This window comes from Citrobacter sp. Ct235 (assembly GCF_030332305.1).
Lineage (GTDB): Bacteria > Pseudomonadota > Gammaproteobacteria > Enterobacterales > Enterobacteriaceae > Citrobacter_A > Citrobacter_A telavivensis.
Genome location: NZ_JAOWIC010000002.1, coordinates 1 through 57,671 on the forward strand (window position 1 = coordinate 1; position 57,671 = coordinate 57,671).

Annotated in this window: 51 protein-coding genes (1 of these 51 running past the window's edge); 18 read left to right on the top strand and 33 right to left on the bottom strand. The window is 54.3% G+C overall.

The window, feature by feature from the left end; all coding sequences use genetic code 11:
- The 13 genes from OGY35_RS00010 to tssB form a co-directional block, all read right to left on the bottom strand.
- Positions 1-3,173: Ig-like domain-containing protein (locus OGY35_RS00010; protein WP_502872685.1), on the bottom strand; the 3,173-nt coding region annotated here is incomplete at its 3' end.
- A gap of 82 nt (positions 3,174-3,255) precedes the next feature.
- Positions 3,256-4,467 carry a TolC family outer membrane protein gene (locus tag OGY35_RS00015; RefSeq protein WP_502872686.1) on the bottom strand — a complete coding sequence of 404 codons (1,212 nt, stop codon included), beginning with the start codon at positions 4,465-4,467 and terminating at the stop codon, positions 3,256-3,258.
- An 899-nt stretch (positions 4,468-5,366) separates the two neighbouring features.
- Positions 5,367-5,786, bottom strand: a complete 420-nt coding sequence (locus tag OGY35_RS00020) for a hypothetical protein (RefSeq protein ID WP_235922362.1) — start codon at positions 5,784-5,786, stop codon at positions 5,367-5,369.
- Between the two features lie 180 nt (positions 5,787-5,966).
- Positions 5,967-6,488, bottom strand: coding sequence for a toxin-antitoxin system YwqK family antitoxin (locus tag OGY35_RS00025; protein ID WP_286631095.1), 522 nt, complete (start codon positions 6,486-6,488; stop codon positions 5,967-5,969).
- On the bottom strand, positions 6,488-8,452 hold the full coding sequence (locus tag OGY35_RS00030) for a type VI secretion system Vgr family protein (protein ID WP_286631096.1): 1,965 nt from the start codon (positions 8,450-8,452) through the stop codon (positions 6,488-6,490). The genes OGY35_RS00025 and OGY35_RS00030 overlap by 1 nt, the downstream gene beginning before the upstream one ends.
- A gap of 111 nt (positions 8,453-8,563) precedes the next feature.
- Complete coding sequence (locus tag OGY35_RS00035; RefSeq protein WP_139155873.1) at positions 8,564-9,163, bottom strand: hypothetical protein; 600 nt, start codon at positions 9,161-9,163, stop codon at positions 8,564-8,566.
- 27 nt (positions 9,164-9,190) lie between these two features.
- The gene (gene tssH, locus OGY35_RS00040; RefSeq protein WP_286631097.1) at positions 9,191-11,704 is read right to left on the bottom strand and encodes a type VI secretion system ATPase TssH; all 2,514 of its coding nucleotides are present in this window, start codon (positions 11,702-11,704) and stop codon (positions 9,191-9,193) included.
- On the bottom strand, positions 11,637-12,608 hold the full coding sequence (locus OGY35_RS00045) for a type VI secretion system baseplate subunit TssG (RefSeq protein ID WP_286631098.1): 972 nt from the start codon (positions 12,606-12,608) through the stop codon (positions 11,637-11,639). The genes tssH and OGY35_RS00045 overlap by 68 nt, the downstream gene beginning before the upstream one ends.
- Positions 12,572-14,293, bottom strand: coding sequence for a type VI secretion system baseplate subunit TssF (tssF, locus tag OGY35_RS00050; RefSeq protein ID WP_286631099.1), 1,722 nt, complete (start codon positions 14,291-14,293; stop codon positions 12,572-12,574). The genes OGY35_RS00045 and tssF overlap by 37 nt, the downstream gene beginning before the upstream one ends.
- A gap of 18 nt (positions 14,294-14,311) precedes the next feature.
- A complete protein-coding gene (gene tssE, locus OGY35_RS00055) occupies positions 14,312-14,692 on the bottom strand; it encodes a type VI secretion system baseplate subunit TssE (protein WP_152401932.1) in 381 nt (126 codons plus the stop codon).
- Complete coding sequence (locus tag OGY35_RS00060; RefSeq protein WP_286631100.1) at positions 14,692-15,177, bottom strand: Hcp family type VI secretion system effector; 486 nt, start codon at positions 15,175-15,177, stop codon at positions 14,692-14,694. The genes tssE and OGY35_RS00060 overlap by 1 nt, the downstream gene beginning before the upstream one ends.
- Before the next feature lie 17 nt (positions 15,178-15,194).
- On the bottom strand, positions 15,195-16,676 hold the full coding sequence (gene tssC, locus OGY35_RS00065) for a type VI secretion system contractile sheath large subunit (RefSeq protein WP_286631101.1): 1,482 nt from the start codon (positions 16,674-16,676) through the stop codon (positions 15,195-15,197).
- Between the two features lie 17 nt (positions 16,677-16,693).
- Positions 16,694-17,206, bottom strand: a complete 513-nt coding sequence (tssB, locus tag OGY35_RS00070) for a type VI secretion system contractile sheath small subunit (protein WP_286631102.1) — start codon at positions 17,204-17,206, stop codon at positions 16,694-16,696.
- 408 nt (positions 17,207-17,614) lie between these two features.
- Between tssB and OGY35_RS00075 the strand changes: the two genes are divergently transcribed.
- From OGY35_RS00075 to OGY35_RS00100, 6 genes are read left to right on the top strand one after another with little or no spacing between them, the layout of a single operon-like run.
- A complete protein-coding gene (locus tag OGY35_RS00075) occupies positions 17,615-18,046 on the top strand; it encodes a T6SS protein Cts2N (protein WP_286631103.1) in 432 nt (143 codons plus the stop codon).
- A 1-nt stretch (position 18,047) separates the two neighbouring features.
- Positions 18,048-19,385 carry a type VI secretion system baseplate subunit TssK gene (tssK, locus tag OGY35_RS00080; protein WP_286631104.1) on the top strand — a complete coding sequence of 446 codons (1,338 nt, stop codon included), beginning with the start codon at positions 18,048-18,050 and terminating at the stop codon, positions 19,383-19,385.
- Positions 19,369-20,115, top strand: coding sequence for a DotU family type IV/VI secretion system protein (locus OGY35_RS00085; RefSeq protein ID WP_286631105.1), 747 nt, complete (start codon positions 19,369-19,371; stop codon positions 20,113-20,115). The genes tssK and OGY35_RS00085 overlap by 17 nt, the downstream gene beginning before the upstream one ends.
- Positions 20,112-23,675 carry a type VI secretion system protein gene (locus OGY35_RS00090; RefSeq protein ID WP_286631106.1) on the top strand — a complete coding sequence of 1,188 codons (3,564 nt, stop codon included), beginning with the start codon at positions 20,112-20,114 and terminating at the stop codon, positions 23,673-23,675. The genes OGY35_RS00085 and OGY35_RS00090 overlap by 4 nt, the downstream gene beginning before the upstream one ends.
- On the top strand, positions 23,663-24,583 hold the full coding sequence (gene tssA / locus OGY35_RS00095; RefSeq protein WP_286631107.1) for a type VI secretion system protein TssA: 921 nt from the start codon (positions 23,663-23,665) through the stop codon (positions 24,581-24,583). The genes OGY35_RS00090 and tssA overlap by 13 nt, the downstream gene beginning before the upstream one ends.
- Complete coding sequence (locus OGY35_RS00100; RefSeq protein ID WP_152401914.1) at positions 24,580-24,972, top strand: DUF4280 domain-containing protein; 393 nt, start codon at positions 24,580-24,582, stop codon at positions 24,970-24,972. The genes tssA and OGY35_RS00100 overlap by 4 nt, the downstream gene beginning before the upstream one ends.
- A 59-nt stretch (positions 24,973-25,031) precedes the next feature.
- On the opposite strand, the gene OGY35_RS00105 is transcribed toward OGY35_RS00100, so the two are convergent.
- The 3 genes from OGY35_RS00105 to OGY35_RS00115 are packed head-to-tail and all read right to left on the bottom strand — an operon-like array spanning position 25,032 to position 28,527.
- The gene (locus OGY35_RS00105) at positions 25,032-26,381 is read right to left on the bottom strand and encodes an MFS transporter (protein ID WP_152401912.1); all 1,350 of its coding nucleotides are present in this window, start codon (positions 26,379-26,381) and stop codon (positions 25,032-25,034) included.
- A gap of 20 nt (positions 26,382-26,401) precedes the next feature.
- Entirely contained in the window at positions 26,402-27,319 is a 918-nt protein-coding gene (locus tag OGY35_RS00110) for a hydroxymethylglutaryl-CoA lyase (protein ID WP_286631108.1), read from the bottom strand.
- 11 nt (positions 27,320-27,330) lie between these two features.
- A complete protein-coding gene (locus OGY35_RS00115; protein WP_152401908.1) occupies positions 27,331-28,527 on the bottom strand; it encodes a CaiB/BaiF CoA transferase family protein in 1,197 nt (398 codons plus the stop codon).
- Between the two features lie 235 nt (positions 28,528-28,762).
- Between OGY35_RS00115 and OGY35_RS00120 the strand changes: the two genes are divergently transcribed.
- Positions 28,763-30,688, top strand: coding sequence for a sigma-54-dependent Fis family transcriptional regulator (locus OGY35_RS00120; protein WP_286631109.1), 1,926 nt, complete (start codon positions 28,763-28,765; stop codon positions 30,686-30,688).
- A 216-nt stretch (positions 30,689-30,904) separates the two neighbouring features.
- Positions 30,905-31,666 (top strand): IclR family transcriptional regulator, encoded by a 762-nt coding sequence (locus OGY35_RS00125; RefSeq protein ID WP_152401903.1) that lies wholly within the window; start codon positions 30,905-30,907, stop codon positions 31,664-31,666.
- Between the two features lie 11 nt (positions 31,667-31,677).
- Here the strand turns inward: OGY35_RS00125 and OGY35_RS00130 are convergent, their stop codons facing one another.
- The 6 genes from OGY35_RS00130 to lsrR form a co-directional block, all read right to left on the bottom strand.
- Positions 31,678-33,294 carry a glycoside hydrolase family 43 protein gene (locus OGY35_RS00130; RefSeq protein WP_286631110.1) on the bottom strand — a complete coding sequence of 539 codons (1,617 nt, stop codon included), beginning with the start codon at positions 33,292-33,294 and terminating at the stop codon, positions 31,678-31,680.
- 10 nt (positions 33,295-33,304) lie between these two features.
- The gene (locus tag OGY35_RS00135) at positions 33,305-34,684 is read right to left on the bottom strand and encodes a glycoside-pentoside-hexuronide (GPH):cation symporter (protein WP_286631111.1); all 1,380 of its coding nucleotides are present in this window, start codon (positions 34,682-34,684) and stop codon (positions 33,305-33,307) included.
- Positions 34,685-35,014: 330 nt separating this feature from the next.
- Positions 35,015-36,982: a YjhG/YagF family D-xylonate dehydratase gene (locus OGY35_RS00140; RefSeq protein WP_286631112.1), complete on the bottom strand. Its 1,968-nt coding sequence runs from the start codon at positions 36,980-36,982 to the stop codon at positions 35,015-35,017.
- Between the two features lie 255 nt (positions 36,983-37,237).
- The gene (locus OGY35_RS00145) at positions 37,238-37,588 is read right to left on the bottom strand and encodes a cupin domain-containing protein (protein WP_046487256.1); all 351 of its coding nucleotides are present in this window, start codon (positions 37,586-37,588) and stop codon (positions 37,238-37,240) included.
- A 12-nt stretch (positions 37,589-37,600) separates the two neighbouring features.
- Entirely contained in the window at positions 37,601-39,193 is a 1,593-nt protein-coding gene (gene lsrK / locus OGY35_RS00150; RefSeq protein WP_286631113.1) for an autoinducer-2 kinase, read from the bottom strand.
- A gap of 108 nt (positions 39,194-39,301) precedes the next feature.
- The gene (gene lsrR, locus OGY35_RS00155; RefSeq protein ID WP_152406252.1) at positions 39,302-40,258 is read right to left on the bottom strand and encodes a transcriptional regulator LsrR; all 957 of its coding nucleotides are present in this window, start codon (positions 40,256-40,258) and stop codon (positions 39,302-39,304) included.
- Between the two features lie 249 nt (positions 40,259-40,507).
- On the opposite strand from lsrR, the gene lsrA reads away from it, so the two are divergent.
- Genes lsrA through OGY35_RS00190 form a run of 7 tightly spaced genes read left to right on the top strand, consistent with a single transcriptional unit; the run spans position 40,508 to position 47,152 of the window.
- On the top strand, positions 40,508-42,061 hold the full coding sequence (gene lsrA / locus OGY35_RS00160; RefSeq protein WP_178827556.1) for an autoinducer 2 ABC transporter ATP-binding protein LsrA: 1,554 nt from the start codon (positions 40,508-40,510) through the stop codon (positions 42,059-42,061).
- Positions 42,055-43,104 (top strand): autoinducer 2 ABC transporter permease LsrC, encoded by a 1,050-nt coding sequence (lsrC, locus tag OGY35_RS00165; RefSeq protein ID WP_286631114.1) that lies wholly within the window; start codon positions 42,055-42,057, stop codon positions 43,102-43,104. Before lsrA ends, lsrC begins: the two co-directional genes overlap by 7 nt.
- Positions 43,104-44,102 (top strand): autoinducer 2 ABC transporter permease LsrD, encoded by a 999-nt coding sequence (lsrD, locus tag OGY35_RS00170; protein WP_286631115.1) that lies wholly within the window; start codon positions 43,104-43,106, stop codon positions 44,100-44,102. The genes lsrC and lsrD overlap by 1 nt, the downstream gene beginning before the upstream one ends.
- A gap of 26 nt (positions 44,103-44,128) precedes the next feature.
- Complete coding sequence (lsrB, locus tag OGY35_RS00175; RefSeq protein ID WP_286631116.1) at positions 44,129-45,151, top strand: autoinducer 2 ABC transporter substrate-binding protein LsrB; 1,023 nt, start codon at positions 44,129-44,131, stop codon at positions 45,149-45,151.
- Between the two features lie 28 nt (positions 45,152-45,179).
- On the top strand, positions 45,180-46,055 hold the full coding sequence (gene lsrF / locus OGY35_RS00180; protein WP_195296467.1) for a 3-hydroxy-5-phosphonooxypentane-2,4-dione thiolase: 876 nt from the start codon (positions 45,180-45,182) through the stop codon (positions 46,053-46,055).
- Positions 46,056-46,103: 48 nt separating this feature from the next.
- On the top strand, positions 46,104-46,394 hold the full coding sequence (gene lsrG, locus OGY35_RS00185) for a (4S)-4-hydroxy-5-phosphonooxypentane-2,3-dione isomerase (RefSeq protein WP_044264508.1): 291 nt from the start codon (positions 46,104-46,106) through the stop codon (positions 46,392-46,394).
- Positions 46,395-46,405: 11 nt separating this feature from the next.
- Positions 46,406-47,152, top strand: a complete 747-nt coding sequence (locus tag OGY35_RS00190) for a beta/alpha barrel domain-containing protein (RefSeq protein WP_286631117.1) — start codon at positions 46,406-46,408, stop codon at positions 47,150-47,152.
- Between the two features lie 333 nt (positions 47,153-47,485).
- On the opposite strand, the gene OGY35_RS00195 is transcribed toward OGY35_RS00190, so the two are convergent.
- From OGY35_RS00195 to OGY35_RS00245, 11 genes are all read right to left on the bottom strand, one after another.
- Positions 47,486-48,475, bottom strand: coding sequence for a restriction endonuclease (locus OGY35_RS00195; RefSeq protein ID WP_502872687.1), 990 nt, complete (start codon positions 48,473-48,475; stop codon positions 47,486-47,488).
- A gap of 276 nt (positions 48,476-48,751) precedes the next feature.
- Complete coding sequence (locus OGY35_RS00200; protein ID WP_286631119.1) at positions 48,752-49,093, bottom strand: TA system toxin CbtA family protein; 342 nt, start codon at positions 49,091-49,093, stop codon at positions 48,752-48,754.
- 20 nt (positions 49,094-49,113) lie between these two features.
- Positions 49,114-49,455 (bottom strand): type IV toxin-antitoxin system YeeU family antitoxin, encoded by a 342-nt coding sequence (locus tag OGY35_RS00205; RefSeq protein WP_286631120.1) that lies wholly within the window; start codon positions 49,453-49,455, stop codon positions 49,114-49,116.
- A gap of 10 nt (positions 49,456-49,465) precedes the next feature.
- The gene (radC, locus tag OGY35_RS00210) at positions 49,466-50,008 is read right to left on the bottom strand and encodes a RadC family protein (RefSeq protein ID WP_286631121.1); all 543 of its coding nucleotides are present in this window, start codon (positions 50,006-50,008) and stop codon (positions 49,466-49,468) included.
- A 12-nt stretch (positions 50,009-50,020) separates the two neighbouring features.
- A complete protein-coding gene (locus tag OGY35_RS00215; protein WP_286631122.1) occupies positions 50,021-50,464 on the bottom strand; it encodes an antirestriction protein in 444 nt (147 codons plus the stop codon).
- A 30-nt stretch (positions 50,465-50,494) separates the two neighbouring features.
- Positions 50,495-51,316, bottom strand: a complete 822-nt coding sequence (locus OGY35_RS00220; protein ID WP_286631123.1) for a DUF932 domain-containing protein — start codon at positions 51,314-51,316, stop codon at positions 50,495-50,497.
- Positions 51,317-51,436: 120 nt separating this feature from the next.
- Positions 51,437-51,910 carry a YfjT/YkfB family phage-associated protein gene (locus OGY35_RS00225; RefSeq protein WP_286631124.1) on the bottom strand — a complete coding sequence of 158 codons (474 nt, stop codon included), beginning with the start codon at positions 51,908-51,910 and terminating at the stop codon, positions 51,437-51,439.
- 71 nt (positions 51,911-51,981) lie between these two features.
- Positions 51,982-52,434 (bottom strand): hypothetical protein, encoded by a 453-nt coding sequence (locus OGY35_RS00230; protein ID WP_286631125.1) that lies wholly within the window; start codon positions 52,432-52,434, stop codon positions 51,982-51,984.
- Between the two features lie 35 nt (positions 52,435-52,469).
- On the bottom strand, positions 52,470-53,186 hold the full coding sequence (locus OGY35_RS00235) for a helix-turn-helix transcriptional regulator (RefSeq protein ID WP_286631126.1): 717 nt from the start codon (positions 53,184-53,186) through the stop codon (positions 52,470-52,472).
- A 243-nt stretch (positions 53,187-53,429) separates the two neighbouring features.
- The gene (locus OGY35_RS00240) at positions 53,430-54,305 is read right to left on the bottom strand and encodes a GTPase family protein (RefSeq protein ID WP_286631128.1); all 876 of its coding nucleotides are present in this window, start codon (positions 54,303-54,305) and stop codon (positions 53,430-53,432) included.
- A gap of 123 nt (positions 54,306-54,428) precedes the next feature.
- Positions 54,429-55,535 (bottom strand): hypothetical protein, encoded by a 1,107-nt coding sequence (locus OGY35_RS00245; RefSeq protein WP_286631129.1) that lies wholly within the window; start codon positions 55,533-55,535, stop codon positions 54,429-54,431.
- A 498-nt stretch (positions 55,536-56,033) separates the two neighbouring features.
- Between OGY35_RS00245 and OGY35_RS00250 the strand changes: the two genes are divergently transcribed.
- From OGY35_RS00250 to OGY35_RS00260, 3 genes are all read left to right on the top strand, one after another.
- Positions 56,034-56,240 carry a helix-turn-helix transcriptional regulator gene (locus OGY35_RS00250; protein ID WP_000213332.1) on the top strand — a complete coding sequence of 69 codons (207 nt, stop codon included), beginning with the start codon at positions 56,034-56,036 and terminating at the stop codon, positions 56,238-56,240.
- A gap of 95 nt (positions 56,241-56,335) precedes the next feature.
- Positions 56,336-56,929, top strand: a complete 594-nt coding sequence (locus OGY35_RS00255) for a hypothetical protein (RefSeq protein ID WP_098067411.1) — start codon at positions 56,336-56,338, stop codon at positions 56,927-56,929.
- A gap of 196 nt (positions 56,930-57,125) precedes the next feature.
- A protein-coding gene (locus OGY35_RS00260; RefSeq protein ID WP_219976647.1) for a YagK/YfjJ domain-containing protein crosses the window boundary here: on the top strand, positions 57,126-57,671 show its 5' portion. It continues 27 nt past the right edge of the window; the window shows 546 of its 573 coding nt (coding positions 1-546); its start codon is at positions 57,126-57,128; its stop codon lies off the right edge, out of view.

Consider the following 57,671-nt stretch of genomic DNA (forward strand, 5'->3'; position numbering starts at 1 on the left):
CCGGTGTTGCCGGCCGCGTCAGAGACCGTGGCGGTAACACTGCCGGTGGTCAGGGCACCGGCTTCTGCGGCCGGAACGGTCACGCTCCAGGTACCGTTCGCCTGTACCAGCGCCGTGTAGTCGTTGCCGTTAATGGTCACGGTCACCGTCTGACCGGCCGGTGCGGTGGTGGTCCCGGTGATCACCAGGTCCGCCAGTGATTCGGTGGCGTTAAGGATATCGTCAGCGGCAATGGTATTGATCGTAATCAATGGCGCAGCGGTATCCAGAGTGACGGTACGACCCGCATCGGCCGTGTTACCACTGACATTGGTGACGCTAACGCTGATCTGTTCGCGGCTGTCGGTCAGTGATGCAATGGCCGAAGGCGGCACGGTTACACTCCATGAACCATCGGTCTGAACCAGCGCAGTAAAGGTCTGACCGGCGAACTTCACCACTACCGTCTGACCCGCTTCAACGCCCTGAGTCTGACCAGAAATCAGCAGGTCGCCCCCTTGTTCGGCGCTATTGATAAGATCATCGGTGGAGACGGTATCAATGGAGATCGCGACAGGATCCAGATCGAGTTCGACCTGGTGGTCAACCGTCACCGTGTTTGCCCAGGCATCCTGTGCGCTGGCATTCACCACCACCTGGCCTGCGGTCCAGCTTTGCAGATCCGCAGCCGGTATCCCAATCTGCCAGTTACCGCTACTATCAACGACCGTCTGGTAAGTCACGTTATTGATAGTCACGTTGATCGTCGTACCTGCCGCCAGATGGCTGCTGCTCCCGGTGACCACCAAATCCTGATGTTGTTCGATGGCGTTAATAATGTCGTCGCCAGAGAGGGTATTGATACGCAGGCCAGGCAACGACGCGTTGATGTTGATATCGCGATCGCCGGTACCGGTGTTGCCGTGGCTGTTCGTTACAGAAGCGGTAAAGGTCAGATCACCATCGCCAAAGCTGTTCAGGTCGCTCGCCGGAATGGTTACTTTCCAGCTCAAATCATTTTCTACGGTGGCGGTATAATGCTTGCCGCCCACCATGATGGAAACCGTGTCGCCTGCTGCGGCATTTGTCACGCGACCGCTTAAGATTTGATCGCTATTGGCTTCGGTGTTGTTCACCAGGTTGTCCGTGGCGAAATTATTGACAATCACCTGCGGCAGCGTCGTGTCGACAAGGAATGATGCAGTGGTCGTCCCACTGTTGCCAATGGAATCTGTCCCGCTGACGGTCACGTTATAAATTGTGTTCGCCAGATTCAGCACGTCAGAAACCGGCACCTGAACAGACCAGGTACCGTTATTGACCGTCGTGGTGTAGGCGATATTGTTGAGCATCACGGTCACCGTGCTGCCGTCAGCCAGGGTGCTGGTGCCGCTGAGGGTCAGCGGTTGCATAGACTCCTGCGCATTCAGCACGTTATCAACACTGATAGGGTCCACGGTGATCCCAACAGCCATGCTGTTGAGCGTCACATCATGAGTCGCGGTGCTGGTATTGCCTGCCGCATCCGTCACGGTCACCGTGATCGTATGCTGGCCGTTACTCATGGAATTGAACACCGACGCCGGAACGCCGACGCTCCAGCTACCGTCCGCTTGTACAACGCCGGTAAAGGTCTGGTTACCAAACTGAACGGTGACAACGTCGCCAGGCGCGGCACCATTCGCCATCCCCGAGATCAGTTGTGCGACATCCTGTTCATCGTCATTCAGTATGTTATCGCCTGCAACAGTGTTGACCGTCAGAATCGGCGCCGTGGTATCAACGGTCACTAATTCAGAAATGTTTGTCGCGTTTCCGGCTTTATCGTTTACCGAAACCGTCAGGGAGTGGTTACCGTCCGCCAGCGCCTGCACATCAGCCGCATCCAGCGTCATAGACCAGGTGCCATCGGCTGCCACGGTCGCCGTGTACGTTTTGCCATTGAACATCAACGTCACCGTCTGCCCGGCTTCAGCCGTGGTTTTCCCGCTCAAAACCAGAGACGCGTTATGCTCAGCGGCGTTAATAATCTGGTCGATGGCGATGTTGTCCATCGACAGCAGCGGTGGCTGAGTATCTACCGTAATAACCTGGCTGCCCGAGACCGCATTACCCGCCGCATTTTGTCCGCTAACCGCGACGGTCCAACTGCCGTCTGCCAGCGCGTTCGCATCGGCGGCCGGCACGTTAACCTGCCATTCGCCGTTTGCACCCACGGTGGTGACGTACGTTTTACCGTTCAGCGTTACCGTCAGTGTTGTGCCCTGTGCCAAATGGCTGCTGGCACCAGAAAGTGTAAAACCAGCGGACTGTTCACTGGCATTAACGATGTTATCGCCGGCGGTGGTTGCCAGCGTCAATGTGGCAATGGTGGTATCTACATTGATCGTAATGCTACCGGCGGAAGTGGTGTCGTTGCCGTTGATCTGCACAACAGACCAGGTGTGAGTCCCGTCGGTCTGTACTGGCAGCAGCACGGTCCAGACGCCATTGGCATCCACCATCGTACTGGCAATGGTGTTGCCGTGGCTGTCTTTAATCTGAATGGTGGCGCCCGGATGACCCGTCCCGCTGAAGGTTGGGGTGTTGTCATCGGTCGTGTCATTGGCTGACAGTCCGCCCTGTTTGTCCCCTTTCTTATCGGTGACCATATACGTCGGCGTATTTTTGGTGTTATCAACCACTTCGGTTTGGGTTTCAGTGACGGTTTTGGTTTTACCGCTATCACCATTAGCCAGCAGTGCGCCAATTGCGCCGCCACCCAGTCCTGCCCCCGCGAGCCACGCCCACGGGAAATCATTATCGTCGCTGGCCGCTTCCGCCATCAGAGGCTCAAGGCTGTCGACAGGCGTCGCGTGCGCCGTCAGTTCCACGGCATCAAGGCTGGCGACATCGCCAATCTCGTCAAACGTCACATGTGTCAGGCCCGTTTCATCGCTGAATACCAGCTCGGAGTGCAATTTTGACTCCGGCTCTTCAGTGAAATAGCCACTGCAACGGATCACGCTGCCATCTTTCATGTAAATCAGCAGGTCATTACCCTGGCGGACATAACGCGCCACATCCTGAGCGGAACCCAGGATTTCAATGATGGATGCACCAGAGACAGCTACGGAAAGGTTGCCTTCGCCGGACAGTACGGTTTTCTTTGCGGTGTGACGATTAATAATGTTTGCGGTTTTTAAGGTATTCATCATCTGGCTCATAAGGTCAGTTAATCAGTAATAGTCGTCCGGTGTTTTCCCGGAGAGAGTCGGTTGAGTGGGGTTCGCGTCGCTACTGAAGATCAGGCAGCTTTTTCGACGCCTGTTTTTCTATCCCGATCAGGGGCAGCAGGTTGTCGATTGCCGTCGCGTAACTGATAGCCGCATTCCAGCCATCAAATTCAGCGTTGATTCGTGAAGACTCCGCCTGCCAGACGTCTTGTTCGACGCTCAACAGGTCATTGATACTTTTCTTGCTCAGGGTGTATTCGTGCTTATAAACGCGACGGGTTTGTTCGGCATTGACCAGTTGGAACTTGCCGGCATCTTCACGGCCTCGTGCACCTTTCCAGTCTGCCATCGCCGCAGAGGCTTTTTGCAGAATCTCGTAACGCACCTGATCCACTTCGGAGGCGGCCATCGCTTTCGCGCCTTCTGCCTGGTCAACACGAGCGGAGACCGCCCCCCCTTGATACAGCGGCGCATCCACACTTAACTGGATTTGGTCGTCCCAGTAACCGCGGTTGTCTGACTCATAACGAGTACGGCCCGCTTTCAGGCTCACCGTCGGCATATGCTGTGCTTTTGCGCGCTCGACGCCGTGTTGTGCGGAGGTCACCATCGCCCGTGCCGCGAGTACCGAGGGGATCTTCGCGTAGTCGATGTTTTCAACAGTGACTTGTTTAACTTCAAGGTTTTCAGGAAGGCGGGCATAACGGTTAGCACTGACACCCGTTTGTACGGCGAGGACCGCTTTCGCTTTCTGCAGCGCGGCGGAGTACTGCTCCAGCGTGGCGCGCATTCCGGCAATACGGGTCTGCGTTTGCAAATCGTCTGAAGTCGAACTCAAACCTGCACTGGCGCGAAGTTGCGCCAGATGCTGAATGTTCTCCAGCGCGACGATATTCTCGCGTGCGGCGTCAACCAATGCGCTATAGCGTTTTACTTCAACGTAGCCCAGCGCCGCTTTTGACGCGACATCAGACAGCGTACTCATCAGTTGATAGCGATAGCTTTCGTACTGGGCTTCTGACTGAGCAATCGCGCTGTTGGTTTTACCGAAGTCATAAACTAACTGTGTGACGCTAATGCCCCATGCAGCGGAGTTATTGAGAGAACCGCTGGAATCCGTGGTCTTATTTTGACCGGTGCTGGCGGTTAAACCAATTTGTGGCATCCAGCCGCTTTTCGCTTCATCGGTCATTGCCTGGCCAATACCCATTTGTGCGGCCTGGCTGCTTACCGAAGGGTCACGATCAAAAGCAAATAAAATACTTTCTTTCAGATTCGTTTCTTCGACATTGGCTAATGCGGCGAAACATGGCGTTGTGGCTACCCAGAGAGAAAGAGCCAGAGTAACCCATGAAAAAACAATACGAGTGCTCAAAACAAATATCCTAAAAATATAATGACGATTTTCGGTTATACCAGGCAACCGTATTACATCCGCCAGGAAGAATACGGGGTAAACATACCTGTAATGAGATATACAATTATCAATGTGCTATTGCAGACCTGATATCCAATTTTTCCGGTTCACGCCATCCTGAGCGACAATCACGCTCACACTGATAATGATATATATATTCCAGAGTTGACCTATTTAGAAAACGCTATTATTAGCGTGCTTTCTTTTCCTTTCGCAGAGCCTAAAAATGACACTTACCCGGGTATTCGCAGTAAGCGTTATCAGGAGTGCGGACATCACTGGATAGGGAATATTCTGAGTATTACGACGAGGAGTGGAAAGCAAAAAAAGCTTAATTCATCTTAAATGATTGCCAGATGTTAGCATTACCAATAATTAACAATTAAAACAATAAGTTAAGAAACATAAAAAATATCTTAAACACTTTGAAATCGCACAACTTGTACAAAAAAAAGGCACAAATGTGTTTTTAAGAGGCAAAAACGAGCAATAAGTGTGACTAATAGCACAAAAATAGCATGGGTATTAGTACAAATATAAAACAATAAAAGATCAATTAATAAACAATTAGATCACCAAATAAAAACAAAGAAAAAATAACGGTCACTGTTTTAAATAAAAGGTCAATCACAATTTCACGATTCCGGCACATCTTAACAAACTCCCGTCATTCTCTGTAAAATATAATAAGCAGGAGAATATTTTATTTTCTTAAATAGCTTTCACATTGATACCCTCCGATGCGCTTACATTTTTCATCGCCAGACTTCCAGCACTACCGAACCAAAGTTATTCCAGTACATCCCCGAAATATCATTCGCAAAGACCACTAACTCACCGCTGCGAGGCGCAATCCAGCCGTTATTTAGTCGGGCACCGTCACCAATCACAAACATGGTATCGGTTGATTTATCGATAGTGCCAATTAAGGTAAACCAGGTCGCAGGTTCGTGGCGGCAACGCAGCCAGATTCGGGCAAAATTAAGATAGTCGGCGGTATAACCATTCGCGTCGCAGCAATGGTTCATATCGCACCACTTACCGGTCACACGAAAAAAATACCTGACCCCCTGCTCAACAAACAGATCCGTTTCAACCCATTTGTCGCGTGAGCGAATTTGGGTTCGCTTCACCCGTCGTGAAGCCAGTGGCGGAACGTACATTCGATCAACCATACATCATCACCTTTGCGCAAACACCGTTATGCAGGTACAGAAAGCCGCTCGTGTAAAACGATGACGAACCGGAGGGAAGTAACACTAATTTTTATGAACTCTGTGCCCGCGCTCCATAACAGGAAAGTCGTAGTCTGTACGTGCAGCGTCATACCTTTCATTGACCTGCCGCGACCGCGCCTACAGATGCTCCGTCCATTTACTGAACCGCGACTGGGGTTGCCCCCACGCATTGATGGCACGGCCATCCGGCAGCCAGCGCTCGGGTTCGTGGGCCAGGCGACCGAGGACATACTGTTGTCGCATGGCACAGGCCCCATCGGGATAGAACTGTTCACTCTGTTGATGACGCAGACCGTCCTGCCACTGTTCACGCATCTGCATCTGCCCGGACGGATAAAAGCAGCGGCACTCGCCGTGCAATTGTCCTTCCCGCCAGTGCTCCTCACGGATCAACACGCCCTCTTCGCTGAAGTAACGCGCCACGCCCTGCAACCTGCCGTGATGATATTCCTGCTGCATTGCCAGTTGACCATTGGGGTGCCAGCTTTCGGTGACGCCGTGTAAAACGCCCTGCTGATAGTGCATCGCCATCAGCCGACGCCCATGCTCCTCAATACGCATCTCGCCACTGAGCTGGCCGTCCGTCAGACCAGCCTGTAGCCGGGTGGTGTCCTGCTGATAGCCCAGCCGCTCACTCATTAGTTGATCTTCACCATCCCGCCCTTGAGCGTCAGCATTCCGCCGCCCTCCAGGGTCTGCATCGCACTGGCTTTGCTGGTCAGCGTGGCTTTCGCCTCCTGGCTTATCGTTGCCGCTTTCTGGGTGAGCGAACCCTTCGCATCGCTGGCGATACTGGTAGCGTCAAGATTCAGGTTCGCGGCCGCACTGGCTTTCAGATCCGCCCCGCTCTTCACCGTCAGCGTTTTACCGCTTTCCAGCGTGAGCGTACCGCTGACCTTAATCGTCAGATTGCCGTCGACGTTCAGCGTGTAGTTGCCTTTGACCTTGTGCGTCTCATTGCCGTCCACCGCGTGCTCCTGATCGCCTTTCACCGTCACGCTACGCTTATCTTTGACCGTCAGCGTATCGCTACCCTTTTCAATGTTGACCACCCGGTTGCCCTTCTTCAGCGTGACGGTTTCATTGCCTTCTTCAACGGTGCGCGTACGGTCGTTTTTCACGCTCTGAATGTCATCGTGGCCGACTGTCGTGTTACTGTCGTTCAGCACGGTAAGCTGGAAATCCTTTTGCGCCTGCATCGCCAGCAGTTCGGCATCCTTTTTGTCGTCGAAACGCAGTTCGTTAAAGCCTGCTTTGCTTTGCGTTTTAATACCGGACTGGGTCTGATTCGCCGGAAGCGGATAGGGCAGCGCGTTGACGCCGTTATAGACGCAGCCGGTGACGAGCGGTTTGTCCGGCTCGCCGTCGATAAAGCTCACCACGACCTCCTGGCCGACGCGGGGGATAAACTGTGTACCGAAGCCGTTGCCGCTCCAGCCAGTCACCACCCGCAGCCAGCAGGAGCTGGTTTCATCACGTTTGCCTTCCCGATCCCACGCAAACTGCACTTTTACCCTGCCGAGTTTATCGGTCCAGATCTCCTCTCCCTGCTTGCCGACCACCGTTGCCGTTTGCGTGTGCATAAACGGTTTCGGCGTGCTGCTTTGCGGTCGATAGAGCGTGGCTTTCGGGATGGCGGTAAAGCGGTTGCGGTAGTGCTCACCGTCGTAGTCGTGGGTGACGGCGGTGACCAGCCAGTCGGTATTCAGCGTCTTATCATCATGATCGGTCAGGGTGAACCAGTGGCCCGCGGTTAAGGTCGCGCAGTCGCTTTCGCCGACCAGTTGCTTCGCCTGTGACGTCAGGGCGTTGACCTTCCACGTCGCCAGCGCGTCACCGTCGACTTTGACGCTAAACCGCCCTGGATGCTGATAATGCACCCCGCCTTTCTTCTCACCCGCCTGCGAAAAGAGCGCGGCCTTCGGCTGCTCGTAGTTGAAATCGCTGGTCTGAAATCCTTGCGCGGTAGCTTGCACGCGCAGCGCCGCCGAACGAATCGCCCCGGCTTCCCGCTCACCGCTCTGCGCCGCCAGATACTTCACCTTTTTCTCGCCGGGGATGGACGGAAACGCGCTGTTGTCATCCGCCAGCACCAGCGTGTGCTTGCCCGCGACATGGGTGAAGAACCAGAAGATCCCCTCCTGTTCCAGCAGTCGCGACACAAAGTTAAAGTCGCTCTCGTTGTATTGAAGGCAGTACTCGCGCTTTGCCGGTTTGGCCTTGAGCTGAAATGTGTAGTCAGTAAAGCCGCCGTCCTTAAACACCTTCTCGACAATTTCCTGCGCGCTGAGGTTCTGAAAGACGCGATTATGGCTGGAAAGCGTCAGCCACCACAGCCAGGGACGCAGCACAAACTGATAGCAGTCGGCGTTACGCGTCGCGGGCAGTTGGTGAATCTCCGCAATCAGCCCGTCATAGTCGGCGTTGTTGACTGTGGCAGTAAGATGGGTCGCCAGCGCGGTATCAAGCGTTAACGGCGCAGAGGTGGTGACGGTAACCGTGGCGATGGTCAGGCCGTTAAGTTGAGAATCGGTTTGCGCGGTTGCGGCGGTAAGGCCAGATAAATTCGTGGCGGTGAGTTTTATAATAGTGATGTCAGGCATGGGAAAGTCCTTTTATATTTGTAGAGTACGTAATGCCCGGTGACGCTACGCTTACCGGGCCTACTTTTTATGATACAACTTATCAGGTGAAATTATACTTTAGCTTCTGAGCTATAAAATAGTTTCCCAGCTTCCTGGTGCAGGAAAGGATTTAAATATCTTATATGTCCATACCCCATCAAACAGCTTTACACCAAAAACTAAAGTTCTGTGGGGTATGCCATTAATACCATAACAAATATCATTCGGAGGATTATCATGTGAAATTGATAATCTCCGAGTTCTTTGATGACGTGCTCCTGTTATATCTTCCTCAGCGCCAGTGCGAGTAAATACTGTACTTCCAATTGCACCGTGAGCAACATGTAGTACCAAATCAGGTGTAACAGTAAAACGACAACCTGTTAGAGCGGAAGTAATAAAAAAATTACAAGACTTGCTGTATTCGTATTGAGCTCTGGCAGCATAAGTAACTCGATAATTTAACCAAGGAAGCCAGAAAACATTTTCAATATCAGGTCCATATTCTTGTGTTTCAGATAAAGCATATCCTGGATTATGAAGAAACGGTGTTGCTCTAACCTTAATGACTCTTGGCGTGTTCAAGATAGGATCGTACTCACTTTGTAGAATATGACCTTGAAGCGTTATATCACCAATACTATTAATACCTGTCGTGATATTTCTTAATTTTTTCCAAAAAGATTTCATATCATCTCCACTTAGATAGTACTCTGTTCAATCATTTCGCCCCATCACTTCCCCAACCACCAGGTTTTCCACATCCCTGGCTCCTGCACCCTGGCATTTCTCCATAACGCGCGCGATTAACCCCTCATCCATATTTAACCGCTCCCCGGTCGCCACTAAATACCGCTGCGCTAATTTCTCCAGCTTCGCCAGCACAATCCCTTTTAATATCTCTTCATCCAGCGAGCGATAGGCCACCGTGGTCATCCTTGCTAAAAACGCCGGACGAAAATGTGTTAATAATTCCTCGCGTAATGCCTCGTTAAACCGCTCGCTATTGAATTCAGAAAGCGGCGTCTCCAGAATCAGTTCCGCCCCGATATTGCTGGTTGCCAGCATCACCGTATTTTTAAAATCGATAATCAGCCCGGTGCCGTCCTCCATCACGCCTTTATCGAAAACGTTATAGAACGCCTCCAGCACGTCCGGGTGCGCCTTTTCGATTTCATCCAGCAGCACCACCGAATAAGGGCGACGGCGCACGGCTTCGGTTAATGCCCCACCGCTGCCGTAGCCGACGTAACCCGGCGGTGCGCCTTTGAGCTGGCTGACGGTGTGCGCTTCCTGATACTCGGAAAGATTAATGGTGATGAGGTTACGTTCGCCGCCGTACAGGGCATCGGCCAGCGCATACGCGGTTTCGGTTTTGCCGACGCCGGTTGGCCCCACCAGCAGGAACACGCCGACCGGCTTCTGCGGGTCGGTCAGGCCGCTGCGATACGCGCGCAGGCGCTGAACGATGGTTTCCAGCGCCGCCTGTTGTCCCATCACCCGTTCGCTCATCCGCTCAACCAGCGTACGCAGGGCGTGGGCTTCATCGGTCAGCATCTGCCCGAGCGGGATCCCCGTCCAGCCGCTAATCACGGCGGCGACGGTGGCGGCGTCTACGCAATCGGCCACCAGCGGCACTTCCTCGCGCAGCTGCGCGGCGGCGGTTTCCAGCTTGCCAATCAGCGCCGCGCATTCCACCAGCTGCTGTTCCAGCTCTTCGTCATCTTCATCGAGCCGTTCGCTCAGATTCAGCATCCGCTGACGGGCAGCGAGCAGCTCGCCGACCCGCTGGCGCTCATCCTGCCAGCGCCCTTCCACTTCCCGCGCCTGAATCTGGAGTTTCTCCGCCTGCGCCTCCAGCTCGCACAGCCGGTCGTGATGATCAACGCCCACCAGCAGCTCGCGATTCAGCCGTTGCCCCTCTTCCTCAATGGCCGCCCGTTGTTGGCGGATCTCTTCGAGCGCAGGCGGCACGTCATGCTGCGCCAGCGCCACGCGCGCGCAGGCGGTGTCGAGCACGCTGATGGCTTTGTCCGGTAGCTGTCGTCCGGAGATGTAGCGCTGCGACAGGCGCACCGCTTCGTGGATTGCACTGTCGAGGATCTGCACGCCGTGATGCGCTTCCAGCTTATCGGCGACCGCCCGCAGCATCACCACCGCGCGATGCTCGTCCGGTTCTTCAATCTGGATACGCTGAAAGCGCCGGTCCAGCGCCGGATCCTTCTCGAAATATTTTTTGTACTCCTGCCAGGTGGTCGCCGCGAGAGTTCGCAGCTCACCGCGCGCCAGTGCCGGTTTCAGCAGGTTGGCGGCGTCGCTGCCGCCCTCGGCGCCACCCGCGCCAATCAGCGTATGGGCTTCGTCGATGAACAGAACGATCGGCTGTGGGGATTTTTTAACCGCATCAATCACCCCTTTAAGCCGCTGCTCAAATTCGCCCTTTACGCCCGCGCCGGCCTGCAACAGGCCAAGATCGAGCGCCAGCAGCGACACGTCGCGCAGCGGCGGCGGCACGCTGCCTTCAGCGATGCGTCGCGCCAGCCCTTCGGCGACGGCCGTTTTCCCGACGCCAGGCGCACCAACCAGAATCGGGTTGTTCTGCCGACGACGTAGCAGAATGTCGATACACTGGCGGATCTCGCTATCGCGACCGATGATCGGGTCGATCCGTCCCTCGCGCGCATCGCGGGTCAGGTCGTGGGTAAATTGCTCCAGTACGCCGCTTTCATGGTCAGGGCGATCATCAGACTGCGGCCCGTTTTGTTCCTCCACGGAAAGTCGGCACCAGTTCCGCCACTGATTTTCCAGCGTCATGGCCTGAATGCCGAGCAACAACGGCATCCCCTGTGCCAGTTGGCTACGCAGCCGTTCGCGGGTCAGCAATGCCAGCAGCAGTAACGCCGAACGCACCAATGCAAGACGCTGGAAGGTCGCCAGCAGAATCGCCCCTTCCAGCAGTTCCACTAGCTGGACGGAAAAGACCGGCATGCGCGTACAGCCAGTTTTAAACTGCGCCTGGGTGCGCTGAATCTCTTCACGCAGCCTGTCCGCAGGGATCGCCGCCTCGCTGAGGCAACAGGCCAGATCGCCCTGTTCCTCATCCAGCAGAGCTAACAACAAATGTTCGGGTTCAACAAACCAGTGTCCCTGTCCCCGGCTCCGTTCAGCCGCCAGCTCCAGCGCGCGAAAGCAATTCGGGTTCAGTCGTTGTACCAACGCGTTTAAATCCATGTTCATCCTCCCTGAAAAACAGACGACAGAAGCACGGCGACGCTTTGCGCCCCTGTAGCTGTGCGGTACGCCCCAGGCGCGGGGGCCGCGCGCGGGACAGATGCGTGTCAAGCGTCAACGTCCCGCGCATGACAAGCTCCAGCGAAATCGCCGCGCCAAACCAGAGGCGTCCGGCCAGGCTCAGCGTGGTGAAGCCTTCGCCACCGGGTAAAAATGTGCGCCATTGCGCGGCACTGCTGGCGATCAGATGGAGCCGGATGCCCGCGTGTTGATGCCAGGCGTGGCGGCCCGCCACGCTGTTGCGCCCCAGCCGACAGCCGGTGCGGCTCTGCGCATCGGCGGGTAATCCCTGCCAGCGCCCCACAAACGCTTCCACCGACACGCTGATGTTCATCATCGCCGCCGCCAGTGCGACAAATCCTGCGGCACCGCGCCTGCGGTTTGCCAACAGACCGCTTTGGATCAGCGATAACGGCACCTGCGCCGGACGCGCCGTGGTCAAAAATCCACACAGCGCCTGCATGAGTTCGCCGCCTGCCGCCTGCTCTCGTCGGGCATAAGGCGTCGCCAGCCGATATACGCTCCGGCTTCGGCAGTCGTGTTCAATCATCCGCTGCTCAAACAGGTTGAGGAAATCCTGTGCCGCCTGTGGCAGCGCCTCCAGTTCCTCGTAGGGTAAAACGCCGTCCGCTCCGCCCAGGCCGATGCTTCGCACTTCTACGCGCGCCCCCTGCAAACGGCCAATCTCCGCCGGGGCAAAGGTCAGCCCCAGCTCACCGCGCAGTTCAGGCGACACGCCGCTCAGTTCGAGCAACCGGACGCACTGCTCCAGCGAAAAGCGCCAGGGTTCGCGCCGAAGCTGCGCTATCACACTATCGGCAGGCTGGGATCGGTATCGCGCCATAGCGGGATCTCCTCGCTGTCATCCTGCAACACGGTATGTACAAAGCAGTTTGCCGTGGCGTTACGCGCCAGAAAACGGGCGATGATCGCGGCAAAAAGCAGGCGACTGCTGGCGGTGAACGCCTGAGGATCCAGCGTCAGCGTGACCCGAATACCGTTACGCCAGCCACGCCATGCATCGCGACCAGAATGTTCGCTGGCCCGTTCGCAGCGCATCGCGCGGATGCCGTCGATTTGCTGCCAGACCGCCGCCGATTCCCCCGAAGAAGCATACAGAGAGAGCATCTCTTTCAGTGACGCCAGCGCCTCGTCGCCTTCGGTCAACGACACATGATTGAGCACCAGCGAGGAAACCAACTTCCAGCGAGCGTTCCGCTGCCTTACGGACTGGCCCGGACTCGTCGGCGTGCCCAGCAAGCACGCCTGCGCTATCGGCCCCGGAAACTCAAAGGCCAGCGGAGTTCCGGCCATCAGCGACGACGCGCACTCACCGTTGGTACACAGAAGCGTTGCCGTCAGCGTGGACGCTTCATCGGCGGCAAAGGGATCAAAACGGCTGTCCACCAGCGTCAGCCAGAGATCGTTCTCCTGCCGATAATGTCGCCGCGCATGCCAGAACCATCGAGCATCAGCATGCTGTTGCGCGCCGTAATAGGGCGGCACCGGCCAGGCTTCATCGCGTCGGCTCATCCACAGTTGAACAATGCGGTAGATTTGCATCTCTTTGTCGTAGAGATCGGCGACCAGCCGGTATTCGCTGTGCGTGTGCCCGACGGGCAGCGGTTCCGAGGTTCGCGTAAACAAATTCGCCACCGGTACGCAGTTGAGACGCACATCGTCCCGAGTCAGATGCAGCGCCGTGTCCGGGGCGCGACGAAAAGGAATGCAGAGCGTCATCGTGTCGCCGTGCGGGGTCTGCGGGATCGGCAAATCGAAATACATCAGCGCCTGCGGGCAGTGCATCCAGGCGCTCAACGCCAGCCCGCTCGACTCGACGCCCGGCTCGCTCGCCAACAGGTGCTCCGCATTTTCGAGCCCTACCGGCTGCGGGCGCAGTGGGCCTATCGTGTGGGCATAGAGCAGGTCGAAAAGCGCGGCGTTAACCTGCGCAGAGCCCCCCAGGTAAATGCGCAACGTGCGCATCGTCAGCGTGGAAAACTTATAGGGTGGTAAACAACGAAGCCGAAGCGACAATGCGCCCCGAGCCTGGCTTAGCCCACATGCCTGACGAGCCGCACTCGCGTCGAGCCAGGTGAGGTCATCGATCGCGACCGGCCACAGCGTATGCTGCAATGCGGTACGCCACCAGACCGTTTCGCCCTCTGCCGTCAGCGCGTACAGCGGCGTACCGGTGGGCAGCGTGTAACCCTGCGTCAGATCGCCTGCCAGCGGATCGGGCGTAAAACGGGCGGTGGCAAATGAGGGATAGGGGCGCAGCAGATGCGGGGTGAGCAGTTCCAGAAGCGATTCACTCAGTTCGCTAAACCCTTCGTCCAGCCGCTGGTTCAGGCGCGCGCTTTGCAGCGCGAACCCTTCCAGCAGCCGCTCGACGTGCGGGTCGGGACAATCAAATTCGCTTAAACGCAGGCGGGCGGCGATCTTCGGATGCTGGCGGGAAAATTCACCGCTGGCGGCACGCAACCACCGGAGTTCCTGCAAATAATCCTCCAGCAACCTGTCGTCCATCGTTCTCTCCTGTTGGCTTTACCGCCAACGACCATTTTGATACGCCAGGTCCAGCGCCAACAGTGCATCGTCATCCCACAGCTGCGCTTCCAGATGGAGCGCCAGCGTGGTGTGGCGCGCCTCTTTGACACTCACCGTCAACGCTTTAATGCGGGGTTCAAGATGCAAAATCGTGCGTCTGAGCTGGCGACAAAACCAGTCGAGCACCCGATCATCATCCGCATTGATGCCGTGCCATTCGGGAACGCCCCAGGCGAGCAGCGCGGGGAGCGACGCGGCGTCTTTCGGCGCGCGGGTGTTGAACAACCTTCGCAGTTCCCGGTAGACCGACTCGCGTGGTGAGATAGCCTCATCCGCCAGCCTGTCGAGTAGCGCAACCGGTATGGAGGAGCTCATCATTAGCTCCCTTTCTTATTCATCGTCATATCCCAAACCGAAGAACTGGTTCCCTGCTGGGTCCCCTCCGATTTCTGCGCGGTAATTTCCCATTTGATTTTGGTGAAATTCAGCGACATCGTTTCGACCGGTTTTCCACCGGACCCGCCGCTTACGCTCAGGTGAGAAATGATGACATTGGTCAGGGTATAGACGATAAAAGGCAGCATTTTGCCGTCATCATTGCGGCACAGCGTCAGCTTTGCTTCTTTAATCATTTTGCCGCTACAGCAGTATTCGTTGAGCACCGGGGTGGCGAGATCGACAAACTTGGTTAGCGACATCTCCCCTACGTGCGCACGCCCGGAGGTGCGCTCGGTGTTGCTGACATCGTTGGTCACCTGCATCGCCACGTTGTGGCTGAAGGACATGATCTCAATCTGATCTTTAAAGCCATCTGCCTGACTTTCACCCTTGATATCGTCCAGTTTTAAAAAAATAGCATCCATGATTTATCTCCTTTTAATCAGGCAACTGCCGGTGGCGGCAGCTCAGCAACCAGACGAATTGAGGTGGTCAACTCTTCCAGTTGGAAATGCGGGCGCAGAAAAACGACGGCGCGATAAACTCCCGGCTTACCGGGAACGTCGCTGACGTCAACCCGCGCTTCGCGCAGCGGGTAGCGGGCTTTGATCTCCTGCGGCGCGCTATCGCGCAGCAGAACGTAGTCGGCAATCCAGTTATTGAGATAGCTTTCAACCTCGTCGCGGCTCATAAAACTGCCGACTTTGTCGCGCATAATGACCTTGAGATAGTGGGCAAAGCGGGAGGCGGCAAGGATGTAAGGCAGCATCGCGGAAATGCGCGCGTTGGCGTTCGCTTCCGGCGTGTTGTAGATCCGTGCCTGATTCGTGGTTTGCCCGCCAAAAAATGCGCCCGCGTTGCTGTTCTTTTTGTGGCACAGGGCAACAAACCCCAGATCGTTCAGCTCTTTCTCGCGGCGATCGGTAATGGCAATCTCCGTCGGGCAGCGCAAACTGATGTCGCCGGAAGGCGTGCTGAAGGTATGCGCCGGAAGATCTTCCACCAGCCCGCCGCCTTCCGCTCCGCGAATCGCCGCGCACCAGCCGTACAGCGCAAAGGCATCGGTGATCCGGTTTGCCAGCTTCCACGCCGCATTACCCCACAGGTACTTACTGGCATCCAGGCCGTTGACGTCCTCAACGAAGTTGACGCCTTCCACGGGTACGGTATCCGGGCCATAGGGCAGGCGCTGTAATACATGGGGTAAAACCAGCGTCACATAGCGGGACTCATCGCTTTCACGGAATGCCCGCCATTTGATCAGCTCAGCACTTTCGAAGATCTTCGCCAGACTGCGCGGCACGCCAAGCTCAGCAAACGATCCCATATCAAACAGGCGTGGGCTGGCTGCGGCAATAAAGGGGGCATGAGCCGCCGCCGCGACCTGCGAAATTTTCTCCAGCAGCGCCACATCCTGCGGATGGCGACCAAATTCATAATCGCCGACCAGCACGCTATAGGGGTTGCCGCCAAAGGTGCCGTATTCATCTTCATACAGCTTTTTGAACAACGTGCTTTGATCGAACTCCACCGCTTTTTCGAGATCGTTTTGCAGCGCTTTACGCGAGACGTTAAGCAGGCGCAGCTTGAGTCGGGAACTGGTTTCGGTGTTCATCACAAACTGATGAAGCCCGCGCCAGGACGCCTCCAGCCGCTGCATATCCGAATGGTGCAGCACCTCATTAAGCTGAGCGCTAATGAGCGCGTCAATTTGTGCGATACGGTGGTTGATCATGGCGACGGTGTCGCTTTCCACCGTCATGCCTTCATCAAGGATCTGCGTTGCCAGCTCTTCCAGCATGTCGCGCGCGTAGGTCTGCTGCAGCTCATCGCGCGCCATGCGTCCTTCCTGGATGATGCGATCCAATACGCTCAGCGTGACCGTTTGCCCGCCCGTTTCAGCCTGTTCCTGAACCGTTTCCATTGTTCGTTCCTCTTCGGTTAGGCGTTTTCTGCCGGCTTGTCTTCGGTTGTTGGCCGCAACGCCTGAAGTTCAGCATTGTCATTGACCACCTGCTGGAGCAGGGCATCCAGATCGTCGTTGCCATCCAGTTTGGTCAGCAGATCGCGCAGGCGCTGACGGGCAAGAAACAGGCGCTGAAGGGGTTTCACTTGATCGATAATGTTGAGAGGAGAGAAATCGTCGATGGTTTTGAAATGAAGCTCGATGTTGAATTTGCTGTCATCATTCGCCAGCCGATTCTCCACCTGGAGCGCCAGGCGGGGGGCGATCGACGCGAGCACATCATCAAAGTTATCACGATCGATATCGACAAACCGCCGGTCACGTAGCTTTTCAGGTGGGGTCGCCGGCTGGCCGGATAAATCGGCTAAAATACCGACAACAAGAGGCAATTCCTTTTTTTCTATTGCTCCACCCGTTTCCACGTCATAGGTAATTTGCACCCGTGGTGGTCTAATACGACTGAGTTTATGTTGAATACTCTCTGCCATAACTTGTCCTTTTCGCAATAAAAATCCCGAGTGCAATCTTGCGTGCACCTTTATTTGAAAACGTTATTTCAGAATAATCAATCGCCATTATAAAAAACACAATGGAAAATAAATATCAACCAATTTTTGTTTTCTGGATGAGAATCTTCCTGGTTGATCAATATCACATGCAAAGAACAAAAGGTTCATCATTCAATAAGATACTGAAAAGTAGATGATGGAGTGAATATTCCATACTGTATATTCACGCTACGGGCACACTCTATTTTCACCTGTTTATTTAATGATTAACGCCGAATAATGATTTAAATCAACTAAACAAACCTCACCATTAATTATTTTCTTAACGGGGATATAAAAGGAATTTATATGACTAACGGCATAAGCCATGTAGCCAGAATAATATTTATGACTTGTTTAGCATTACTTAATAATGGCTGTTCATTCTGGTCAAATCAGGTGGAATTAAAGACGGTGGTCATCGATACCGTCGCGCAAGCGAATGATAACACCCCTGTCGCCGTGGATATTGTCGCCATTGCCGATGCCTCACTTGTGCCTGTGGTGCAGACGCTTTCGGCAACGCAGTGGTTTAACGCCAGAGCGCAGCTACAGCGCGATTACCCTGGCGGTTTGCACGTGTGGTCTCTGGAACTGGTTCCCGGCTCCCGCTTTACCGCTGATGACAATCCGCTGAGCGGTGTACCTGCAGAAGCCACGCTGCTGTTTGCCCGCTATCGCAGTGAAGGCGAACACCGCCTGCGACTGGACAAAACCACCGCCCTGCATCTGCAACTGATGGCGGACGAGGCGGTACTGGCTCCTGAACAAGGAAAGTAATATGACGACAATTCCGGCAATGGTCTGCTGGTATGAAGGGATGGCGATGCTGCCGCAGCATTTCCAGTTGCAGTCGCTGCGCCATGACGCCCTCGCCGCCGCGCTTGCCGGTCATGCTAACCCATGGTTCTGGGGCGTGAACCATCTGGAGATTGACGATGCCGCGCTTTGCGCCGGTACTCTGCGACTCTTACGCCTGACGGCGATCATGCCCGATGGCTTACCCATTGACTACGATATCCAACGCGATCCGCCGCTGGAATTTGACTGCACTCGCCTGCTTCCGGCTGCCGCTGACAGCGAACACACGCTCTGGCTGGCGCTGCCGTCGGCAAACCGCGGTGGTCAGTGGCAGCCGTTTACCACCCGCTTTCGTTCCGTCACCAGCGCACCGCTACCCGATTTAACCAGCGGAGAGTTTCCCGAATCCATTGCCAGCTGGCAGCCGGCACCGCGTCTGGTCAGTCTGCATGAACGCGCCGATCTCCTCTGCCTGCCGCTGATTCAGGTGGTCTATACCGAAGGGGGATTTCGCCGCAACGACTGGTTTCCCCCGTCGCCTCAGGTGGTCGAGGGCAGTACGCTCTGCCAACAGGCTCGTGAACTTTGTCTGCTGGCCAGAGAGAAGATCCTGTTTCTCAGCCGTGAAGCGCAACTTGCCAGGCAGAACGACAATACCCACAACTGGCTCTGGCTGACGCTTTGCCTGCAAAGTATTCAGGGAGTGCTGCCGCTGCTGGAATGTCTGGTAAACAGCGGAAAGACCCATCCGGCGGATCTGTTTCGCACACTGTGTTTATTCTGCGGTCAGACCGCTGTCCTGACTCAGGATAAACCCTTGCCCTGGCTTCCCGGTTTCGACTACGAAAATATGCAGCTAGGATTTACCGCGCTGTTTACGCTGCTGCGCACGCAACTGGCACATATCCATCGCCGTCGACTGCGGCTGAATTTTACTGCCGGGGAGGACGACTTCTCCCTGACGCTGCCTGGCGGGACACGCGCGGGTGAGCAGGTGGTGATAGGTATCCTGATGCCCGACGGTAGCCCGCTGTCGGCGGTCGACTGGCTACAGGCGTCACTGATTGCCTGCCAGCCGTTTCTGCCGATCTTACGCCGCCAGCGCATGCACGGCATGTCCGTCGTACCGCTTGCGGCACAACAGCGGACGGAGTGGGAAACCGACGGCACCATCGCGCTGTTTACCCTCACACTCACCACGCAATGGTTTGAGCACGACGCCCCACTGGTCATCGCCCCACTGCATGAGACCAGCGTCAGACCTGAGCGGATCATGCTTTATCGGCAGGAGGCGCAACACCATGCCGATGGCGACTGACATGCCCGCAAGCCGTCTGTTTGATACGGTTTTTACCCGCTGGCTGGCGCAATTTGAACGCTGGAAAACCAGCACGCTGGCACCGGAAATACTGTATCAACAGGCGTTCGACTGGAGTAATCAGGTCGTCGCGGACTACACGCAGCGGTTGAACCGGGTGTTAGGCAGTCCGTTTCAGGCGCAGATCGATGCCGCCGTGTATGCGCTGGTCGCGCTGATTGATGAGACGGTGCTCTACACGTCATGGCCAGCGCACCTCCCGTGGCAGGCGTGCCCGCTGGAATACCACCTCTGGCAAACGCATCGCGCGGGGGATGTGTTACCGCAGCGCATTCAAACCCTGCTCAGCGAACGTCAACCGGGCCAGCGCGATATAGCCGCACTCTATTTACGCTGCCTGACGCTGGGCTTTGGCATCAACCGCGACGATTTCAATGAAACCACGCATCAGGAGACCTGTCGGTTACTGTGGCATTTTGCTTTTCAGCAGGATCCCCGGGCCGATGACATTGCCGCACGCCTGAATGCCGACTCGCTGGGGGCACCACTGCAACTGCCTCCCCGCCGCCGTCTGCCCGATCACTCTCGTCTGCATCTGGTCGCGCTGATCGTGCTGCTGGCGCTGTTATTACTGAGCCAACATCTGTGGCTGGGCCTCGAAGAGGCCATTGGCGTGAATACGCTACCGGACTTTTCCGCGACGCAACTTTGCCCGGAGGAGACGCCATGACGCAGCCGTGGCTGTCGCTTACGATCCTCGTGCTGGTGCTGCTGGCGATCACGCTGTGGTGCGTCTGGTGGCAATGGCAATATCGTAACGACACCTTTATCCGCGCGCAAAAGGAGATCCAGCGCGCCAATGGCGGACAGGATCCTTACGACAGCACCCGGATCCTGATGCTGGGCAACGAGGAGGACAACCGTCTGCTGTGCCGCACCTGGTCATTAACCGACGGCGCGGAGTCCTGGTTCGGGCAGTGGTGGTTTGATGCACAGTGCAGCCTGCTCTGCGTGCCGCATTCGCTGCAAACCACGGGGAAAAAACGGCTTATCCGGCAGAACGACTGGCAAAAGATGATCGCGGCACTGGTGAAAAGTCGCCCTCAGCGCCCGCTGGATGCGCTGATCCTGACGCTTCCGCTCGCGGATTTAGAGAGTGATGCATACGCTTATCTGTCAGAACGCTGCCAGCAGATCCAGCAGGTGTGCGGCCTCAGCCTGCCTGTTTATCTGTTAATCAGCGGTATGGAGGCGCAGGACGGCGTGCGGACGCTGCTGCGCCAGCTCCCGTCCCTGGCTCAGGGAAGCACCATCGGGAGCGCGATTTCTTGTCCCCGGGAAGCCGTCTGGAAACCACAGTGGATTGACGATGCGCTGGAGAACACCCGCTTCTCACTGCGCCAGGCAGTCACTGAACTTGGCGCGCTCAGTGGCAGTACGCCAGCATCGCTGTTTCGTCTGCCGGAGTTTTTTCCGTCGCTGGCGACGGCGCTTCACGCCAGTTTCGATGGGCTTCTGAGCAGCAATGCCCGCGATGAACCGCCGCTACTGCGTGGGATCTGGTTTGTCGCACATCACGTGGTGGACGAAAAGCCGCAGATGGCGTTCTGCCAGCCTCTTCTGCATGACAAAATCACCGCGGAACGGGGGCTGGCGCTGCCGGTACGTCGCCTGCTGCGGCTTAATCTGCGCCGCCATTTTATTGTCCTCGCGGGCTACAGCGCGCTGTGCGTCGTCTGGCTGGCGGTGATGCTCTGGCGCTGGCCGTCTCAGCATACTAACGCTCTGTTGCTGCATAACCAGTTGCAGAGTCTCGCGACGCAAATTGCCCCCAGCGATACGCCAGGTGAACGTTCTGCCACGCGGTACTGGCGGATGGTGAATGACGTCCCGCAGTGGCATTTTCGCTCGTTCATCTGGCCAGGATCGCTGTTCAGCCGGACTGACAGCAAACTGAGCACCACCTTTCATGATGCAACGCTGCGCAGCCTGCTGGTGCCGGCGATGAACAGCATCTGCCTGCAACATCAGAGCGCGACGCGCGGCGATGGCCTGCGCGAGCGGGACGATCTGCTGGCGGAAGAGCGTTACCGGCAGATCCTGTATTTACTTGAACAGACGAAGCAGATGGAGACCCGCTATCTGCCGTTGCTGCAACTGACACAGGTCAAACGCCCCACGGTGCAGACGCTGGCCGAGGTCTCTTCAACCGTCTGGGAGGTTAACGTGGAAGTCGCTGCCCTGCCCGCCATGTCTGAACTTAATGAGATGCTCGCCACGCTCCCCGTTAGCCAGATGAACCTGCCCGATGCCAGCGAACTGACCCAGCGCAACAGCGAACAGTTTACCCGCGAGACCCGGCGCTGGCTGGCGCAAATCTACGATAACGCCAGTCTGGAAATCTATGCCAGGCAACTCGACGAGCTGCTGCTGACATTCAGCAGTAACGAGGAGATTAACGCGGATTTCGTGCGCCTGCTGATGCGGCAGATAAGTCGGCTGCAGAACGCCCTGACCACGCTCAATAGTCTCAGTCAGGACGCGGCGCACTCCCCTGCACGGCTTGCTCTGAACACCTTGCAGACCCAGACGCAGGCGCGGCGCCTGCTCGACCGGACGGCCATTCATAATCTGCTTAACGATGAGGAACAACTGCGTCAGCGGTTGGTGGCTCAGATCGATCGCTCTCTACTGCATTTTTCCACGCTGACCGCGCAATCCGCAGAGGGCGAGTTTCATGTCTCCCCCGACATTCTGGCGCTGCAAAAAAGTTTACGCGACCTGCTGAATCAACCGTTCTGGCAGCGAGGCGCGGGGCAGCCGCCTCCTGAGAGCTTAGGCTATCCCGGCGATCCACAGATTCAGCAGGCTGCAACGCTGTTTGCCGGCTATCAGCGGTATAGTGAACAGCTCCCCGACAGCCTCTGGCGACCCCGGCTCAATGAACTGGCGCAGAATGCCGTCGAGCGCGCCATTCGTCAGACTCTCTACCGCGGCGTTCCTGGCACCGCACCGGCGCGAGAGCTCAACACGGAAAACGCCGATCGCGTCATCGCGGCGCTGACGCAGATCAATCGCCCGGCCCTCGCCAGCGCGCTGCGCCAGCAGGTTGCCGCACAGATCATTGCGCGGGTCAATGATGAAGGCGGCGCACGTCTGCCCGGCATCCGCCCGCCGTCGGTCAACACGGCGACACCGGAGCAGGCACAGGCGAGCGGACAGCAGGTGATGGGCTGGGCCGCCGCCCAGACGGAGCAAATTTCCGCGACGCTCACCCGCTACCAGCAACCGATAGAATGGCTCAGCACGCAGCGTCCGTGGCTGACCGCCGCGCAAAATCAGCAAATCGCCCGCTGGGTCAGTTCGCAGGAGACATTAATGCGCCTGCAACAGCAGGATCCCACCAGTGCACCGGCACAACTGCAAACCCTCGCCGCAACATTACCCACATTAACCGCCCAAAATTGTCAGAGCGAACTGGCCTCGTTTCATGCAGTGGGCCAGCAGGATTTTTACAGCGCCTCGCTGAACGCGCTGCTCAGCGCCTCGGCGCAAAACTGTCAGCAACTGCGCCAGCAGGGCAGCGTCGGCGTGGTGCAAAACATCTTCACGTTGTATAACAACTGGCTTGCCGGGCGTTTTCCTTTCACGGCATTACCCCATGCCCCGGATGCGGATGTGGATAGGGTTCGCGAACTGGTGTCGCTGCTGGCGAAACTGCCGCCGGAAACGCTCGCAGACCAACCCGCGCTGATTCGCCAGTTAGCCGCCGCGCAGCCGTTGCTTTCCGCACTGGTCTCGCCAGACGGCGTGGTGGTACGGGTGAACTGGCGGACGCAGCGCAATCAGGAAGCTGGTGCGGATCAAATCGTCGACTGGCGGTTAAGCGGTAATCAGCAGACCCTGATCTGGCCCGGCGGCACCAGCGCCGATCTGCACTGGCGCAGCGGCGATAATCTGACGTTCAGCCTGCGCTGGGCGGCAAATTCCGCGTGGCGTCCCGTGCCGGATACTGCCGTCGTCGGCCTGAGCGTGGCGGGCGACACCGCGCGCTGGCGCTGGCAAGGGGCTTGGGCGCTGCTGCGTATGACAGACCAGCAGCGCGTCGGCGGCGCACTGGCGCAGCCTGTGCCGCTTCGTTTTTCACTGCCCGTGAGCGACGGACAACAGCGCTCGCGTACAACCGTCAATATCCAGTTTGCGTTACTGAATGCGCAAGACAATGCACCGCTGCCCTGGGTCATCCTGACTGAACAGGGATTTTCGGGAGAACATCAATGGAACAGATAGACGCGTTACTTATTCCCATTAGTCCGGACAGCCCCTGTGGGGAGTCCATCCGCTATTCGCCCGAGTTCGATCAACTGGTCAGCGCGCGCCAGGAGGACGATGAGTCATTGCCCACCGGCGTCTGGCAGAGCGCACCCCGGCGCGCCGACTGGGAGGAGGTCGCCAGACTGGCCAGCCACCTGACCACCACGCGAAGTAAAGATCTGGTGGTGATGGCCTGGCTTGGCGATGCCTGGATTCGCCTGCACGGAGTGTCGGCCCTGCCGCGCGCGCTGGCGCTGCTGACGCTGGCGCTGGAACATTACCCGGGCGAGTTGCATCCGCAGATTAGAGACGGGGATTATGATTATCGCGCCGCACCGCTTAGCTGGGTGGCGCAGCATTATGCCATGCTGGTTGCCAATGCCCCGCTGTTTGCGGTCAACGGCGCAAGCATCACGCTCGGCCAGTGGCAGCAGGGTCATCATCCCAGCCCACCGTTCAGCGAGGCCAGCCGCCCTGTCGCCGAAGCGCTGGAGGCCAGTCTGCACTGGCTGCAGCGCCTGAACGCGGTCTGCCAGCACTGGCCGGAAGCGTCCGCGCCCTCCTTTCGCGTGCTGGAACAAAAGATCAAAACCTGCCAACAGGCGCTGGGCAGCGCACCGCCTGAAAACACGCAGACGGCGGCCGTCAATGAACCGCCGACGGTATCGTCCCCCGTCACCTTCGCCAGTCGCGAGGAGGCCTATCAGATGCTTCGCCAGGTTGCCAGCTATCTGCAACGAACGGAGCCGCACAGTCCGGTACCTTATCTGCTTGAGCGCGCCTGGGCCTGGGGACACACGCCCTTGCCGGAGCTACTTCAGGAATTAATCAGCGGAGATGAATCCGCCCGCCGACTCTGGCGGCAACTGGGGGTGCTACCATGAGTTGTCCCGCCGTTTGTACCGGGGCCATGATGCAGTGCTCGTTTGGCATTGCACCTTCGACGTTAAACGTCCTGCCCGTCAACCGTACGCTGGTCAATAGCCTGCCGATGGCAAATATTATGGATAACCGACCGTTCGTTAATATTCTGCCCTTTGGCATGTGCAGCAGCCTGGCTAACCCTACGGTAGCGGCGGCCACCGCCGCTGCGCTGGGCGTGCTTACCCCCATGCCGTGTATTCCCGCAACCGTTGCGCCGTGGGCGCCCGGTTCACCAACAATCATGGTCGGCAACGCTCCGGCACTGAATGCGCAGTCCAGACTGATGTGCGCCTGGGGCGGGGTGATTCAAATCAGTTTTCCGGGACAGATGACGACGATGGTGAGTTAAACACGCGGACGGCGAAGTGCGGGTAAGTCCACGAGCTTACCCGCACTTCATCACGCCGGTTACCGGTAGTTGACCTTCATATTTTTCGACAAGGGTTCAATGACCGTGGAGACCAGAATAAAGCACAGAACACAGAACCCGGTCATCGCCATGAACACCGCATCCCAGTTGTAGGCATCCAGAATTATGCCCACAATCAGCGGCATACACATTCCGCCCAGTTGTCCGCCCATGTTGATCACGCTATAAGCGATCGGGTAAATGTCTTTATTCGCCCGTCCCATCGCGTAGACCGAGTAAGCCGAATAGCCCAGCGACAGCATCAGCCCCAACAGGAACAGCATCAGCGACAGAACGATTTTGCTTTCCGGCGCATAAACCAGCGAGTACATGGTGAAAATCGTCGCCCCGGCACTGAGCAACATCAGCGGTTTACGCCGCTTGTTCAGCACCCGGTCGGAAAGAACGCCGCCAATAAAGTTGCCCATTACCGTCCCGAGGAACGGTGCCGCTGCCAGTGCGGCAGAACTCGTCAGATCGAATCCGCGCTCGGTGATCAGATACTTGGGCAGCCAGGACATCAGCACGCTGACGATCCCCACCATCGAAAAGTATCCCAGCGCGACGCCGTAAATATCCCAGCAGCGGAAAACCTGCTTCGAACAGGACAGTTCTTCCACCTGCTTTGTGCGAATCAGCTTGTCGAGCCAGCAATAATTGAACTCTGGCGCGACCGGTGCGGCGGCTTCCTGGGTCGTCGCCGGAAGCTGTTCTTCGCGGATATAAGCGACTTCTTGCTCATTAACGAAGCGGCTTTCTTCCGGCTTATTGCGAACCATCAGATACCAGAAGATCGCCAGCAGCATGCCCGGAATAGCAAAGAAAACAAAAATATAACGCCAGCCCCAGACGGTGATTATCCATGCGCACAGCGGCGGGACAATCAGCGGACCAAACTTGGATCCCGCCAGAAACAGCCCGGTCGCCGTCCCTTTCTCCTTCGACGGGAACCACTGGTTAATGGTCACCGTCGAGCCAATGACCACCGGCGACTCACAGACGCCCACCATAAAACGCAGGATCTTCAGCAGGAAAATGTTATTCACCATCCCCATCAACCCCGTAAACACGGAGGTTAATAACATCCCCATCGCAAAGGCATTACGCATCCCGAATTTCTTAATTAAATACCCGGCAGGGATCTGAAAAAAAGCATATCCGGCAAAGAACAGGCTGATCAACAACCCGGCCATGGTATTCGAGATTTGAAACTCTTCCTGAATAAACGGAATAGCAAAGCCGATATTCGCGCGGTCGGCGTTCGCCACGGTGTAGGTAACAAAGATAAAACTCATGACCCACCATCTGTAATGGGTCATCTTCGGTTTCCCGATATTATTATTCATCATGTCTGTTTCCGTATCAGAGGTCAGAATTGTTCGCTGCAAAAATTAAATTCACCGTAGGTTCTGGCACGCGAAAGACTGCTCAACAATACCGGCTCGATCGTGCTGCGGATCAGGTTTGCGATATCCAGCAGGTCAGGCAGGGAAATCCCCGTATCGAGCCCCATTCGGTTAAACATATTCACCGCATCCTCGGTCGCCGCATTGCCGGCGGCGCCTGGCGCGAAAGGACACCCGCCCAGTCCGCCGACGGCGGTCTCAAAGCGCGTGATCCCGGACTGGACGCCGGCAAACATGCAGGCCAGCGCCATGCCGTGGGTATTATGCAGATGCAAACCAATATCCATTTTGGGGAATTTCTGCTGGATCCCGTGCAGCACGGACAACGTCTGAGTCGGGTTGGCGACGCCGATGGTATCGCACAGGGTGATCGCCGAAATCCCGAGGTCATCCGCAAACTTGATCATATCCATCAACGTTTCACGACTCGTCTCGCCAATAAACGGACAGCCAAATACCGTCGCCAGCGACAGCGTGATGGTCATATCCGCAAAGGCCTGGCGAATGTTATAAAGATCCTCCAGCGATTCGGCATGGGTCCGGTTAATGTTGGCCTTGTTGTGCGCCGGGCTGACCGAAACGACATAGTTAATATTTTTAATACCCGCCTCATTAGCGAGGCTGGCCCCCTTTATGTTCGGTACTAACACGGAGGGAATAATATGCGGATGCGTGGTCAGAACATGCTGAATAACCTCACGGGCATCACGCATTTGTGGGATCGCTTTCGGGCTGACCATCGAGGTGATTTCCATCGCACCGATACCCGCCTCAACCAGACGATCGATAATTTTTATTTTTAAATCGGTGGGGATAAACGTTTTGATATTCTGAAAGCCGTCTCTCGGTCCCACTTCCGTAATCTGGATAAATGTCGACATGGTGAAATCCCTTACAGAATGCCTGAACGAATGAGTTGCTCAATTTTTTCATCTGAATAGTTCAGACGTTCTTTAAGCACTTCGTAATTGTGTTGACCGAGCGTTGGCGCAGGCATTCTGATGGTTGCCTTGTTATGCGTGAATTTAACCTGATTGCCGGTCATGGTAATTTTCCCGGCGACCGGGTGTTCAATATCGACAAACATTTCGCGGGCTCCGGCAATATGTGGATCCTGCGTCACGCGGTCAATGGTATTGATCGGCGCAGAAGGAATACCGGCATCCAGCAGCAACGTCACGATGGTGTCGATATCTAAATCGCGGGTCCAGCATTCGATTATTTCTTTCAGTTCGGCGTGGTGGGCGACACGGTCGAGGTTAGATTTAAATTTCTCATCTTCCAGGGCGCTTATTTGCAGGACGTGTTTCAGTAGACCGTATAATTTGTCATTACCGCAGGCAATAATGACGTAGCCATCACGCGCCTGGAAAGAGTCATACGGATAAATCGCTTCATAACGGTTACCAATACGCGTCGGAATACGTCCGGTATTAAGGTAAATAATGTTGATAATTTCCAGTGACGATACCATCGAGTCGACCAGCGCAATATCCACTTTTTCACCGACACCGGTTTTCAGGCGATTAACGTAAGCGGCAAGGACGCCGATGGCGCAACTCATTCCGCCAACCACATCGGCAATGGCTGTTCCGGTACGAGTAGGCGGTGTATCAGGCCAACCGGTGGTGCTCATCAATCCACTCATGGCCTGGCCGATAATGTCGTAGCCCGCGCGTTTCGAATACGGTCCGGTATGACCAAAGCCGGAAACCGCGCCGTAAATAATCGCCGGATTTACTTTGCGTAAATCCTCATAACCGAGCCCCAGTTTTTCCATCACCCCTGGGCGATAGTTTTCCAGCACCACGTCGCTGTCGCGGACTAAATCGAGGAATATCTGTCGACCTTCTTCCGATTTAAGATTCAGCGTCATCCCGCGCTTATTGCGGTTTAAATTCATGAAATAGGCACTTTCGCCATTTATCTGCGGCGCGTTAGCCCGCGAATCATCCCCTTTTCCCGGCAATTCGATTTTAATGACATCTGCGCCGAAATCCGCCAGCATCATCCCGCAATAGGGACCAGCCAGTACCCGGGTTAAATCCAGAACGCGAACCCCACTTAATACACCAGACTGTTTATTCATTCTTTCCCTCACTTTTTATTGGATAGTGCAACAAGGCTGCTCGCCTGTACCCTGTGCAATCCAAGATGCGTGCCAGAAATGAATAAAACAAAAATGAACATCATAACCAGATGATATTACTGACCTTATTGATTTTTATTATTTATATGAAAGAGGGGAAAACGCCTTTCAATTTTGAAATCTATAACAGTTGTGATATTGATTTGTGATAGCCACAAATTTTACATGGTGATTTATGTCACACAAAACATTACCCAACCTGGCCTTGATTACCCCCTATCCGGCACTGGCAGCCGTTGTTACTGAACAATGCGCCGGTATTTTTAATTGCCATGTCTTTCACGGCAGTCTGGAAAAAGCGGCGGGGATCGCCCGCAATCTCGATCCTGATTTTTATGACATCATTATTAGTCGTGGCGGTACGGCGGACTATATCGATCGCGTGACTAAAATTCCCGTGGTGCGTATTCTCACGTCCGCGCTGGATTTACTTAAATCGCTCACACCGCTGAAAAAACATCCGCATAAAATCGCTTTTTTTAATTATCAGAACTATTTATCTGACGTAAATCTGGTAGCGACCGCACTGGAAGTGGAGATTGAAGAATTTATCTTTCTGTCGCACGCCGATATGGTCGATAAACTCAAAAAATGCCGCGCGAGAAATTTCCAGACTGTAGCGGGAGGATTACCGGTCTCAGACACGGCAGAGCACTATGCGATGCAGGGAATTTTGATCGAAAATGGCCTGGAATCGGTGAATAGTGCCCTGCGCGAGGCGATGGCTATCGTTGAGACAACTCACCGCAAGCAGCAGGATATGGCGCGCCTGGAGATCATCCTCTCCTCGATTACGGAAGGGATCATCGTTACCAATGAAAATAACGAGATCCAGATTTTCAATAAATCCGCAGAAAACATATTTGGCCTGATGGCCTCGCAGGTGATTGGCAAACCGGTGGATACCGTCATCAAAAATACGCGGATTAATCAGGTATTGCTGACAAAATCCCCCGAAATTCGGGAGATTATGGATCTGGACAATACGTCCATCATTACCAGTCGGGTGCCGATATTTCGTGGAACGCAGTGTATCGGAGTGGTGTGCTCGTTTACCGATACGCCGCAAATTCAAAAAGTGGAACGGATTATTCGTGGCAAGCTGATGAAAAAAGGCTTCACCGCCCGTTACCGGTTTGAACATATCCTCACGCAAAATAAACACATGGAGTCGGTGATTCATCTGGCAAAAATTTATGCGAATACCCACTCCCCGGTGATGATTTATGGAGAATCCGGCACCGGTAAAGAGTTATTCGCGCAAAGTATTCATAACCAGAGTAAACGCCACCGGGGTCCTTTTGTCGCCATTAACTGCGCCGCCATCCCGGAAACCCTGCTGGAAAGCGAACTGTTTGGTTATGAAGGCGGCTCCTTTACCGGGGCGCGGCGCGAAGGAAAAGAAGGTCTGATTGAACTGGCGCACCAGGGAACCTTATTTCTCGATGAAATTGGCGAACTGCCGCTACCCATTCAGAGCCGTTTATTACGCGTCTTACAGGAATACGAAATTATGCGCGTGGGGGGAAAGGACATTATTCCTGTCGATGTGCGGATTATTGGCGCCACCAACCGGTCGCTGGAGAAAATGGCGGAGGAAGGCTCGTTTCGCGGCGACCTCTATTACCGTCTAAATGTCTTACCGCTGATGGTACCGCCACTGCGGGAAAGAGAGGGCGATGTCCGTTTTCTGGCTGACCACTTCCTCGAAAAATCGGGCTGTGGGCATAAGCTGGCGCAGTTCATCGCCCTGTTTTCCACCTACAACTGGCCGGGAAACGTGCGCGAACTGAATTTTATCATTGAACGGCTGGTGCTATTATCCGCCGGATTCCCCGACGCTTCGCTGTTTGAAATATTAAATCTCACCGGTTTTAACGCGCTTAAATCCTTCAACTCGTCACAGGCGACTGGAACGATCGTCGCGGATCTGAGTAAGGGGCAACTGAAAGCCGTGATTAAAGATCTTGAGCGACAGATTATTGCGTTCTATATGGATCTTTTTGAACAGGATCAGGAGAAAGTCGCCGCCCATCTGGGGATCAGCAAAATGAGTTTATGGCGCAAGTATAATCAGAATGTCTTTGAGTTGGGGGAATGAGAGAATTTGCAGACTTGAAGGATAAGTTTGCAACGAGATGCCTTCAACGCAGCCAGGGTAGCGAGAGTTGCCCCACCCGTAGACTACACAAGCATCGGGCAATCCTGCGCTTATCCGGCCAAAAACGTGCATCATGCAAGCGTGTCCGGCATTGCTTTTCCGCAACGAAAATAGTACGGTCACACAAGAAAAATCCTTCGTGGACGGTGGAAAATTATGCCAATAATTCAGTCTGTTGAACGTGCTTTGCAGATCCTCGACTTGTTTAATGAACAGGCGACGGAACTCAAAATCACCGAGATAAGCAAACTGATGGGATTGAGCAAAAGTACCCTCCACTCGCTCCTCAAAACGCTTCAACTGCATGGCTATATCGATCAGAACCCGGAAAACGGGAAATACCGCCTGGGGATGAAGCTGGTCGAGCGTGGCCACTTTGTTGTTGGCACGATGGATATTCGCCAGAAGGCAAAAAGCTGGTTGACCCGTCTCTCGCAGGAAACGGGACAGACCACGCATCTGGGGATTCTGGACGGCAGCGAAGGCGTCTACATAGAGAAAATTGAAGGTAAGCAGGCTGCCATCGCCTACTCGCGAATTGGTCGACGTTTGCCCGTTCACGCCACGGCTATCGGTAAGGTACTGCTCGCCTGGCTGGATGATGAAGAACTTGCCGCGGTGTTAGAGGGGTATCAGTTCAACGGCTTTACGCCCTCCACCATTACCGATCGTGCCTCGCTGCTTGCCGAGCTGAAAGAAACCCGCCGCAACCGGTATGCGCTGGATAACGAAGAGAATGAGCCCGGCGTGCGCTGCGTCGCGGTACCGGTCTGGAATCATGAATCGCGGGTTATCGCGGCCCTGAGCCTCTCAACCCTCACTTCTCGCGTTAACGACAATGAGCTGACCGCCTGGCGTCAGAAACTGATGGATGCCGGGCTGGGGTTGTCGATAACGCTGGGCTACCGTCAACCCTAGCCAGCGTCTCGCTATACGTTGGGCTGATAAGAGAATGTCGCGAAATCGGCGTAGCAGCCGTCGCCGCTGATATCCTCACAGTGCAAACCGACAAATGCCCCGGTAAAGAAGCCTCTGCCGCCAATATAGTCATCCGAAAGTTTCCACGCCTCAAACGTTAGCGGAATGGTCTGCCAGCGATCGCCATCGAATGAGTAGCTATAGCGGTATTCCAGATGGTCCACATCCACGCGCAGCCAGACGTTTTCCGCATTCTCCGGCACCAGAATCGGATTATCGTAAAGATGCCAGTGCGCCACGTTGTGGTCGAGCTGAATAATCTTCAGCGTCCGCCCGCGCCCCTCTTCCCAGTCCATAAAGCAGTATGTCCAGTTTTTACTGTTGTAGTAACAGGTTAGCCCTGCGCTTTGTTGAAAGTAGCGAGGGGAAAAAGCCATCTGCGTTTCAGCACGGAAACAGAAATGCTGCCAGCGGCGGGCGACCGTTGACTGGGTAAAGGTGGAATTCAGTGAATCATTGCCATACAGACGTAAAAATCCGGGTCTGGCGGTAAGCGAGCCAAGCTGGTCATCAAACGGGATACGCAGGGTCTGCAGTTCCGGGTCGAGCCTTTCACTGTCAAAATCCGTCCGCCACGCCCCCGTTCCGGCGGCGGCCTGCTCCGCCATCCGCGGCCCCGGCACCGTCAGCGCGGCATGTTTACCCCCCTCCACATAGGGCCAGCCGTCACGCCACTCGATACGCGCAATCCCTGTCTCACGCCCAAGCGGACAGTATCCCCGCCCGCCCGCCGCTAATCGCGGGATTCCCGGAAGATGCAGCGGGCGACTGGTCAGATACGCCAGATACCATTCGCCTGTATGCGTCTCCAGCAATGAACCATGACCACTCTTCTGTAACGGATTTTCCGGCAGATGCCAGCTGGTCATCATCGTCACATCAGGATGCAGCTCGTATGGCCCATCAATATTTTTCGCCCGCAATACCACCACGGCATGTTCGTAGCTGGTTCCTCCTTCCGCGACCACCAGATAGTAATAGCCCTCGCGGCGATAAATATGTGCCCCTTCGGTATAGCCTAACGGTGTACCGGTAAAGAGCGTTGAACGATGCGGCGAAAGCGTTTGTGTGTCAGCGAAATACTCCTGCAGCACAATGGTGTTATGGGGGTTACTGTGATGGCGTGGTCCCCACGGGCGATAGATATAGTATTTTCGTCCATCCGCGTCATGGAAGAGTGAAGGGTCAAACCCGCCGTTGCCCATTGGAACGGGTGCGCTCCACGGTCCTTCAACAGACGGGGCGGTAACCAGGAAGTTGCGGCCATTTTTCCATGGCGAATCAACGATTTTAACGTCGGTATACAGCAGCCAGAATTTGCCATCGGCATAGCTCAGGCAAGGTGCCCAGATGCCGCCAGAGTCTGGATTGCCTTTCATATCCAGTAGCGCCACGCTGTCGAGCGGTGTACTGACCAGAGACCAGTGTTTCAGGTCGCGAGAATGATAAATACGCACGCCAGGAAACCATTCAAAGGTTGAGGTGGCAATATAATAATCTTCCCCCACGCGGCACAGAGACGGGTCCGGGTTGAAGCCGGTCAGGATCGGGTTTTCAATCTGATACATGGTTCTCTCCTCAGTTCACCGCCACAGCGGCATCGGCAGGGTTTTTCTCAGGCTGCGCGGTGCGCTGACGTTGCAGTTGCTGGCTGATCTCTTCCACACGCTTGCTGCTCAGTTTGTAGAACGAAAGCAGCGTAAACATACCGACGTAAAGTATGACCGGTACGATACAGAAGAGGATTTTGATGGTTGTCAGGACGTTATCTGGCTGCACGGCGTTACCTGCCGAGTAGCTGGAGAAGGCAAGGATCCAGCCCACCAGCGCGCCACCAATGGCCAGTCCGATTTTCAGGCTGAAGAGATAGGTAGAGAATACCAGGCCATCGAGGCGACGCCCGCTTCGGCTCTCTTCGTAATCCACCACATCAGAGGCCATCAACCATTGCAACGGGGTGGTGGTATTAAAGACAAACAGGAACAAAATATTCAGCGCAAATATCAGCGCGATATTGTCCGACGGAATAAAGAAAATACTCAGGCTGATCAGTGAGTAGATGCCGATAATCCACTTAAACGACGTGACGCGGTCAAAGCGACCGAGCAGACGGGACGAACACAGGGAGCCAAACATGGTCGCCAGGCTACCATAGAGCAAAAACTGCGTTGCCAGTTCAGGGTGGTCCATCACGTATTTTACAAAATAGAGCGTTGCACCGCCGCGAACAACGTTCGAACCGGTTGCCATCATTTTAAAGACGCACATAATTCGCCACTGGCTATTGCCCATCAGCAATTTAAGGTCTTTCTTAACAGAGGATTCAGGTTGAATCTCGAACGTGTAGCGTTCTTTCGTCGTAAAGAAGCACACAAACAGCAGTATCACACCGCAAATACCCAGCACACACATCGCGCCAAAATAGCCGACTTGCTCATCCCCCTTACCGATAATTTTCACCAACGGCAGGGCAATACCGCTAATAGCTAATGAACCCGCAGCGGCCAGGAAAAAACGCCACGATTGTAAAGCATGACGCTCTTTTGGGTCAGCGGTAATGGCGCCGGGCATTGCACAATAGGGGACATTAACGAAGGTATAAACCAGCGTCAGTAAAATATAGGTGACAGACGCGTAGATAATTTTACCCTGAGCGGAGAAATCTGGCGTATAAAACGTTAATACGCAGACGATGCCAAACGGGATGGCCCCCCACAACAGATAGGGACGAAACTGGCCGTAGCGGGTACGCGTTCGATCGACCATTAACCCCATTAATGGATCGGTTATCGCATCCAGCACGCGCGAAATCAGGAATAATGTGCCCATCACGCCTGCGGAAAGGCCAAAGACATCCGTATAGAAATAGGCCAGTAAAAACATCGTGGCCTGCCAGACAAACCCGCAGGCGGTGTCCCCCAGTCCATAACCAATTTTATCTTTCATTGTTAACTGCATTTCTACCTCCAGATCATATGAGAGAAATACGTTCCGAATGACCGGGACCTACAAAATTAAATATCTGAACGAGAACTTTGTGAGGAATACACCCTTTATCCGTGTGCTTACCAGATGATGCTTACGAGGAAGATTGTAGAGAGAGATTAGATGAGGCAACAATTGTCATATTTGCTTTAGTGATTATGTATTTTAACTTCTGTGATAACGATGCACTTTCCCGAAAAATAAAAAAAAGCGACCCTCCCGTACAGGATAATATATTTCAGACTCATGTTATCAGTCGCCGAAAATAGTTATTCGGCGACTCAATAAATTAATTTTAATTATTCAAAGCCCAAGCGCTTTTTTCCCGGCGTTAATCACCTCAATAATTTTATCGGTATCATAGATACACCCTTTCCAGGTGCCACCACTGACGGCCTGCAGCGCGGCCCACAGTCGCGTATCGTCAGGCAGATAGTCATGAGCCTTCAGGTCGGGATGTAACTCGCGCGCCGCCAGTACCGTCGCGCCCTCTGCCGGCGTCAATCGTGCTTGCGCACTGCCGATAAAGTTCACGCTGCCTTTCAATGACAGGCGATCGACCACGATTTCAATCACATCCCCCGTGCGCAGTTTGCCAATAGGCCCTCCCGCCAGCGCTTCCGGCGCAACGTGCCCCAGGCAAGCGCCGGTGGATACGCCGGAAAAACGGGCATCGGTAATGAGCGATACGGTTTTCCCCCATGAGATATGCTTCAGCGCCGAGGTGAGCTGGTAAGTCTCCTCCATGCCGGTGCCGGATGGCCCGCCACCGATGATTACCATGATATCGCCCTGCTGGATCTGCCCCTGTTTGATGGCTTTGATCGCCGCCTCTTCGGAGACAAAGACGCGTGCCTCGCCCGTATGGCGATACACACCGTCCTCATCCACCACTGACGGATCGATAGCCGTCGCTTTGATAACTGAACCTTCAGGCGCGATATTGCCCACCGGGAATGCCACCGTGGAGGTCATCCCTTTGGCTTTTGCCCCCTCCGGCGACAGGATCACGTCATCCGGATCCACACCGTCCCGATCGCGCAGGCACTGGCGGAATTTCACCCGTCGTTCGGCGTGCTCCCACCAGTCGAGATTTTCACCGAGCGTCTGCCCGGTCACCGTCATCACATCTTCATGCAGTAACCCCAGTCGACGCAGGTGCAGCATCACCTCCGGCACACCTCCCGCCAGGAATGCGCGCACCGTCGGGTGATAATCCGGCCCGTTAGGTAGCACGCTGACCAGCCGCGGCACCTTGCGGTTGATGGCGCTCCACTGCGCCACATCCGGCAGGCGACATCTGGCGGCATGGGCGATAGCCGGTATATGCAGCAGCAAATTCGTCGATCCCCCGAAGGCCGCGTGCACCACCATCGCATTCTCTATCGCTTTATCGGTGAGGATGTCGCGGGCGGTAATCCCCTTCTCATCCAGCGCCATCACTGCCCGTGCCGACTGACGCGCAATCTCCAGCCACACCTCCTGGCCTGATGGCGCCAGCGCCGAGTGCGGCAGCGCCAGTCCTAACGCTTCCGCCACCACCTGCGAGGTCCCTGCGGTGCCCAGGAACTGACATCCGCCGCCGGGCGACGCGCAAGCGCGACACCCCAATTCGGACGCCTCTTTCAAACTCAGTTCGTTATTCGCGTAACGCGCCCCGATGGTTTGTACCTTTCCGGCATCTTCGCCAAAGGTTGGCGGCAGTGTCGCCCCGCCCGGCACGAGGATCACCGGCAGATCGTGCATTGACGCCAGCGCAATCATCGTCGCGGGTAAGCCCTTATCGCAGGTTGCCACGCCAATTACCGCCCGCCGTGTCGGCAGTGAACGAATCAAACGACGAAAGACAATCGCCGCGTCGTTACGATAAGGTAGCGAATCGAACATCCCGTGCGTCCCCTGCGAGCGACCATCACACGGGTCGCTGACAAACGCCGCGAACGGAATACCACTCAGGCGGGTGATCTCCTTCGCCGCCGCCGACATTTGCAGGCCAATCTCCCAGTGCCCGGTGTGATAACCGAGTGCGATGGGACGACCATCCGAATGGCGAATCCCCCCCTGGGTGCCAATCAATAGCACTTCTCTGCCCGTGAGCTTGTTAGCATCCCAGCCCATTCCGGCATTTTGCGTCATGCCAAAAAGATTGCCGCTGGGGGATTCCAGTAACATCTGCGGCGTCAGCGGCAACGCGCCCTGGGGGCCGGCTGCGTGGGTTTTCACCGCATAGAACTGTTCGTCCTGCGGCGTAAAAATGGTGTTGATAGACATCTTCTCACTCTCCCGAGCGACGGGGTTCAGGCGCTCCAGTGTTGTTCTACATTATAGAACAACGTTCTTATTTATAAATTCACTGTAATGCAGGCCGTGCGTAGAGGTAAATCAGAGAGAGCGGCAGTCTGTGTGTTTTTTAGCCTTGATCACAAAATGGTGAGCAACGAGATGTAACGAGGAGGAAATCGCAGCGAAACGGTCGGATAACAAATGGCTATCCGACCGCTGATGTCTATTAACAAATCCCGGAAGCTAATACCCGGCAGGCTCGACGGGATGGCTGTCACCCGGTATATGGGGGGATTTCACAAAGACACCTTTCCACGGCACATCCCCGTTGTTCACCAGAAAATGCGCTTCACCGGGATCGCAGTGCAGAACATCCCCTGAGCCTAACGTGTAGGGCTCACCGTTCAGGTACAGCGTCACTTCGCCTGCCAGGGTATAAAAAATTTCACAGGCTTCGATGTGCTGATGATTGGGAAAAGACTGACCGGGCTGGAGCATGACGACGCCCATGTCACATACCGGACCGCGAATGAGATACTTCGGACCACTGTCGCCAAAACGGTACTCATGCTGCGCTTCATTCGATTTAATCATGACGATCTCCTGTTATAAACCCGGCGCTTTCCACAGCGAGGTGGTCAACCCGTGATCGACCAGACCTAACTGTTCCTGATATACCGCCTGCCATTTTTCTCGTGATTCCCGATAAAGCTCATGTTTCTCTTTGTCTGGCACATGCTCCCGCTCCCAGCGCACCAGTCGTTCACCGGTCTCAGCCATGGATGACCAGATCCCTGCCCCGACGCCGGCGGCAATGGCGCAGCCCAGCGCCGTTGCCTCTTTGACCACCGGAACATTGACCGTCAGCCCTGAAACGTCCGCCAGAATCTGGCTCCAGAGCTTGCCCTTCGAGCCTCCTCCCGCAAACACCAGCGACGTGGGATGGATCCCCGTAAAATCAGCGATTTGCTGCAAATTGCAGGTCGACACAATGGCCGCATTCTCTTCCAGCGCGCGGAACAGCGTGGCCTTATTGCATTTTTCCGGATCGATGGACAGGTTGATAAATGAAGGGGCGGCGTGATACCAGCTTTTGAAACGCATCCGGTCGGAGAAAATCGGCATCACTCCCCATGCGCCTGCCGGTACCCTGGAGGCCATCTCTTCCAGGAGCGTGTAGGTGTCGACGCCCAGACGCTCGGCAATCAGCTTTTCTTCGGCGCAGAAAGCGTCGCGGAACCAGCGCATCGTCAGACCGGTAAAAAAGCTGATGGATTCGGTTTGTACCATCCCCGGAATGACGTGTGGATTAATGCGCACGTTCATCTCAGGATCAACAATCGGCGCGGGTAAATTCACTACCTGCTGCCAGAATGTTCCGCCCAATACGGCGGTTTGCGCCGGACGTACGACCCCAAGGCCGAGGCAGCCCAACTGAACATCTCCGCCTCCGACAACCACCGGCGTGCCTGCTTTCAACCCGCACTGTGCGGCGGCCTGGGCCGTCACTTTTCCCAGCAGCGTCCCGGTCTCTTTTACCGGTGAGAGAATATCCGAGCGCAGTCCGGCCATCTGTAGCAATGACGGCTTCCAGTCACGCGTTTTGAGGTCCAACAGGCCTGTGGTTCCGGCATTGGAAGGATCCACCGCCAGCTCGCCGCTGAGCATGTAGGCCATCCAGTCGCTGATCATCGTCACCGTCGAAGCGCGACGATAGATATCCGAACGATGGTGCGCCAGCCAGAGCAGACGCGGGATGGCGCTCAACGCCAGCGTCTGACCGGTGCTGCGATAAACCTCGCTTTCGAAGGTGTAGTCGTGGATCTCCTTCAGTTCGCTGACTTCCCGTGCCGCTCTGGCATCCACGTTTGCACAGGCCCAGACGGGCGTTCCCTCTGCGTCATAAACCACAATGCCTTCGCGCATCGAACAGGCGGAGACAGCAGCAATCGCTTCCGGCGCAATCCCGGCGTGATGTAATGCCTGACGGATGCATTCACAGGCCAGTTGCCAGTTTTTCCCCAGATCAAACTCCATTGAGCCGGGAACATCCGGTACGGCAAGGTGCCGCCATTCCGCTTGTCCCACCGCGATTTGTTTGCCTTCAAGGTCGAAAATCACGGCACGGACGCTTCCGGTTCCGGCGTCCAGTGCCATCAGGTAATGTGCTGATTCAGAGAGGGTACAGGGTCGGGCCATCGTTTTTGTCCTCGGCTTATTATATCTGTCAGGTCGTCAATGCTTTCTCCACGGTACAAACGGAAATTCTGTTACTCCCCTGCCGGGCGCCTGCACGGCAGATACGCATTACTGCCCGCTGACAATGGCGGCGGCAGTTTCCTGGTCGGTGACCAATGCGTTGATATAACCCCCTTTCATCGCCGCAGCGATCGCTTCCGCTTTATTCACGCCCCCGGCGACGCCGATCACGGTCGGGATCGTCTTCAGGGTATTGAGGGTTAACCCGATCAGTTCATCGTGGATCTTCATCTCCGAAATCACCTGCCCTTCGCCATCGAAGAAGTAACCCAGAATGTCGCCCACGGCCCCTTTGCGGCCAATCATCAGTTGTTCACCCTTAGTGATATAGCCTGAGCGAATAATGGTGGCCTCATCTTTCTGGTTGATTGCGCCGATGCCGACAATCGCCGCATCGGCAGCCTGGGCGGCCAGCAGGACATCCTGGACGCTGTTTTCATTTTTTAACGTCTGGGCAATCTCCGCTGAGGAGGCGCGAAGCGGCGCCGGAATAATACTGACCGGACAGGCCGCGTTGAGCTGTCCAATCCCGGTCATGTATGGCCCCACGCCACCCGACAGCGTCACCAGGCGAATTTGCTGAGCAGAGATAAATCCGCTCAGCCGCTTTAAGGTATTCATGGTCGCCTCACCGAAGCCCGCCGCCAGAATCTGCTGCGGCTGGAGTGACTCCATCAGCATATGCGCCGCGCCGATCCCCAGGCGAACGCAGGCATCCGCGCCGGGAAGTCCCGGGATGACCCGCACATTGTTCAGGTCAAAGCGACGACGTAATTCGGTTTCATATTCCAGACAGCCTTCAAAGCGAGAATTAATCTGGACGCGAATAATCCCGGACTGATGCCCCTTCTCCAGCAGCCGCGACACCTTCAGCCGCGTCAGCCCCAGTCTGTTGCTGATGTCGCTCTGCGTCATACCGTCGTGGTAATAGAACCACGCAATGCGCGCCACCAGCTCTTCTTCACACATCCCTTGCTCGGAAATCATCGGGTCATTAATAGTCATCATTCTGTCTTCACTTTGAACATATCGAATTTCTGAACACAATTGTTCATTCATTGGTCGTTAATAACTGTGATTAAACCCACATTTCAGGGGCTTTCGTTTGAACAAATTTAATATTGATGATCATTTTAGCATAAAACGTGATCTATTCGTCGGTTTTATGAGCAGTTAGGTCATAAGGTTATGAACAATTCGAATCGCACAATACATTTGTTCAACCTGATTCTACCCAGGCCGAACGGAGGTGGCATGCAAATGAGTCAAGAAAAGATCGCACCACTGCTCAGCGCACAGTCTGTCTGTAAGCAGTACTCTGGTGTCAAAGTACTGAAAGGCATTGACTTTGTCTTGCGCAAAGGCGAAGTCCATGCGCTCCTGGGGGGGAATGGCGCCGGGAAATCCACGCTGATGAAGATCATCGCCGGTATTACTCCAGCGGATAGCGGGATCATTGAGATTGAGGGATCCCGCTGTACCAAACTGACGCCCATCCTGGCGCATCAGTTAGGCATCTATCTTGTGCCGCAGGAGCCGCTGCTCTTCCCCAGCCTGACGGTAAAAGAGAACATTCTCTTTGGTCTGCCCAAACACCAGAGCTCGGCGCAAAAAATGGCGGCGATGCTGACCGCGCTGGGCTGCCAGTTTGATATCAACAGCCCGGCAGGTTCACTGGATGTGGCCGACCGACAAATGGTCGAAATCATGCGCGGGCTGATGCGCGATTCGCGAATTTTGATCCTCGATGAACCCACCGCCTCACTGACGCCTGCGGAAACCGATCGTTTATTCAGCCGCCTGCGTGAATTGTTGAGCACCGGCGTGGGGATCGTCTTTATCTCCCACAAGCTGCCAGAGATACGCCAGATAGCGGATTACATTAGCGTGATGCGGGACGGCACCATTGCGCTTTCCGGGAAAACGGCGGAACTGACCACTGACGAGATTATCCAGGCCATCACGCCCGCCTCACGCACAAACGCGCTAAGTGCGACACAGAAACTGTGGCTGGAACTGCCCGGCAACCGTCCGCAGCACGACGCGGGCACGCCGGTGTTGAGCCTCGAGAATCTGACCGGCGAAGGGTTTATGAACGTCAGCTTCGAGGTCCGCGCCGGGGAAATTTTAGGTCTGGCCGGTCTGGTCGGCGCCGGGCGCACCGAGCTTGCCGAAACGCTTTACGGGCTACGGCCTCTGCGAGCCGGAAGCGTGGTGCTCGGCGGCAAAGATATCTCCGCGCTTTCCACGCGCGAACGTCTGCAACACGGCCTGGTGTATCTGCCGGAGGATCGGCAATCGTCAGGGCTGAATCTGGACGCCTCGCTGGCGTGGAATGTTTGCGCGTTAACCCACAACCACAGCGGTTTCTGGGCAAATCCGGCAAAAGACAGCGCCACGCTCGAACGCTATCGTCGCGCGCTCAATATTAAGCTGAACGATTCCGAACAGCCTGCCCGTACGCTCTCCGGCGGTAATCAGCAAAAAATTCTGATCGCCAAATGCCTCGAAGCCTCGCCGCAGGTGCTGATTGTCGATGAGCCGACGCGCGGGGTGGACGTCTCTGCCCGTAACGACATCTATCAGTTGCTCCGCAGTATTGCGGCGCAGAATGTTGCGGTGCTGTTCATCTCGTCTGACCTGGAAGAGATCGAACAGATGGCCGATCGCGTTTACGTCATGCACCAGGGGGAAACGGGCGACGATGCCCTGCAAGGCGACGAGATTAATGTCGACACCATCATGCACGTAGCGTTTGGCGACCGCACGTCAGGGACTACACCACATTCCGGGGAAGCGCCATGCTGAAATTTATCCAGAATAACCGCGAGGCAACCGCACTGTTGGCTGTGCTGCTGCTGTTCGTTCTACCGGGGATGCTTGACAGCCAGTACCTCAGCGTTCAGACGCTGACGATGATCTTCAGCAGCGCCCAAATCCTCATGCTGCTGGCGATGGGGGCGACGCTGGTGATGCTGACCCGCAATATCGACGTATCGGTCGGATCGATAACCGGGATGTGCGCCGTGCTGTTGGGGCTGTTGTTAAACGCGGGATATCCCTTGCCTGTGGCCTGCGTCGCGACGCTGCTACTGGGACTGCTGACAGGATTTATCAATGGTGTGCTGGTCGCCTGGCTGAAAATCCCGGCGATTGTCGCCACGCTGGGCACACTGGGTCTGTATCGCGGCGTCATGCTGCTCTGGACGGGCGGTAAATGGATTGAAGGACTGCCGGCGCAGCTTAAGCAACTCTCTGCTCCGGTTTTCCTTGGGATCTCCGCCATCGGCTGGCTGACCCTGCTGCTGATGCTGCTGATGGCCTGGCTGCTGGCAAAAACCGCTTTTGGCCGTTGTTTTTATGCCACCGGAGATAATTTGCAGGGCGCGCGGCAACTGGGCGTGCGTACCGAAGCCATCCGTATTCTGGCCTTCTCGCTCAATGGCTGCATGGCGGCGCTGGCCGGGATCGTCTTTGCCTCACAGATTGGCTTTATCCCTAATCAGACGGGAACCGGGCTGGAAATGAAAGCCATTGCCGCCTGTGTGCTGGGGGGAATCAGCCTGCTGGGCGGTTCCGGGACGATCGTGGGTGCCGTGCTCGGTGCCTATTTCCTGACGCAAATCGATAGCGTACTGGTCCTGCTGCGCATTCCGGCCTGGTGGAATGACTTTATTGCCGGTCTGGTTCTGCTGGCAGTGCTGGTATTTGATGGCCGCCTGCGCTGCGCGCTGGAACGTAATATCCGCCGGCAAAAATATGCCCGCTTCACTCCGCCGCCCCAGCCGCGTCCGTCGGCAAAAAGCGCAGCGGATACCGTGCGCACCGCCAAAAAACGTGAGGTTGCCTGATGACTCGTTTACATCGTTACGGCTGGGAACTGGCGCTCGCCGCGCTACTGGTGATTGAAATTCTGGGATTCGGCGCCCTGAACCCACGCCTGCTGGATCTGAACGTTCTGCTGTTCAGCACCAGCGACTTTATCTGCATTGGTATTGTCGCCCTGCCTTTAACCATGGTGATCGTCAGCGGCGGGATCGATATCTCTTTTGGCTCCACAATGGGACTGTGCGCCATCGCGCTGGGCGTAATGTTCCAGGGCGGCATCCCGCTGCCGCTGGCCATTGTCCTGACGCTCGCGCTGGGCGCGCTGTGCGGACTGATTAACGCCGGGCTGATTATCTACACGGGCGTAAACCCTCTGGTCATCACCCTGGGAACGTTATACCTGTTCGGCGGCAGCGCATTGCTGCTTTCGGGGATGGCAGGGGCGACCGGTTATGAAGGTATCGGCGGCTTCCCACAGGGCTTCACCGATTTTGCCAACCTCGATGTGTTGGGCCTGCCCGTGCCGCTGATCTTCTTTCTCGTCAGCGTGCTCTTTTTCTGGTTACTGACGCACCGAACCCACGCCGGACGCAATGTCTTCCTGATTGGGCAGAGTCCCCGCGTGGCGCTGTATAGCGCTATCCCGGTGAACCGGACGCTGTACGCGCTGTACGCGATGACCGGTTTTGCCTCGGCGGTCGCCGCGGTGCTGCTGGTCTCTTATTTTGGCTCTGCGCGTTCCGATCTGGGTGCCTCCTTCCTGATGCCGGCCATCACGGCGGTCGTCCTGGGCGGCGCCAATATCTACGGCGGCTCCGGGTCCATTCTCGGTACCGCCATCGCCGCGCTGTTAGTGGGCTATCTGCAGCAGGGGTTGCAGATGGCTGGCGTGCCCAATCAGGTATCCAGCGCCCTCTCCGGCGCATTACTTATTGTCGTTGTCGTAGGTCGTTCCGTCAGCCTGCATCGTCAGCAAATTAAAGACTGGCTGGCGCGTCGTCGCGCTATCCGGCAGGCCTGAAACCCATTGCCCTAAAGGAAAAGTACATGACTATTCAGAGCATTAAAAAAATTGCCGTAATCAGTACCCTTAGCCTGGCGGCGTTCACCATCAACGCTTATGCCGCAGAGCGAATCGCGTTTATCCCCAAACTGGTTGGCGTGGGATTCTTTACCAGTGGCGGTAACGGTGCCCTGGAGGCGGGCAAAGCGCTGGGCGTCGATGTCACCTATGACGGTCCGACGGAGCCCAGCGTGTCCGGTCAGGTTCAGCTCATCAATAACTTCGTCAACCAGGGGTATAACGCCATTGTGGTTTCCGCCGTGTCGCCGGATGGCTTATGCCCGGCGTTAAAACGCGCCATGCAGCGCGGCGTGAAAGTGCTGACCTGGGATTCTGACACCAAGCCGGAATGCCGTTCGTACTATATCAACCAGGGCACGCCTGCTCAGTTAGGCGGCATGCTGGTCGATATGGCCGCAAACCAGGTCAAAAAAGAGAAAGCCAAAGTGGCCTTCTTCTACTCCAGCCCGACCGTGACCGATCAGAACCAGTGGGTGAAAGAGGCAAAAGACAAAATCGCCAAAGATCATCCGGGCTGGGAAGTCGTCACCACTCAGTTTGGCTATAACGACGCCACCAAATCGCTGCAAACCGCAGAAGGCATCATTAAAGCGTATGCCGATCTTGACGCCATCATCGCACCGGATGCCAACGCCCTTCCCGCCGCCGCTCAGGCCGCTGAAAACCTGAAAAACACCAGCGTGGCGATTGTCGGTTTCAGTACGCCAAACGTGATGCGTCCTTATGTTGAACGCGGCACGGTGAAAGAGTTTGGCCTCTGGGACGTGGTCCAGCAGGGCAAGATCTCCGTATACGTGGCTGACGCGTTGCTGAAAAAAGGCGACATGAATACCGGCGACAAGCTGGACATTCCGGGCGTGGGCCAGGTCGAGGTCTCGCCGAACAGCGTTCAGGGCTACAGCTATGAAGCGAAAGGCAACGGCATTGTGCTTCTGCCTGAACGCGTGGTGTTCACCAAAGAGAACATCGACAAATACGATTTCTGAGTTTCATTCCTTAACCATGGAGTAAAAAATGGCTGATTTAGATGACATCAAAGATGGCAAGGATTTCCATATCGATACGCCGCAGCGCAACACCCCGTTCACGCTTAAGGGATGCGGCGCGCTTGACTGGGGGATGCAGTCCCGACTGTCGCGCATTTTTAATCCTGAGACGGGAAGAACGGTCATGCTCGCGTTTGACCATGGCTATTTTCAGGGGCCGACAACGGGACTGGAGCGTATCGATATTAATATCGCCCCCCTGTTCCCACTCGCCGATGTGCTGATGTGTACGCGCGGTATTCTGCGCAGCGTGGTGCCGCCTGCCACCAACAAGCCAGTGGTACTGCGCGCCTCAGGCGCTAACTCTATTCTCACCGAGTTAAGCAATGAAGCGGTCGCACTTTCCATTGATGATGCCGTTCGTCTCAACAGTTGCGCCGTGGCGGCACAGGTGTATATCGGCAGTGAGTACGAGCACCAGTCGATCAAAAATATCATTCAGTTGATCGATGCCGGCATCAAAGTCGGCATGCCGACGATGGCGGTAACCGGCGTGGGGAAAGACATGGTGCGCGATCAGCGCTACTTCTCACTCGCCACCCGTATCGCCGCAGAGATGGGGGCGCAGATCATCAAGACCTACTATGTCGATAAAGGTTTTGAGCGCATCGCCGCAGGTTGCCCGGTCCCGATTGTTATCGCCGGCGGTAAAAAATTACCTGAACGTGAAGCGCTTGAGATGTGCTGGCAGGCCATCGACCAGGGGGCATCCGGTGTGGATATGGGACGTAACATCTTCCAGTCCGATCACCCTGTCGCCATGATGAAGGCCGTCCACGCGGTGGTACATCGCAATGAAACCGCTGAACGCGCGTATGAACTCTATCTGAGCGAGAAAAACTAAAAGGTCATGGGCCTGCCTGGCGGGCCCATGCGTTTCAAGGAGAACAGTATGCATGTCACTCTGGTGGAAATTAACGTCCACGACGATAAGGTTGACGAATTTATCGACGTATTTCGCCTCAATCATCTGGGGTCTGTGCGTGAAGAGGGGAATCTGCGTTTTGATGTGTTGCAGGATCCGGAGGTTAAGAGCCGCTTTTATATTTATGAAGCCTATAAGGATGAAGCCGCCGTGGCGTTCCATAAAACAACGCCTCACTACCTCGCCTGCGTTGAAAAACTGGAATCGCTGATGAGCTGCCCACGAAAAAAACGCGTCTTCAATGGACTGATGCCATAAGGATCTTAAAAATGAACCGTCCCTTTTCCGGTTTGAATCGCGCAGAGTGCGTATCGTTGATGAAGCGCTACCCGTTAAGCATCGGTATTCTTGCCGGCCAGTGGCTCAAACTCAATGAGTACCAGCAACATCTTCGCGCGCTTGAACAACCTGTTCTTCACCTGGATCTGATGGACGGCCATTTTTGCCCTCAGTTCACCGTTGGTCCCTGGGCTATCGCGCAACTGCCACAGCAGATGATTAAGGATGTTCACCTGATGGTGGATAATCCCTGGCCCGTCGTGCAGGCAAGCGTAAAGGCGGGCGCGCACTGCGTTACGTTACAGGTGGAAAACGCGCCGCATCTGCACCATATGCTCCATTGGCTTGGTGAGCAAACTGTGGAAGTCTCCGGTGGTACGATGCCGGTATTGCGAGGGATTAGCCTGTGCCCGGCAACGCCACTGGAACACATTCTGCCGGTTATTGAAGACGTTGAGATCGTGCAAATTCTGGCGGTGAATCCTGGCTACGGTAGCAAGCTCAGCAGGTCAGCCTTGCTGAGGCGCATCGCCCAGGTTGTCGCATTACTCAATGCGTCCGGCAAGCGAGATTCCATTCTGCTGGCCGTTGACGGTTCGCTAACCCTGGAAGAACTCCCGGAGATCATTGCCAGCGGCGTCGATCGCGTGGTATCCGGCAGCGCCCTCTTCAGGAACGATGCTCTGGCTGAAAACACCACCCGCTGGCTAACGACGATACATTCAGCAAAGGGGTGATGAGGGGGGCTGTCGGGTGGACGTGATTTTCGGAATAACCTTGTTGAATTAGTTGAGGTTCGGGAGTCAGGGCGAGGCGATCTATTGTTGAAATGGCAAATCTTGTGTGGCGCGGTTTCCGGCAAGCCCGTTGACGTTTATTTTTCGTTTTTGGTGCGAAGGCCGGACTCGAATTTCACACCCAATAGACTGATATCAATGTATTTTATAGACAGAAATAAATAGTTATACCCGCACTTGTACCCGCAAGTTAAAATCCGTACAAAAAATAGACATTGCGAGTGGGTATAAAGCCATACCAGTAGAACACCGATATGGCTATCAAAGCAAGATTCAGGCAGGCAGGAAAGTTTTCTTCAGAGGCACCAAAAGTTTGGTCTCAATATCCACTTGCTCATAGTTCTCAATAAGCGCACGGACGAGATCATCAAGCGTCCAGAGCGTTAGTGGTATCGTCGAGCGGTCAGCTTCATATCGAGCATCTTTTGTAAAACCACCGGTACTGACATAAAGCCCGCGATCGTCTTTATGGCGACCGCCGATAAAGCTGCGGATCTGTTGGCTTCCCATTTGCTCCCTGCGATGTTTTACCTCAACGATAATACGTGGATTTTCAAAACCGAATCCATCAGGTGAAGCAATGATATCTTTACCCCGATCGGCTCCCGCAGGTGACACCTGCGTTTTATAGCCCATACTGCGTAAAACTCCGGCAACCAGATTTTGCATCTCATCCCAGTCAAGAGAGTTGATGCGATCTTTGATACCTTCAAACGCGAGCATTTCCATATCGCGGAGCGGATCAGAAACGACCTCATCTTCATCCATCGCAATTGGATTCTGTGTAATCACATCTACAGTGGGTTTCTTATCCTGCAAAAGCTCTTCTAGCGCATATTCTGGAAGCTGGAAAACCGTCAGCGTAGAACTCAATGTATTCTTGGTAGCAACAGACAGTCGATCGCGATCAATTTCTTGAGTATTCCATTTAACCTGTCGAGCGATTCCCATCCCCTCTTCCACCCATTCAGGATAATATTGGAAATCTGATGTAACTTTGCCTAGCAGATAAGTACGGTTGGCTGGCGAATAGGTAATAACCCAATCACCCTTTTGGATTTCGTTCACAAAACGCCAGACCTGCGATGCACCAGAACGCGCAGTTCCCAGCTTTGTTAAGGGATCTGCCTCCTGGTATAAGGCGAGTAACTGAGCTCGGGACAGGCCGGGTTTGACTAATGGAGCCAGCTGAGACCAACCGATGCCTACAATTTGCTTATCGCGAAAATCGTCATAGAGCTTGCCGCCGTCACCACGGATCATCCACATTCTGTTGCCCATAGCCGTCCCTTCATGAGGAAAAGAAATTAAGCTGGATCATAAGCTTGTTCGCCGCATGCGTCAAAACCATCAACAACGACGGCCCAGCATTCCCGGATTGTACTTGTGGTGATGTGCCCAGTTAAAATTACAGCTTCTATTTGCATGATATTTCGTCCATATAAGTAAAAGCACCAACCAGCATCAGCAGGTGCTTTTTGGAATGAGTAAATAAGTAAGGAAAGCTGCAGTGTGAATCAGGAAGGCTATTCCTAATGTTCACTGTGCAGCGCTAATACGATTTATTTTCAATAAACCAGTTGCCTGCCGCGCCCGCAGAATATCGACTGCCCGCAGATATGGGGACTGTTCTTGCCAGTTGAATCCCCTACGATCAATACGAACCAGTTCGTACCTTTCCACCAGAAAATTAACGGCATCGGCCAAAGATATACCGGCATCGATATGTTCCTGAATTACCGTTTCATCACTGAACGGGGTGTCGTTGAGTGTCAGGCCATAATGTTGTTCCAGCAGGCGTGCAAGCAGCATTTGCCAGACAGACACGGGCGACAGACATAGCTTCGCCGCCTGCGGAGTTGTTGCAGGTAGAGTTTTCATATTTGCTCTTGTGAAAGTAGTTAACGATGGGTGGAGTAAACGGCGATGTATACGTAGCCGCAACTGCCAAGGGTATCGGCTTCGCAGGTGAAACCATTGTGGAACAGGGTGACACAGTGGGCCTGGCGAGAATTCATTTCACCAGTAGTCAACATCGACTCCATCTGGCTGATAAAATGTGGGAATACTTCATCCAACGTCAAAGATTCTACGTTACTGAATTCACCGGTAATGCTGGCCCGGTCAACCAGATAGTGCAGCCGGTTTCCCTCCTGTACCAGACGAGCGCCAAAGCAAGGCGTCACATTACGATTCAGCCCCCACTGGAGAAATGAATCGTTCTCTGAGTCAGTAGATTTCATTGAAGTACCCTCATATCCAGCCTCGCTCTGCAAACGACACAATTCCATCTGATCCGATAACCAGATGATCGAGAGTGTTCACATCAACCAGTGCCAGCGCTTCTTTAAGCCTGCCCGTAATGTTGCGGTCACATTGGCTGGGCTCCGGGTCACCTGATGGATGATTATGCGCCAACACAACGGCCGCAGCATTGAAGCGAAGCGCTGACTTCACAACCTCTCGAGGATGGACCTGGACATGGTTAATCGAACCGGCAAATAGCGTTTCGCTCTCCAGTAAACAGTGCTGGTTATCGAGATAGAGCACCATAAACACTTCCCGCTCCTGTCCGGCCAGCTGTAACCGAAGCCAGTCACGGGCAGCAGTAGTTGAGGTAAAGGCTATCCCAGGCTGGCGCAGATATTTATCCAGCAGATTGATAGCCCGGCGGATGGTTCGTTGGGCATAAGGTGTCAATCCGGATGTCGCTGGGAGCAGGCAACCATGCTGGGTCATAGCTGCCAGCGGATAGAGTTCAGGCTGAGATGAAAGCGGGGATAATGCGGTATTCATGTCAGGCATTCCTCAGTCGATGAGATGCATAATGGCGCTGCACTCTGGATGGTGTAGCGCGAAGTCACGTAAGCGATAATAGTGCTCAGTCATCGCATCACATTTGGTACGACAGGCGTGGTGGCTGTAAGCCATCAAACATGCGACTATCCCTGCCGCTTCGCCAGTAAGTTCCGTGCCGTTGCCGTTCATGCTGTTGAACAATGCCCACGTCTTATCGTGCTCTGACTCAGGAGCCATGAAAGCACCGCCGTTGCTGAGCGTCGAAAAGTTCCAGATACCACCGTGGTAATCGGCACACAGACGGCCCATCCAGCCAAAGATTCGGGGCTCAAGGGTTATCCATTGTGGGATGGAGCCAAAGTGCTGCGGCCAGAAGCCGATGCGTAACTCGTCAGGGACCACTGAGGCAGTAATTGCGGTATGCTCCGCGAACTGATGATTTTGTGTATTCATTAAACTATCTCCTTATGCCGGAACGGTTGTTTAACGCCCGAAAAAATCGAGCATGTTTTCTGCCATCACCCACAGGGCGCGATTGAGCTTCACATCGCCATCAATACCTGTAACAGCACGGGTGCGGCTGCTTTTCCCCTGAGCGGTTCGCCCTGACAATCCACCTTTCATCAGGTTCTCCTGCACGCGCTGGTATACGGTCCACAGGTCATCGCTGTAGTCCTCCCGGCGACGTGGGGTCAGCAACTGCGATACCGTGACCGGCTGGTGCTCCTCACCAAATCGATACTTCAGTGCGGCATTTGCCAGCGCGTGACGGGCCGGGGCTGGTAACGCCAGCGACTGCATTGCATCACGTTTCTCATCCACCCGGTCAAAGACCCCGAGCACTTCGTAAGCCCCTTCAATCACCTTCTCGATGACATTACCTTTATGCGGTACCCGCACTTCGCCAAATGACTGGCCGCAGACCAGTCCGTTGGTACAGACGCCACGAAACAGTCCCGGAAGCATCTGATAGCTCGAGGTGCCATCATGACTGTTGAGCAAAATGATTTCCGGTACCTGATGCCCGGTCAGTTGACTGGCACGACGCAGGCGAAGCATGTGTTTGGTGTGCTCCCGCTTGCTCTGGTCGCGGACCTTCGTCTGGCAGGCAAAGAACGGCTCAAACCCCTCGCGCTGCAGACTTTCGAGGATGGTGATGGTCGGGATGTAGGTATAACGGTCCGAGCGTGATTCATGCTTGTCACTCCCGAACACGCTGGGCACATGACTCATCAGCTCTTCGTGGGTCAGAGGTCGGTCACGGCGTATCTGGTTTATACGGCCAAAGCGGCTAGCTAATCGCATGGCTAACTCCTTATTTGATAATGAAATAAAAACAAAAAAGACCATGTTCCCGAAGGAGCATGGCCTGTTGCTATCTGGTGTTGGTGCGTAGCGGGCTGGAGAGGTCTGAAATGTGAATAATTAATCGCTGTAGTGTGTGATCCGACACTCACTGAGGTCAGACAATTCTTTTTGCGTATTCTTCAGCCCCGGACTGAAGGTGCCGACTTTGTTATTATTGACGTAAACATCGAAATTAGACGACTGACCCAGCGCGTCAATAAATGACACCCAGGCATTGTCACCGTTTCGCCAGCCGAGGGATGACGGTAACGGATACTGGCTGTTATCCATGACGACCGTTATTTCCGTCCCGTCGTCATGAGAACTTACTGATGTTCTATCAGGCAGGGTGAGATCAACACCGTGTTGCAGAATATTCTGCGCATCCGGATTGCCAGTACAGTTCAGATTAAACACCACCTTCTCCGGGCTGGTAATGATATATTCGGTCACGCCCATCCCAAAACCACTCGTCCACATATTGGGAATAGCCTGTGCTGTTGATACAGAAGCCAGCATAGCTAATGTAACTATTACGTAAGGCAGTCGCATGATGTTGTCCTCAAATCATGTAATAAAGCTTTTGTTGTTTGAAACAATAAAGTAATGAAAAAACAGTTGGATTATCTTATTTGTTTGTAGCGAAACGCTTCTTTCCCGGCATAAATCCCGACGAGATCGTCATAACGAGGGTCCTTTTTATTCGTGCGGAATGTTACCTTCATATCCGGACTGCACATATCCTTCATGGTGAGATTGAATTCTTTACCTGGCGTAATCGTATATCCTGTTGCCACATCGTCTTTACTGGGAGTGATCCACCCCCAAATGCCACCTGGACAATCTCTGGAGGGTTTCGAGCGAACAACAATAAACCATCCCATTGAATCCACTTCCGTCGCTGTACACAGTTTTCTGACCTGACGGTGGGCATCACACCAGAATATATTCCCACTCTTATTATTCACTGCCGCAGGCAGGAACCCGCTATAAGGACGTGCTGCGTGAGCATTACCTGCGATAAGTAAGGGGAACAACATGACTGGCAGTAAAGACAATAAGTTCAATTTTTTCATTGCATTAACCTTACATTTAATTATGGAGACCATCTCTAATCAGTTTGTCCGGATTGCCCCCGACTTTCTGATGGAGAAAATGAATTCAGCGACTGTTGAATAAAACGGAAATGAGGTAAGGCTAAGATAAAATGTTTGTCCTCCGACAGCTGATGGAGAAGCTCACTGCGAATAAATGTTTCCCGGGATGGCCTTACCAGATGAATCTCATCCAGCCGGAAGACACGTAATTGCCTGTTATGTTCAGCGACAAGGTACCAGTAACCGTCAAGAGCGATTAGTCGGTAAGGTGCAACGGCCTCATGACGCTCCCCTTCAGTCAGAACGGTGATGCGCTGACATCCCGAAATAGCTCTGACCAGCCTGTAGAAGCAGAGCTTTCCTGCCGGGGGATGAGGTCTGTCTTGATGCCATACCAGACAAGGTCGCTCATCACAGTCCAGCAGGCTGCTGACCAGTCGCCGGTCAAAGCCCGGGAAAACCCCGGCCAACCCCGTGCGGTGAGCAAAGGTCAGAATATCTATTTCCTGCCGCGTACTGTGAATATCTGAGCGCAGACTGCACTGCCCCTGGTAGTAATCCAGGTCGAGATACATCAGACGTTCCCGGAAGTCACGACGCAGCGTACGCTCTGACACCCCGAATTCAGTTGCCAGTTTGCGAATAAACAGAGTTTCACCGGACACCAGGCGGCTGATAATCAACGACAACCTGACGGCAAGCCGGTCATGTCGCCGCTCCTGAAGCGTCATGAATGATTTCTCCTGAGAAGTTAACTCTCTGAATTAATAATGATTACTTTAAAGGAAGGGGTGGACAGGGTATGGACAACATCGGAACTATTTTTTATGAGCAGCCTGGCCTTATGAGCGCTCGTCTGACAGATAATGATGCTTCTCCTGATTTAGTTGATGATAAATCGCAATGGAAAGGACATGTCCACAATCAACAAATCATTAACAACCAGTTCATCATTCGCAGAGAAAATTGCAATATCAGAAGAATATCCAGTCCCAGACGGCCCGAGCGACCGACACCACCGCATCACGCACGGTATGAATCACCGTTTTCAGCGATGCAGACAGGAACGACGATGACTCTGCCGTATCGAAAACCCGGCCCACAGCGTCACCGAAACTGTCACGGGCCTGCGATTTTACCGGCTCTGTGCAGAATCTCCCTTGCAGTTGTGTCACCAACGGGCTGGTGGCGCGGTCAGGCAGACAGCGCATCATGGTTGCCACCATCTCCTCCACGCCCCAGCCGCTGCAGGCGGATACCACGCAGACCGGGTGATGCGGTTTAAACATTGCGGTAATGGCGGTCTGCTTTTCCTGAAGATTTGTCCGTTGCTGCGCTGAAGGCGTGCTGGTTCGGGTATCCCATTCGTGACAGGGTTCGATTTTGTCGGCCTGGTTCAGCACGAACAGCACCTGCTGCTGGTAAGGCTGCATCACACCGCGCCAGAACTGCTCGTCCACCGACAGCGCCCGGTCGTCGGCCTTGATGACCCACAGCACCAGGTCCAGCTCCGGCAGCATACGCAGGTACAGGGCGCGGTATTCCTGATCCCGTTGTCCGTTTTCTCCCACACCCGGTAAATCAACAATCACCAGGCTGTGACGACCGCTGCGCAGCCGGAAGCGCAACACGTCACGGGTACAGGCATTCACATCACTGACGGGGGAGACCTCTCCCCGAAAGAGTTCGTTACAGAGCGAGGACTTACCGGCACCACTCTTTCCCATGATGCCAATCACCGGCTCGTAGTGGGTGAGGTTCTGAATACGTTCAAGAATAAGCTGGCGAAGCGTATCGGGAAGCGACGCCAGCGGTTGTTCCAGGGCCTGAAGGCCGTGAGGTTTAGTCATACAGGGTTCTCAGCGTGAAAAATAAAAAATCCCCGCGCACCGGTCAGGGAGGCGGGGGATTCACGGAGATAATATCTGTCTGAAATTATTTTGAATGAAGCTTATTGCCACCATCATATTGCTTTATGATTGCCGGGATTTACTCTTCGCATCATTAAAAGCATTGTTAATCAGCTCTTTAAGAATTTCCTTCGGTATGGTTTTCTCTACGTGCGCAATATACTCAAGTTTTTTTTGAGCCGCTTTAGTCAACTTCACAGCGGCTGGTTCCTTCGCTCTTCTGACTCTTCTTTCCTTTTGCTCCCATGCACTTTTAAGCTCATCAAGCAGGATAGTTTTGTGTTCAAATTCTACCCTGTCCGGATCGAGACCGCCCGAAAGGAGTTTTCCTGGATTACGTTTCGGATTCTTTTCCGTTAAATACTCTCTCTGAATCATTGTCCAGCCTTTCCAGTTATCGAATGTTGCCACAAGAAAATGCCACTGCTGAATATGGTCACGAGCGAGGAATGGAACACCGATACATCGCTTATGCATTTCGTCCCAGAGCCACTGGCAATGCTCTTTATTATTACTATTGAGCCAGGCAAAAGGAAATGGATATCTTTTCCGACACTCACCCCACAACAGGGTAGTTCGGTCTATTATCTTTAGCCTTTGATTATCATCCTGACATGTAAAATATAAAATATAAATGATACTGTAGAGGCTGTTTTTTATTATTTCCTCTGAGTGCGGGTTAGCTATACCATTTGCAAACAATATATCTGCTGGCGGTAATTTACTGACATTACTGTCATTATTAACTCGTTCTTTGGTACAGAGATTAGTATTTCCCCTCTGACTATCTTCAATAAATATATCTTCTTTAGCTTCATTTTTAATGCCAAGAAGTTCGTCAATGCGTTTTTCTAATTCTTCGAGTATATCCGCTGATAAGGGTAAAAATTCAGGTTCTGCCTGCTTTAATGGGGTATCAGAATGAAATATTATTTTGCCCAGGAATTCTTTTTCTGATGCTGATAATTCGCTTAAATTTGTGCCGTCCGCTTTTTTGTTACCCGGCACTGTCCATAGTGGATATTCCGTAATCAGATGGAACAGAAAAAAGTGACACGCCCTCTGTTCTTTTTTTAACCACCTCAGTTCTTTTTCCAGTCCCCTGAGAGTTTTATATTTTCTATTTGATCGATTCTCATTCTCAATTTCTTTTTCTGATTTCTCTTTCATTGTCATATATTAAATAATTATCATTTGCATTTGTGTTGATTTAAGTGAATTTTAACATCAACAAAATAGTGAAAACAGTACAGATGGTCACATAGTGAAAGCAAACATTAAACAAATAAAATATGATTAAAAAGCATAATAAATCCGTAGGGTATTTTATGGTTTAAATAACGGAGGAATGGGCTTTGCAGCTATTTTTTTAAGGATTTTTACATCGTATTGCCAGCTTTGGTTGCTTTGTTTTTTCATTTCTGGCTTTACGGAAAAAGATCGTGGTAAGTGGCTTCTTCTTGCGGAGGTGTTTGTTTGAGCGGGCCCGGGCGTGTGATCACAAAAAGGTTATGAAACGAGGTGACCACTTTCTGCAGTTGACCGGAGGCGACAGGAGGTCAATGTACCTCGCTTTTTTTACGTATCAGCCCGGTTGGTATGTCGGAGTAGTGGTCGTTATCAAACTTCACTAATCCGGCTTACCTTTCTTAACCGGAGATACGAATCATGACTACCCGCCCCTCACTGACCGAAGACCAGTTCGTTGACATGGCATTTATCACCAGTCTGCTGCAAATGACAGATAAGTGGATTTATAAGCTCATTAAGGATGGAGTCTTTCCCAAACCCATCAAGCTGGGCCGAAGCTCCCGATGGTTAAAAAGCGAAGTCGAAAACTGGCTACAGGAACGAATCGATCAGTCCCGTAAATAACCTCCCACCAGACTAAACCCTCAGCAGAATAAAGACTATCCGGTTGCTCCGGAGGTTTTCTGCTGTCTGTCATTTAAGCCGGAAGGAATATGAACATGAAAGATTACAAGCCTCGTTACGAAGAACTTTATAAATGTTACCAGACCTGGCTGACCGATTTTACGAAGCTGACGGTCAGATCGGGTATGTGCCACCAGAATATATATCATCACCATACCCTGACGGTTGGTAGCCTTAAGTTTCCGGGAGAGGAAGAGGTTATTGCTGTTGTTCCCCAGTGTCTGCACCGGATTATTTATGGCAGAGCAGCAGCCCCACTGACTGTTAATGATGACCTGATCGTCAGTTTATTTACCCAGGAGCATCTGCTGGCTCACCATCCCATGCTGGAGGGGATTTTGCTGTCTGAGTGCGTGCGTTTAAAACAACGCCCTCTGGCAAATAAGCTCATCAGTTTGTTCCGCCAGTTCAGCGGTAGCGAGCTACGTCTGAAGCTGGTCTGGCTTTGCTGGTACGATTTGATGCTGGGTAATTGCCTTGATGACTGGACCGACAACCTCAGGTTCAAAAAAGACAAAGAGATGGATATCTGGATCAATAACCGGCAGGCGGAAAACCCTGCGCTGACCAGCCTGATGGACGAGTACGTCTGCTTTGCGTGGCGAACGACAGCTGAACCACTGCGTTAGGCTTCATCCATAGTCCTGCAAGGGATTTGAGGGTTATTGGGGAGTGAAAATTAATTTAGGTTAATTAATATAATTAATAGGCACTCCCTTTTTACAACCATCCTCTTAATCCATGCATTTCCCCAGCCATGCCCCTTCCTGAAGGCCAGGTGCATTCCATTGACTGGCCCTCACCAGCACTAAAGAAACTCATCCTATGCAAAACAAACAACGATGGGAGCCAGACTGGTTTCTACAGTCACTCCTGAACAACCATATCGACAAACTGGTAGAGCGCTATTCCTGCCTGCGGGCATTCCGAACAGATCTGTTTTACCAGGATCATACCGCTAAGTATTTCCTGCAGGATCACCAGCAGCTCGAATGGGATATCCGAAAGCTGATGAACCATATGATGCAACTCGAAGCGGTGGTCGGTTTCTTTTGGGTTATCGAATGGACTGAAGATCACCACTACCACGCTCACGTTGTCTTCTGGCTGGATGGCAGTAAAACCCAGAACACATATCCCTGGGCTCAACAAGCAGGTTTGCACTGGAGTGATATCACTGAGCGGGAAGGCTGGTATCACCGATGTGAGTTTAAAGAGCATTACACGGCCAATATCAATATTCCGGTGCGTTACAGCGATCCGGGCAGTATCGCCAATATCCGGCAGGTGCTGGCGTATATGGCCAAAGTTCAACAAAAGCAGGGGCTGCCGTTGTTTGGTTGCAATGAGGTCCCTGAGCGACCAGCAACC

What these genes read in the sequence shown, in the direction of transcription:
- OGY35_RS00020 (WP_235922362.1), bottom strand. Translation starts at nt 5,786, where the DNA reads ATGGTTGATCGAATGTACGTTCCGCCACTGGCTTCACGACGGGTGAAG.
- OGY35_RS00025 (WP_286631095.1), bottom strand. Translation starts at nt 6,488, where the DNA reads ATGAGTGAGCGGCTGGGCTATCAGCAGGACACCACCCGGCTACAGGCT.
- OGY35_RS00030 (WP_286631096.1), bottom strand. Translation starts at nt 8,452, where the DNA reads ATGCCTGACATCACTATTATAAAACTCACCGCCACGAATTTATCTGGC.
- OGY35_RS00035 (WP_139155873.1), bottom strand. Translation starts at nt 9,163, where the DNA reads ATGAAATCTTTTTGGAAAAAATTAAGAAATATCACGACAGGTATTAAT.
- tssH (WP_286631097.1), bottom strand. Translation starts at nt 11,704, where the DNA reads ATGGATTTAAACGCGTTGGTACAACGACTGAACCCGAATTGCTTTCGC.
- OGY35_RS00045 (WP_286631098.1), bottom strand. Translation starts at nt 12,608, where the DNA reads ATGGCGCGATACCGATCCCAGCCTGCCGATAGTGTGATAGCGCAGCTT.
- tssF (WP_286631099.1), bottom strand. Translation starts at nt 14,293, where the DNA reads ATGGACGACAGGTTGCTGGAGGATTATTTGCAGGAACTCCGGTGGTTG.
- tssE (WP_152401932.1), bottom strand. Translation starts at nt 14,692, where the DNA reads ATGATGAGCTCCTCCATACCGGTTGCGCTACTCGACAGGCTGGCGGAT.
- OGY35_RS00060 (WP_286631100.1), bottom strand. Translation starts at nt 15,177, where the DNA reads ATGGATGCTATTTTTTTAAAACTGGACGATATCAAGGGTGAAAGTCAG.
- tssC (WP_286631101.1), bottom strand. Translation starts at nt 16,676, where the DNA reads ATGGAAACGGTTCAGGAACAGGCTGAAACGGGCGGGCAAACGGTCACG.
- tssB (WP_286631102.1), bottom strand. Translation starts at nt 17,206, where the DNA reads ATGGCAGAGAGTATTCAACATAAACTCAGTCGTATTAGACCACCACGG.
- OGY35_RS00075 (WP_286631103.1), top strand. Translation starts at nt 17,615, where the DNA reads ATGACTTGTTTAGCATTACTTAATAATGGCTGTTCATTCTGGTCAAAT.
- tssK (WP_286631104.1), top strand. Translation starts at nt 18,048, where the DNA reads ATGACGACAATTCCGGCAATGGTCTGCTGGTATGAAGGGATGGCGATG.
- OGY35_RS00085 (WP_286631105.1), top strand. Translation starts at nt 19,369, where the DNA reads ATGCCGATGGCGACTGACATGCCCGCAAGCCGTCTGTTTGATACGGTT.
- OGY35_RS00090 (WP_286631106.1), top strand. Translation starts at nt 20,112, where the DNA reads ATGACGCAGCCGTGGCTGTCGCTTACGATCCTCGTGCTGGTGCTGCTG.
- tssA (WP_286631107.1), top strand. Translation starts at nt 23,663, where the DNA reads ATGGAACAGATAGACGCGTTACTTATTCCCATTAGTCCGGACAGCCCC.
- OGY35_RS00100 (WP_152401914.1), top strand. Translation starts at nt 24,580, where the DNA reads ATGAGTTGTCCCGCCGTTTGTACCGGGGCCATGATGCAGTGCTCGTTT.
- OGY35_RS00105 (WP_152401912.1), bottom strand. Translation starts at nt 26,381, where the DNA reads ATGATGAATAATAATATCGGGAAACCGAAGATGACCCATTACAGATGG.
- OGY35_RS00110 (WP_286631108.1), bottom strand. Translation starts at nt 27,319, where the DNA reads ATGTCGACATTTATCCAGATTACGGAAGTGGGACCGAGAGACGGCTTT.
- OGY35_RS00115 (WP_152401908.1), bottom strand. Translation starts at nt 28,527, where the DNA reads ATGAATAAACAGTCTGGTGTATTAAGTGGGGTTCGCGTTCTGGATTTA.
- OGY35_RS00120 (WP_286631109.1), top strand. Translation starts at nt 28,763, where the DNA reads ATGTCACACAAAACATTACCCAACCTGGCCTTGATTACCCCCTATCCG.
- OGY35_RS00125 (WP_152401903.1), top strand. Translation starts at nt 30,905, where the DNA reads ATGCCAATAATTCAGTCTGTTGAACGTGCTTTGCAGATCCTCGACTTG.
- OGY35_RS00130 (WP_286631110.1), bottom strand. Translation starts at nt 33,294, where the DNA reads ATGTATCAGATTGAAAACCCGATCCTGACCGGCTTCAACCCGGACCCG.
- OGY35_RS00135 (WP_286631111.1), bottom strand. Translation starts at nt 34,684, where the DNA reads ATGCAGTTAACAATGAAAGATAAAATTGGTTATGGACTGGGGGACACC.
- OGY35_RS00140 (WP_286631112.1), bottom strand. Translation starts at nt 36,982, where the DNA reads ATGTCTATCAACACCATTTTTACGCCGCAGGACGAACAGTTCTATGCG.
- OGY35_RS00145 (WP_046487256.1), bottom strand. Translation starts at nt 37,588, where the DNA reads ATGATTAAATCGAATGAAGCGCAGCATGAGTACCGTTTTGGCGACAGT.
- lsrK (WP_286631113.1), bottom strand. Translation starts at nt 39,193, where the DNA reads ATGGCCCGACCCTGTACCCTCTCTGAATCAGCACATTACCTGATGGCA.
- lsrR (WP_152406252.1), bottom strand. Translation starts at nt 40,258, where the DNA reads ATGACTATTAATGACCCGATGATTTCCGAGCAAGGGATGTGTGAAGAA.
- lsrA (WP_178827556.1), top strand. Translation starts at nt 40,508, where the DNA reads ATGCAAATGAGTCAAGAAAAGATCGCACCACTGCTCAGCGCACAGTCT.
- lsrC (WP_286631114.1), top strand. Translation starts at nt 42,055, where the DNA reads ATGCTGAAATTTATCCAGAATAACCGCGAGGCAACCGCACTGTTGGCT.
- lsrD (WP_286631115.1), top strand. Translation starts at nt 43,104, where the DNA reads ATGACTCGTTTACATCGTTACGGCTGGGAACTGGCGCTCGCCGCGCTA.
- lsrB (WP_286631116.1), top strand. Translation starts at nt 44,129, where the DNA reads ATGACTATTCAGAGCATTAAAAAAATTGCCGTAATCAGTACCCTTAGC.
- lsrF (WP_195296467.1), top strand. Translation starts at nt 45,180, where the DNA reads ATGGCTGATTTAGATGACATCAAAGATGGCAAGGATTTCCATATCGAT.
- lsrG (WP_044264508.1), top strand. Translation starts at nt 46,104, where the DNA reads ATGCATGTCACTCTGGTGGAAATTAACGTCCACGACGATAAGGTTGAC.
- OGY35_RS00190 (WP_286631117.1), top strand. Translation starts at nt 46,406, where the DNA reads ATGAACCGTCCCTTTTCCGGTTTGAATCGCGCAGAGTGCGTATCGTTG.
- OGY35_RS00195 (WP_502872687.1), bottom strand. Translation starts at nt 48,475, where the DNA reads ATGATCCGTGGTGACGGCGGCAAGCTCTATGACGATTTTCGCGATAAG.
- OGY35_RS00200 (WP_286631119.1), bottom strand. Translation starts at nt 49,093, where the DNA reads ATGAAAACTCTACCTGCAACAACTCCGCAGGCGGCGAAGCTATGTCTG.
- OGY35_RS00205 (WP_286631120.1), bottom strand. Translation starts at nt 49,455, where the DNA reads ATGAAATCTACTGACTCAGAGAACGATTCATTTCTCCAGTGGGGGCTG.
- radC (WP_286631121.1), bottom strand. Translation starts at nt 50,008, where the DNA reads ATGAATACCGCATTATCCCCGCTTTCATCTCAGCCTGAACTCTATCCG.
- OGY35_RS00215 (WP_286631122.1), bottom strand. Translation starts at nt 50,464, where the DNA reads ATGAATACACAAAATCATCAGTTCGCGGAGCATACCGCAATTACTGCC.
- OGY35_RS00220 (WP_286631123.1), bottom strand. Translation starts at nt 51,316, where the DNA reads ATGCGATTAGCTAGCCGCTTTGGCCGTATAAACCAGATACGCCGTGAC.
- OGY35_RS00225 (WP_286631124.1), bottom strand. Translation starts at nt 51,910, where the DNA reads ATGCGACTGCCTTACGTAATAGTTACATTAGCTATGCTGGCTTCTGTA.
- OGY35_RS00230 (WP_286631125.1), bottom strand. Translation starts at nt 52,434, where the DNA reads ATGAAAAAATTGAACTTATTGTCTTTACTGCCAGTCATGTTGTTCCCC.
- OGY35_RS00235 (WP_286631126.1), bottom strand. Translation starts at nt 53,186, where the DNA reads ATGACGCTTCAGGAGCGGCGACATGACCGGCTTGCCGTCAGGTTGTCG.
- OGY35_RS00240 (WP_286631128.1), bottom strand. Translation starts at nt 54,305, where the DNA reads ATGACTAAACCTCACGGCCTTCAGGCCCTGGAACAACCGCTGGCGTCG.
- OGY35_RS00245 (WP_286631129.1), bottom strand. Translation starts at nt 55,535, where the DNA reads ATGAAAGAGAAATCAGAAAAAGAAATTGAGAATGAGAATCGATCAAAT.
- OGY35_RS00250 (WP_000213332.1), top strand. Translation starts at nt 56,034, where the DNA reads ATGACTACCCGCCCCTCACTGACCGAAGACCAGTTCGTTGACATGGCA.
- OGY35_RS00255 (WP_098067411.1), top strand. Translation starts at nt 56,336, where the DNA reads ATGAAAGATTACAAGCCTCGTTACGAAGAACTTTATAAATGTTACCAG.